This is a genomic window from Novipirellula caenicola (assembly GCF_039545035.1).
In the GTDB taxonomy this organism is placed as follows: domain Bacteria; phylum Planctomycetota; class Planctomycetia; order Pirellulales; family Pirellulaceae; genus Novipirellula; species Novipirellula caenicola.
The window spans coordinates 1-57,671 of record NZ_BAABRO010000024.1; the positions used below are offsets into that span (position 1 = coordinate 1).

General features: G+C 55.8%; 42 protein-coding genes and 1 tRNA gene (1 of these 43 running past the window's edge). 30 read left to right on the forward strand and 13 right to left on the reverse strand.

Annotated elements, in window-relative coordinates:
• Positions 1–809 precede the first annotated feature (809 nt).
• Complete coding sequence (locus ABEA92_RS27680) at positions 810–1,124, forward strand: TMEM14 family protein (protein ID WP_345688460.1); 315 nt, start codon at positions 810–812, stop codon at positions 1,122–1,124.
• A 170-nt stretch (positions 1,125–1,294) separates the two neighbouring features.
• Positions 1,295–2,728, forward strand: coding sequence for a hypothetical protein (locus ABEA92_RS27685; protein WP_345688462.1), 1,434 nt, complete (start codon positions 1,295–1,297; stop codon positions 2,726–2,728).
• A 288-nt stretch (positions 2,729–3,016) separates the two neighbouring features.
• On the opposite strand, the gene ABEA92_RS27690 is transcribed toward ABEA92_RS27685, so the two are convergent.
• Positions 3,017–3,247 (reverse strand): hypothetical protein, encoded by a 231-nt coding sequence (locus tag ABEA92_RS27690; protein WP_345688464.1) that lies wholly within the window; start codon positions 3,245–3,247, stop codon positions 3,017–3,019.
• A gap of 145 nt (positions 3,248–3,392) precedes the next feature.
• Between ABEA92_RS27690 and ABEA92_RS27695 the strand changes: the two genes are divergently transcribed.
• Together ABEA92_RS27695 and ABEA92_RS27700 are read left to right on the forward strand one after the other, a co-directional pair.
• A complete protein-coding gene (locus ABEA92_RS27695; protein ID WP_345688466.1) occupies positions 3,393–4,415 on the forward strand; it encodes a hypothetical protein in 1,023 nt (340 codons plus the stop codon).
• Positions 4,408–4,599: a hypothetical protein gene (locus ABEA92_RS27700; RefSeq protein WP_345688468.1), complete on the forward strand. Its 192-nt coding sequence runs from the start codon at positions 4,408–4,410 to the stop codon at positions 4,597–4,599. Before ABEA92_RS27695 ends, ABEA92_RS27700 begins: the two co-directional genes overlap by 8 nt.
• A 206-nt stretch (positions 4,600–4,805) precedes the next feature.
• Here the strand turns inward: ABEA92_RS27700 and ABEA92_RS27705 are convergent, their stop codons facing one another.
• Positions 4,806–5,213 carry a PIN domain-containing protein gene (locus ABEA92_RS27705; RefSeq protein WP_345688470.1) on the reverse strand — a complete coding sequence of 136 codons (408 nt, stop codon included), beginning with the start codon at positions 5,211–5,213 and terminating at the stop codon, positions 4,806–4,808.
• A gap of 6 nt (positions 5,214–5,219) precedes the next feature.
• On the reverse strand, positions 5,220–5,549 hold the full coding sequence (locus ABEA92_RS27710) for a hypothetical protein (RefSeq protein ID WP_345688472.1): 330 nt from the start codon (positions 5,547–5,549) through the stop codon (positions 5,220–5,222).
• 432 nt (positions 5,550–5,981) lie between these two features.
• Here ABEA92_RS27710 and ABEA92_RS27715 point away from each other — a divergent pair, with 432 nt between their 5' ends.
• Both ABEA92_RS27715 and ABEA92_RS27720 read left to right on the forward strand, forming a co-directional pair.
• Positions 5,982–6,386: a hypothetical protein gene (locus tag ABEA92_RS27715; RefSeq protein ID WP_345688474.1), complete on the forward strand. Its 405-nt coding sequence runs from the start codon at positions 5,982–5,984 to the stop codon at positions 6,384–6,386.
• 58 nt (positions 6,387–6,444) lie between these two features.
• Positions 6,445–6,729: a hypothetical protein gene (locus tag ABEA92_RS27720; RefSeq protein WP_345688476.1), complete on the forward strand. Its 285-nt coding sequence runs from the start codon at positions 6,445–6,447 to the stop codon at positions 6,727–6,729.
• Between the two features lie 2,487 nt (positions 6,730–9,216).
• On the opposite strand, the gene ABEA92_RS27725 is transcribed toward ABEA92_RS27720, so the two are convergent.
• Positions 9,217–9,290, reverse strand: a tRNA-Ile gene (locus ABEA92_RS27725).
• An 896-nt stretch (positions 9,291–10,186) separates the two neighbouring features.
• On the opposite strand from ABEA92_RS27725, the gene ABEA92_RS27730 reads away from it, so the two are divergent.
• The 4 genes from ABEA92_RS27730 to ABEA92_RS27745 all read left to right on the forward strand — a co-directional run bounded on the left by ABEA92_RS27730 (position 10,187) and on the right by ABEA92_RS27745 (position 18,817).
• Positions 10,187–13,480, forward strand: coding sequence for a hypothetical protein (locus tag ABEA92_RS27730; RefSeq protein ID WP_345688478.1), 3,294 nt, complete (start codon positions 10,187–10,189; stop codon positions 13,478–13,480).
• Positions 13,481–15,263: 1,783 nt separating this feature from the next.
• On the forward strand, positions 15,264–16,052 hold the full coding sequence (locus ABEA92_RS27735; protein ID WP_345688480.1) for a GxxExxY protein: 789 nt from the start codon (positions 15,264–15,266) through the stop codon (positions 16,050–16,052).
• Between the two features lie 670 nt (positions 16,053–16,722).
• On the forward strand, positions 16,723–17,454 hold the full coding sequence (locus tag ABEA92_RS27740) for a methyltransferase domain-containing protein (protein ID WP_345688482.1): 732 nt from the start codon (positions 16,723–16,725) through the stop codon (positions 17,452–17,454).
• Complete coding sequence (locus ABEA92_RS27745; RefSeq protein WP_345688484.1) at positions 17,447–18,817, forward strand: APC family permease; 1,371 nt, start codon at positions 17,447–17,449, stop codon at positions 18,815–18,817. Before ABEA92_RS27740 ends, ABEA92_RS27745 begins: the two co-directional genes overlap by 8 nt.
• 461 nt (positions 18,818–19,278) lie before the next feature.
• Here ABEA92_RS27745 and ABEA92_RS27750 read toward each other — a convergent pair whose 3' ends face one another.
• Entirely contained in the window at positions 19,279–19,494 is a 216-nt protein-coding gene (locus ABEA92_RS27750; RefSeq protein ID WP_345688486.1) for a hypothetical protein, read from the reverse strand.
• 184 nt (positions 19,495–19,678) lie between these two features.
• Between ABEA92_RS27750 and ABEA92_RS27755 the strand changes: the two genes are divergently transcribed.
• The 9 genes from ABEA92_RS27755 to ccoS all read left to right on the forward strand — a co-directional run bounded on the left by ABEA92_RS27755 (position 19,679) and on the right by ccoS (position 31,215).
• On the forward strand, positions 19,679–21,370 hold the full coding sequence (locus ABEA92_RS27755) for an FAD-dependent oxidoreductase (RefSeq protein ID WP_345688488.1): 1,692 nt from the start codon (positions 19,679–19,681) through the stop codon (positions 21,368–21,370).
• 662 nt (positions 21,371–22,032) lie between these two features.
• Positions 22,033–24,369, forward strand: a complete 2,337-nt coding sequence (ccoN, locus tag ABEA92_RS27760) for a cytochrome-c oxidase, cbb3-type subunit I (protein ID WP_345688582.1) — start codon at positions 22,033–22,035, stop codon at positions 24,367–24,369.
• Between the two features lie 228 nt (positions 24,370–24,597).
• Positions 24,598–24,780 carry a hypothetical protein gene (locus ABEA92_RS27765; protein ID WP_040769101.1) on the forward strand — a complete coding sequence of 61 codons (183 nt, stop codon included), beginning with the start codon at positions 24,598–24,600 and terminating at the stop codon, positions 24,778–24,780.
• Positions 24,770–25,486: a cbb3-type cytochrome c oxidase N-terminal domain-containing protein gene (locus ABEA92_RS27770; protein WP_345688491.1), complete on the forward strand. Its 717-nt coding sequence runs from the start codon at positions 24,770–24,772 to the stop codon at positions 25,484–25,486. Before ABEA92_RS27765 ends, ABEA92_RS27770 begins: the two co-directional genes overlap by 11 nt.
• A 162-nt stretch (positions 25,487–25,648) precedes the next feature.
• Positions 25,649–27,082, forward strand: a complete 1,434-nt coding sequence (ccoG, locus tag ABEA92_RS27775) for a cytochrome c oxidase accessory protein CcoG (RefSeq protein ID WP_345688493.1) — start codon at positions 25,649–25,651, stop codon at positions 27,080–27,082.
• Positions 27,079–27,636 carry a FixH family protein gene (locus tag ABEA92_RS27780; RefSeq protein WP_345688495.1) on the forward strand — a complete coding sequence of 186 codons (558 nt, stop codon included), beginning with the start codon at positions 27,079–27,081 and terminating at the stop codon, positions 27,634–27,636. Before ccoG ends, ABEA92_RS27780 begins: the two co-directional genes overlap by 4 nt.
• Before the next feature lie 2 nt (positions 27,637–27,638).
• Positions 27,639–28,484 carry a sulfite exporter TauE/SafE family protein gene (locus ABEA92_RS27785; RefSeq protein WP_345688497.1) on the forward strand — a complete coding sequence of 282 codons (846 nt, stop codon included), beginning with the start codon at positions 27,639–27,641 and terminating at the stop codon, positions 28,482–28,484.
• The gene (locus ABEA92_RS27790; protein ID WP_345688499.1) at positions 28,481–31,012 is read left to right on the forward strand and encodes a heavy metal translocating P-type ATPase; all 2,532 of its coding nucleotides are present in this window, start codon (positions 28,481–28,483) and stop codon (positions 31,010–31,012) included. The genes ABEA92_RS27785 and ABEA92_RS27790 overlap by 4 nt, the downstream gene beginning before the upstream one ends.
• Positions 31,009–31,215, forward strand: coding sequence for a cbb3-type cytochrome oxidase assembly protein CcoS (gene ccoS / locus ABEA92_RS27795; RefSeq protein WP_345688501.1), 207 nt, complete (start codon positions 31,009–31,011; stop codon positions 31,213–31,215). Before ABEA92_RS27790 ends, ccoS begins: the two co-directional genes overlap by 4 nt.
• On the opposite strand, the gene ABEA92_RS27800 is transcribed toward ccoS, so the two are convergent.
• The gene (locus ABEA92_RS27800; protein ID WP_345688503.1) at positions 31,120–32,463 is read right to left on the reverse strand and encodes a hypothetical protein; all 1,344 of its coding nucleotides are present in this window, start codon (positions 32,461–32,463) and stop codon (positions 31,120–31,122) included. The two genes, ccoS and ABEA92_RS27800, sit on opposite strands and share 96 nt — an antisense overlap.
• Before the next feature lie 120 nt (positions 32,464–32,583).
• On the opposite strand from ABEA92_RS27800, the gene ABEA92_RS27805 reads away from it, so the two are divergent.
• Positions 32,584–34,953 carry an efflux RND transporter permease subunit gene (locus ABEA92_RS27805; RefSeq protein WP_345688505.1) on the forward strand — a complete coding sequence of 790 codons (2,370 nt, stop codon included), beginning with the start codon at positions 32,584–32,586 and terminating at the stop codon, positions 34,951–34,953.
• A 273-nt stretch (positions 34,954–35,226) separates the two neighbouring features.
• Here the strand turns inward: ABEA92_RS27805 and ABEA92_RS27810 are convergent, their stop codons facing one another.
• The 4 genes from ABEA92_RS27810 to ABEA92_RS27825 form a co-directional block, all read right to left on the reverse strand.
• Positions 35,227–36,444, reverse strand: a complete 1,218-nt coding sequence (locus ABEA92_RS27810; RefSeq protein ID WP_345688507.1) for a DUF1559 family PulG-like putative transporter — start codon at positions 36,442–36,444, stop codon at positions 35,227–35,229.
• Between the two features lie 110 nt (positions 36,445–36,554).
• Entirely contained in the window at positions 36,555–36,779 is a 225-nt protein-coding gene (locus tag ABEA92_RS27815) for a hypothetical protein (protein ID WP_345688509.1), read from the reverse strand.
• A gap of 530 nt (positions 36,780–37,309) precedes the next feature.
• Positions 37,310–39,421 carry a protein kinase domain-containing protein gene (locus ABEA92_RS27820; RefSeq protein WP_345688511.1) on the reverse strand — a complete coding sequence of 704 codons (2,112 nt, stop codon included), beginning with the start codon at positions 39,419–39,421 and terminating at the stop codon, positions 37,310–37,312.
• A complete protein-coding gene (locus tag ABEA92_RS27825; protein WP_345688513.1) occupies positions 39,418–40,047 on the reverse strand; it encodes an RNA polymerase sigma factor in 630 nt (209 codons plus the stop codon). Before ABEA92_RS27825 ends, ABEA92_RS27820 begins: the two co-directional genes overlap by 4 nt.
• Before the next feature lie 370 nt (positions 40,048–40,417).
• On the opposite strand from ABEA92_RS27825, the gene ABEA92_RS27830 reads away from it, so the two are divergent.
• Entirely contained in the window at positions 40,418–42,466 is a 2,049-nt protein-coding gene (locus ABEA92_RS27830) for an RNA polymerase sigma factor (RefSeq protein WP_345688515.1), read from the forward strand.
• Positions 42,467–42,503: 37 nt separating this feature from the next.
• Here ABEA92_RS27830 and ABEA92_RS27835 read toward each other — a convergent pair whose 3' ends face one another.
• Positions 42,504–43,718 (reverse strand): GGDEF domain-containing protein, encoded by a 1,215-nt coding sequence (locus tag ABEA92_RS27835; protein ID WP_345688517.1) that lies wholly within the window; start codon positions 43,716–43,718, stop codon positions 42,504–42,506.
• Between the two features lie 512 nt (positions 43,719–44,230).
• Here ABEA92_RS27835 and ABEA92_RS27840 point away from each other — a divergent pair.
• The 5 genes from ABEA92_RS27840 to ABEA92_RS27860 all read left to right on the forward strand — a co-directional run bounded on the left by ABEA92_RS27840 (position 44,231) and on the right by ABEA92_RS27860 (position 50,730).
• On the forward strand, positions 44,231–44,635 hold the full coding sequence (locus ABEA92_RS27840; RefSeq protein WP_345688519.1) for a response regulator: 405 nt from the start codon (positions 44,231–44,233) through the stop codon (positions 44,633–44,635).
• 42 nt (positions 44,636–44,677) lie between these two features.
• Entirely contained in the window at positions 44,678–46,429 is a 1,752-nt protein-coding gene (locus ABEA92_RS27845; RefSeq protein ID WP_345688521.1) for a GspE/PulE family protein, read from the forward strand.
• A 26-nt stretch (positions 46,430–46,455) separates the two neighbouring features.
• Positions 46,456–47,625, forward strand: a complete 1,170-nt coding sequence (locus ABEA92_RS27850) for a type II secretion system F family protein (protein ID WP_345688523.1) — start codon at positions 46,456–46,458, stop codon at positions 47,623–47,625.
• Positions 47,625–47,948 carry a competence type IV pilus major pilin ComGC gene (locus ABEA92_RS27855; protein WP_345688525.1) on the forward strand — a complete coding sequence of 108 codons (324 nt, stop codon included), beginning with the start codon at positions 47,625–47,627 and terminating at the stop codon, positions 47,946–47,948. Before ABEA92_RS27850 ends, ABEA92_RS27855 begins: the two co-directional genes overlap by 1 nt.
• A gap of 262 nt (positions 47,949–48,210) precedes the next feature.
• Positions 48,211–50,730, forward strand: a complete 2,520-nt coding sequence (locus ABEA92_RS27860) for a U32 family peptidase (RefSeq protein ID WP_345688527.1) — start codon at positions 48,211–48,213, stop codon at positions 50,728–50,730.
• A 381-nt stretch (positions 50,731–51,111) separates the two neighbouring features.
• Here ABEA92_RS27860 and ABEA92_RS27865 read toward each other — a convergent pair whose 3' ends face one another.
• Together ABEA92_RS27865 and ABEA92_RS27870 are read right to left on the reverse strand one after the other, a co-directional pair.
• Positions 51,112–52,299: a GIY-YIG nuclease family protein gene (locus ABEA92_RS27865; RefSeq protein ID WP_345688528.1), complete on the reverse strand. Its 1,188-nt coding sequence runs from the start codon at positions 52,297–52,299 to the stop codon at positions 51,112–51,114.
• 175 nt (positions 52,300–52,474) lie between these two features.
• Complete coding sequence (locus tag ABEA92_RS27870) at positions 52,475–53,476, reverse strand: Gfo/Idh/MocA family protein (protein WP_345688530.1); 1,002 nt, start codon at positions 53,474–53,476, stop codon at positions 52,475–52,477.
• Positions 53,477–53,696: 220 nt separating this feature from the next.
• Between ABEA92_RS27870 and ABEA92_RS27875 the strand changes: the two genes are divergently transcribed.
• From ABEA92_RS27875 to ABEA92_RS27890, 4 genes are all read left to right on the forward strand, one after another.
• On the forward strand, positions 53,697–54,962 hold the full coding sequence (locus ABEA92_RS27875) for an outer membrane protein assembly factor BamB family protein (RefSeq protein ID WP_345688532.1): 1,266 nt from the start codon (positions 53,697–53,699) through the stop codon (positions 54,960–54,962).
• Positions 54,963–54,982: 20 nt separating this feature from the next.
• Positions 54,983–55,510: a hypothetical protein gene (locus ABEA92_RS27880; protein ID WP_345688534.1), complete on the forward strand. Its 528-nt coding sequence runs from the start codon at positions 54,983–54,985 to the stop codon at positions 55,508–55,510.
• Positions 55,507–57,015 carry a radical SAM protein gene (locus ABEA92_RS27885; protein ID WP_345688536.1) on the forward strand — a complete coding sequence of 503 codons (1,509 nt, stop codon included), beginning with the start codon at positions 55,507–55,509 and terminating at the stop codon, positions 57,013–57,015. Before ABEA92_RS27880 ends, ABEA92_RS27885 begins: the two co-directional genes overlap by 4 nt.
• 240 nt (positions 57,016–57,255) lie before the next feature.
• Positions 57,256–57,671: the 5' portion of a prolipoprotein diacylglyceryl transferase gene (locus ABEA92_RS27890; RefSeq protein WP_345688538.1), read on the forward strand. It continues 340 nt past the right edge of the window; 416 of the gene's 756 nt are visible here — the first part of the coding sequence; the start codon lies at positions 57,256–57,258; the stop codon falls past the right edge of the window.

Genomic DNA, 57,671 nt, shown 5'->3' on the forward strand with positions numbered 1-57,671 from the left:
AAGCGACCAAGCTGCTCCGCGTACTCCGGACGGGTTGTACCAGCCAAACCGTCCGGGCAACAATTGAGGGTTCGCAGCAACCGTCCGGATCAGACTCGCCAACGGGCTCTAGACGCCAGTGGAGCACAATCTGCGACCCAACTCACACGTCAGCCATCGTAAATTATACACTAACCGCCGTTTTCATTATTTAGGGTGCCGCGAAGCGGAATGAGGACTCGCCAGAGCGTGGAAGATTGCCACCCAAATACGAATCACCACCTTCCGACAACGGCAGCTACAAAGAAATGCTTTACGGGCTGTTGATTGAGTCGTACGACGGACGTCCTCGTCCGTCGAAATACACCATTGACGGACTAGGAAGTCCACCATACACCTCTTGCCGCAGGCAAACTTCACTGAATCGCAATGCAAATCGCAACAGTGAGCCGTGGGCCGTAAGGCACCGGGTACCGCGTGGGACCCAGCCGCTGACGCGTCGCGGCTCAGTAGATCAACAAACCGTTGATGAATTCCGCTACCAAGTTCCCGCCTCTGATGCGTTCTCAGACAGTGCCTAGCCGAGTGATCTTCATAGCGGAGCGGCGTGGGGCCTCGCCCGGTCAAAATCGAACGTTTTACCCGCCACAACCGGCCGGCCCCGCGCCGAACCGCTACCCAAAGTTAGGTGGCACTGGACGCTCGGCGGCTGGCACCTTAAGGGCGTCCCATTACAATTCGGCAAACGGCAGCTTGAGTGGATGAACCTGTGTTGGAATCCACGGAATCATTTCTGCCAGAACTTGACCATTAGATTTAAAGAGACTTGTGTGGACTTTCCGGTAATCGTGACAGCAATCTATGGAGTTTTTGTCGTTTTTGGAGGAGTCATGGGCTATGTCAAAGCTCAAAGCAAGGCTTCTTTGATCGCAGGCGGCATCACCGGCGGACTCCTTCTGCTCTCGGCGTTTCTGATTGCCCAAGGCATCACAGCAGGAGCCATTCTAGGGATCGTTGTCTCGCTACTGTTGATTGGCCAGTTCGGCCCCTCGCTGCTGAAGAAGTTCAAGGTAATGCCGAACCTGCTGGTGGTCGTGCTGGGATTGATCACCGTCGGCGTACTCGCGCTGAGCTTTTTCCAATAGGCTATGCTTCTTCCAATAGGTTTCGGTTCTTCCAATAGACTACAGAAATCAAAGCGGACGTGCGGCGCAGCGGATCCCATGCGTCCATCGGTGCACGATAGAATCAGGTGGTACGGCGAGCCGGGGTGCGTCCGCCGTGATCATGCCAGTAGCAACCGGGAGCGTCCGAAGTGAACCAGCACCGTGTATCGATGCCCCAGGACCGGCGAGCGTTTCTTCGCGCGAGTGCCTGGGGCGCCGCCGCGACGACCGTTGCCGGTATGGGGATGTCCCGTTTAGGGTTGGCGGAAACGCCTGGGGCTGCGGCGTCCGCTCTGCTGCCGACCCGGCCCGCCAGCATTCAAGTGCTGATGCCGCGAGATCGAGTGCCGCTGTCGTACATCATTGATGACTCGACGTGCCTGGTGAACATGGGACACTTCTGCACTCCGCAGTTCGCGACCGCCTTGCCAAACCGCACCGAGTATCAAAAACCGTGGAGATCATGGCCGCGTGAGATCCCCGATAGCTTTGTCCGCAAGTTTGGTCAGTGGTGTGCTAGCCAGGGCGTGAAAGGCAAGTACAGTATCGTCCCCAACCCTGCCTGCGTCGGCTGGCTCGACCGAGAACTGCCCGGTTGGTCGCGATCCGATATGCAGTCCAGCCTAAAACTTGTCCGCGAATTGATGCTTCCCAACTGGGACATTCATCCCGAGATGATCACGCATACGCGTGTGATCGACTTGAAGACCGGCCGACCGATGCAGGAAATCAGTGCGGCAACGATGGAGAATTCGTATCCCCAGGAAAAGAAGAGCGTCGACGAATTGGCAGCCTACCTGGCCTATGCCCTTCGCCTTGTGAAGAACTGTGATCTTCCCTGCGAAGGAATCACCACTCCCGGTGGCTTTGGCAATTCGATGAAAGGCGAACTGCCGATCGCGGTCGACCAAGCGGTTCGCGACGTCTACGGAATCGAACTGCCGCACTACTTCAAATACGTCATCTCGGGCGACCAGAGCACCGAACCCAAGCTCGAACATTTACGCGGCGTGGGAACCGACGACGTGCGGGTGACAGTGAACGTGCCGGCGGGAACAGGCGATTGGTTTGGCGGTTGGCAAGGCGATTCCCTCTCGGAACCGGATCGCTACTGCAATGCCGCAGCGACCAGCGGCCGAATGGTCGAACTGATCCAGCGGCGGCAACCGGCGGTCATGATCTGTCATTGGCCGGGGATGTACAGCAACGGCAGCGAAGAAGGATTCCGTTCCTTCCAACGAGTCGTTGGGGCGTTGGCGTCGCGATTCGCCGACGACACGATCTGGATGAAGGTCAGCGAGATTGCCCGTTACTGGGCCGCCAAACAGCTGACCGAAATTAGCCGCGTGGGTAACCGTTTGATGCTGACCGCCCCCTTTGCCGCGGAACGATTCACGTTGCAGATTGACGGCGGTTCGGGACCTGTGAGTCTCCAGCAGGGAAACGATCGCACGCTACTTCGCGAGACGACCGATCGATCGACTTTGGATGCAGGGACATGGCTCGCCAACGATCAAAAACTTGTCGCCTGTTTCAACTTGCCCAAGGGAACAAGCGAGCTCGTGCTAGCAGCGACTTCCTAGACCTTTGTCAGTCATTCATTTGAGGGTAGTGGATCTTGCTAAAGATCCTCCCAGCCCCAAGAAACAGCGAGTTTTATTTTAGCAAGCTCCACTCCATCAAAGCACCAAAGTTTCAGACAAGTCGAAGCACGAGCCCCCACTTCGCCCGCCGACCGCCAACCGCCCCCTCGTCAAAGCGGGATATAAGGCAGAACGGATCAACGATTCTTTCCAGACGCTTTTTGCCAGCCCGAACAAATCCTTCTTCGTTGATGACTCGTCGGCAACGTCGCAACCGGAGGCAATGCTTCACAGCATCCGGCGGATGCCCGTCTTGCACTGGAAACTCATCAAGCCGAGCAGGATCATCATCGCCGGTACAACACCGCGGTAGCTCGTGACTCTTCCGACCAATGCACCGTGACCGTCCGCTGCGTCAGAGTTCCAATCGATAAAACCAGAGCAATGGGCGTCGGCTACTTGGTATGTGATTAGCACTCGTGAGCGAGAAAATCTCCCTGGCTTAATGGGATATTTCATGCACGCCCTCTTCCTGCCCAAACGACGCCAAGCAAATTTGCTAGCAATTGATGCAGTCGAATCGCAGACGCTGCCCCCCCGTTGGCTGCGACTACCAAAGCGAATAAGCTGGGTTCATTCACGGTAGTATCATGGAGTTAAGGGTTTGGAAGAACAATTCGAGACAGGCGGCACTTCGCTGGTGACTTGGGGAGGCGGCGTAGCCGCGGCAGTGACGACTGGGTGGCAGGCGTGGAAGAATCACAAACGTTTCCTTCGACTTGCCCGTCAATTCTCTTGGGGCCGCGAAAAGCTTCGCCAACTGCGTGCTCGTGCGATTGGTGGTCCGATCACGCACCTGCACCAATTGACTCATCTATCGCGACGAATGTCAGCGATATCCATTCAGGGTGCGCACGGAAACCTGTCAGGCGTTGAACACTTACGGGCGATTGCTCAACAGTACTGCGATGAAACCCGACAGATGGTCGCGTCAATTTTGGAAGACGACGCAAAAGATATTCACGTCTGCATCAAGATGATTTACCCCGCACCGGCGGAAGAAGACGGCCGCGGCGGTGATGTGATTGCAACGTATTCCCGAAGTTCCAATGCAGGGGCGCGTGGCTCAATCGACAGCGACGCCGAAGTAGATCAGCACACAGCCGGAGCCTGCTCGACGTGGGCTAGCATCTACGGAATCAGCGATGGCAAAACGAAATGGCAGCCATTGCGATGCTTTTGCTGCCCAGATCTTGCTGCCGCCAAGAATCAATACCAATGCACCCGCGAAGATTGGCAGGACCGTTATGCATCTGCGTTGGTTGTTCCCATTCGCTACGCTTCAGACGGTAACGCGGACCACATGGAAACCATCGGCTTCCTGGCGATTGACAGCTCTTCATCCGAGGGGATGAAGAAGCTGCCCAACGCATTTGCATACTCACAGAACCCTGCCGCGTTTGAAAATCAGCTAAAGATGCACCCCGTTTTTGACGCTGCGGCGATAGCCGCCGACATGCTAGGCTCTGCGTTCTCGTACACGTTCGAGACGTTGCGACAGACCGAATCTTCAGCAGCTACAATGTCGCGTGCGAAGAAGCCTTCGGTACGACGTTTGCCAATTTGTCACGAGACAGAAGCCAAAACGAAAAACGAAGTCTCTATCACGGAAAGCACAAATGATTGAACGAATGCTAGCATCTGGCGGAATAACCGTCGGCGAGTCGTACGAAATGCAGGAGAATGGGAAAACCATCACGGTTCGCTCGATCGGCCCATTTCGTGAGCGGTCCGAACCGGATCGGGAAGCCGCCGCCAAACGTCAGCTTCAAGAAATCGGTGGAACTTCACGCTTGCCTAATGAACGCTGAACCTGAACGCAATGGAAACCGCTAAAAGCAATGGTCCGATTCAAGCGGTCTGTTTGTAGGTCAGCGGATGGCCACTAGGTTGGGATCTATCACTACCGCTCTCCGGGAGAAAAGGTACGCGGACTCTTTTGCATGTTGCAGAAGGTAGTTTTGTGCTCCGCTTGCCGATACCGGGTAGCGATTGAAGTGGAAAAAGATATACCCAATCACCGTACCGGGAAATTGATCAGCTCCAATCCTACGACATGCAGGAAGTCGCGTACGTTATGAGTTGCCAGCGGCGCTCCCAACATAACTGCCGTTGCAGCAATCCACGCGTCAGCGACCTGGATGACTCGGCCCGCTTTCTTGATGTCCGCCCTAAGCTGAGCCCAAGTTCGACAAAGGACCTCGTCGACGGGAAAAACGAGGTACTGTTGTGCGATCAGCCGTGCAACTTTTTTGCGACGAACGTCACCCCAGTCGTGAAGTTCTTGCCAGAGCATCAACTCCGCTTGCGTTTGAAACGAAATGACAAGCTGCTTGCCATCAAGTTCGCTTGCATAATTGGCGAACCGCGAATCATTCTTTAGATAGAACGACAAAACATCGGTGTCGACAACGACACGATCCATTAGCGACTAGCCTCCCGACTTCGGTACGTCTTGGCGAGATTCGTTGATGAAGGCGATGAAATCGTCAACTTGCTCGTTCTCTGGCCAGACGTCCTCAGGATCCGCTCTGCTTGCATCGAACGGAGTGGCATTTTGCTCAGTAGCTAGCTCTTCAATGTCAACACGCTTGGGCATCGAGCGGATCGACGGTTCCCCATTGATCCGCTCGGTGACTCGCTGTTCATCAGCTAGCAATCGGAGAGCATGTTCCAATGCACTTTTAGTGCTAGGGAAGACTCCGCTCGCCACAAGATGACGCAGAACACTCTCATATTCACTAGATATTTCAATCGTCATCTCGCCGGCCTTCCTCCGTTAAACTCACGTTGTATCGGAATGCAAATTGCATCTGCATCTATCGTGGCACCGATTGGCGTCAAAGTCAACAAATCGGAGGGATTTGGCTGCTTTGCGTCATTTGGGATGCTAATCCGTGCCAAACGGAACGCTTGATGGGCGGATGGGGCCGGCAACCCGCTTGCGTCGAGACAGACAGCCTCCAGCCAACTCTTAAATGAGCACTGTCGAATGACTCCAGGTTCGACGTGCTGTGGTGAGCGAACATGCTCCTAAATGACTAAACCATCGACCACTCGTCTGTTACATGCAACCAAATGATTAACGCTAAAACGTTTGACTCACGGGGTGATCCAAGGTCGAATTCACTTGGAGCACCCGATGGTGCGGGCGTTCACACGAGAGTCTCCCAAATGAGTTTGCGGTAACACGATGATTGGCATTCCCCGAACTGCGGCAATGATTGGTGTGCTAATTTGTGCCGGCTGCCTTCCGAACATTGGACCGCGCACGGATCAGCCACCCATCGCCGTTTCTACGAGTGTCCCACTGGACGGCGTCGCTGAGACCATCCAAATCCAGAACCTATCCGCCAAGCCGCTTTTCAACGTACGCATCGTTGGCATTCGCCCTTCGGATGCAACAACCGGATCGGCGACGCCAATCGCCAGCCTGGCACCCTCGCAAATCGTCGTCGTCAACTGGACGTCTTTCGGAGCTTGGACAGCCGCTCCAGGAGACACGATCGAGGTTTACGCGGACAGCTACCCTGATCCAGTAACCTCCATGATCATCACCAACGAACAGGCGGCTGAACTCGGGTTCCCTCGCGATTAGCAACCGCCGGGCACCATGCGATTCACCGGAGCCGGCGTAATCCAATTTGCCCGTCTGCATGCAATCGACTCGCCTGACTCAACTGAACTTCCTGTTCCTATATTTGTGGAAACCTGCTGCACGATTGCTTGCAATCGCTAGTGCAATGTTTCTGGTCACCGCCACGATCAATGCCGCTACAATCGCCTACGTGGGAACACCACCCCACGTGCCCAATGCCGATCACGATCGTTTGCCGACGGCTTACGCCTGGACCGTATTGCCGCTCGTGCTAGCTGGTCTGCATGTTGCCCTTGTCGCATGGCACACACCTCCTCCTGCTTTTGATGGATTGAGCTGGTAGCTCGTTGGCCTATTTGAATTCATCAAACAGTGCCTTTCTGCCATCCCCATCGAGTGTCACAGTTGGGTTCGGATGCGACCTAAGGACTATCCGCAGGCGATTCGCCGCGTTTTCAATCTTTCTGTCGCACCAATCTTTCTGTCCTCACTTTCGGCTTCCTAAATACACCGAACGTCGTGAACGGCGAGGGCGACTGTCGCGGAACGAACACTCGTGTAGCGTGTCGGACTCACAGCGAATTTGGTTCGGCGATTGCTCGGACGATCGATAGACAGAAAAAGTTGGTGCGACAAAAAAATGAGCCTGTCATGGCGTTTCGCAGTTAAACCTGAACACTCGCGTCGTCTTCATCTTTTATCCCTTTCATTTTTTAACCTTTCGCTTCTTCTCAGGCGTAAGGCGACGCTACCGGAATAGACAACATCCGCATTTTGGCTTTCCTATTTTCCTGCCCCCTCCATCTTCCTGCCCAACCTTTGGTTGAATGGAGTGCACCCACCATCACTTCGCAAGTTTGCTGCTGCGGGCGCACGGATTCACGTTCGGAAAGCAGGCGACAACAGCAGTGCGGCGAGACAACCATTCGATTCGCCGCCTATGAATCTTTCTGTCACGCCAATTTTTCTGTCCTCACTTGTGGCATCCTAAATACACCGAAGGTCGTGAACGGCGAGGGCGACTGTCGCGCAATGAACACTCCTGTAGTGTGCCGGACTCTCTGCGAATTCGGTTCAGCGATTGCTCGGACGATCAATAGACAGAAAAATGAGACTGCCACGGCGTTTCGTCATTGGGCCTGAACGCTCGCGTTGTCTTCATTTTTTAACCGGTCATTTTTTTTACCTTTCGCTTCTTCTCAGTCGTAAGGCGACGATGCCGGAATAGACAACATCCACATTTTGGCTTTCCTATTTTCCTGCCCCCTCCATCTTCCTGCCCAACCTTTGGTTGAATGGAGTGCAATTGCCATCGCATCGCGAGCTTGGTGCTGCAATGTCGATGGCGTCCAGATTCAGGATCGGGGAAGCAGGTGACAATCGCAATGCGGTGAGACGGACACTCGGTTCGCCACCTTTGAATTTTTCTGTCGCACCAATTTTCCTGTCCTCACTTGCGGCATCTAAAAACACCGAAGGTCGTGAACGGCGAGGGCGACTGTCGCGGTATGAACACTCGTGTAGCGTGCCGGACTCTCGGCGAATTCGGTTCGGCGATTGCTCGGACGATCGATAGACAGAAAAATTGGTGCGACAGAAAAATGAGCCTGCAACGGCGCTTCGTAGTTGGATCTGAACACTCGCGTTGCCTTCATCTTTTAACCGGTCATTTTTTAACCTTTCGCTTCTTCTCAGGCGTAAGGCGACGCTGCCGGAATAGACAACATCCGCATTTTGGCTTTCCTATTTTCCTGCCCCCTCCAACTTCCTGCCCAACCTCAGGTTGCCTGGTGTGCCCCCACCACCGCTTCGCAAGTTTACTACCGCGGGCGCACGGATTCACGTTCGTAAGGTAGGCGACAACAGCAATATGGCGAGACAACCGACTGATTCTCCTTCAATAATCTTTCTGTCGCACCAATTTTTCTGTCCTTACTTGCGGCATCTCAAAACACCGAAGGTCGTGAACGGCGAGGACGACTGTGCGGGATGAACACTCCTGTAGTGTGCCGGACTCTCAGCGCATTTGGTTCGGCGATTGCTCGGACGATCGATAGACAGAAAGATTGGTGCGACAGAAAAATGAGCCTGCAACGGCGCTTCGTCGTTGGAGCTGAACACTCGCGTTGTCTTCATCTTTCAATTGAAACCCGATGCTCACGCATTTTGAAGTTTCGTTTTTAGACGTTCTTCGGGCCAAAGGCCCAGCAAACGGCCGGGCCGTTGGCCCTACAATTCATTGTTTTTTTGGGTCCCAGCCCGTTGGGCTGGGCTAGGTAAACGCCCGGGGCTTTGCCCCTAAATACAAACGCGCAACTTCAAAACTGACGCATGGGGCTAAATGCCTTCGCCGCTACCGAAGCTTTCGTGCATTGCCCATTCACGTCCATTCGCGTGAATTGCGGACCAACTGGCGTTAGAAAATTTGGCAACCCAAAATAGCGTCACCTGCCGAAACAAGCTGCGATGACCCTTCCGGGGCGAACCAACGTAGCATCACCTGCCGTCGCGTTGCGACTATCCGGGGCGAGGTGCGTGTTGTTCCACGGACTCACGTCCCGTGGCTATCGCATTTCGTCTCGTTGCGACTGGAGGACAGGAGGCCGCGGCATCATCATGGCTCGATGGGCTCACCAAAGACACGTTGTCCGCAAGCGGTTCAAGTGGAAGATTTTGACGACACGAATCGTCGTTCAGCGATTCTTGGTGCCAATGTCTCGACTGCACCATTTTCCGGTTCTCGCGTCCAGCATGACCCAATGCCCAGCGCCGGGACGAGTCGGGACGCGAGCCTGTGGTGCCCGAACGCAAGAAGTCCGAATGTAAGAAGTAGGGGTGGCAGGACTCGAACCCGCGACCAAGGAATTATGAGTTCCCTGCTCTAACCGACTGAGCTACACCCCCGGTGTGCCGCAGAGTTTAACATACTCTCGCTGCATCTCGCACTAGGTGTTTTTGCTTATAAGAAAAAAGACACTTCCCCGTCCCGAACGTTCAGTATTTTCGGTTTTGCCCTCGCAAACCGTCCCATCCCGCGGTTCGTCCTGGCGAGTGTCGCTCCGCTCTCGGAGCAGTCCACGCTATTCAGCCGCCGCAAACCGTAACGAACGGACGGCAAAAAGATGGAGGGCAAAAAGATGAAGCTCTAGCGGTCTGCTTTCCTGATATTTTTGCCACCGATCTTTTTGCCGGGTCTTTTCCAATTCGCCGCGTGAACGCTGCGGCCGCCTTCTTCTTATTTTCCTACCTTCATCTTCCTAGCAACGTTCGTATTGCGGTGGAGAGATTGCTGTCGCCCCTCCGGGGCTTTGCTGGCGTCTGGTACCAGCCCCATGGGGCTCACGCCCCATGCTACGTGCTGCCGTGCCTCCGGCACTTCTAAACTGCGAAACGGTCATACCCGCGTTCGGGGACAAACGCTGACGCCGGTGAGCGGCGGAAGCTCCTGCGATATCCTCTGTTCGAGTTGTTCTTCGCTAGTGAAGCGTCGCACAGCCGAAGCAAAAGGCGGCAAAAACATGTAGGGCAAAAAGATGAATCTCTAGCCGCCTACTTTTCCAATATTTTTGCCCCCCCATTTTTTTGCCGGGTCTTTTCTATTTAAGAAAAACCTGAGACGCGCCTCTCAGGCTGCATACCGTCGTGCCGCTGGCACTTCGAGAAGACGCTCAACCGATACGATTTTTGCCTACGCATTGTATGGCCCAACAAATCCGCGTTTGCGTAGTTGCGCCGGTGGGCGAGGCGTCTGAGGTATACTCGGGGCAGGACATCTACACTTGAATTCAAGCAGCAAAATCATGTTCGAACGCGATCGGCTCCTTTCCATCTGCCTGTTGGCAACCTGCCTCTTCGCCGGGCCAACTCGAGCGGAAACCATCGCGGTCTTTGCTGCGGCCCCCGCAGACGCCACGATCGTGGAGCTGGCGACCGTTGAGCTGGCTCAAAATAGCGACTTCCAAATCTTAGAGCGAAGTCGTATCGAACAGGTGCTCAGCGAACAGCAGCTCGCCACCATGAACAGCCACTCTGACTCGCTGTTGCTCGGACATCTACTGGGCGTTGAGATGTTTGTCATCTGGGAGAAAGGCACCACGAACGCCAGCGGCAGAATGATCGTTTTCGATGGTGAAACAGGAATACGCATCGAGGATCGTGAACTGGCGTCTTCGGACCCGATCGAAGTCGCACACCAATTGGCGGAACGCATCCGCACCGTGGCAAAGCAGTACCGAAAGATTGACCTGTCAACGCTACCGATAATCTCGTTGGCCTCGGTGCGAAATGTTGATCTGCCGCCAAAGTGGCAAAGTACATCCGACCAATACGTCGCACGACTCCAGCAGAGCTTGACTCAGCTGCCTTCGGTTGGATTACTGGAGCGTTCGCGACTTCGGTTTGTACTCAAAGAAGACATGCTGCCTATCGCAAAAATCCAAGCTCGATTGCTCAGCTCGACGGAAACATTGACCTTGCAGTTGTCGCGTTTAGACCAACACACGATCAAAGTCGATTTACTGCTCTACCAAGCCGATGATCCCGAGCCAAAATCACTGGTTAAGAAATTGCGTATCGATGCCTCCGAAGCCGATCTCGCAAAGTTGACTAACGAGACTGCCGAGTCAATTGCCGAGCTTTTGACACAGCCAACGACGAGAGAAAAAAACGGCGACTCGCATGAGGTGGAAGCGAGGAATTTACTGCGTGAGGCAAGGCGGCATTCGATGATGCGGCAACCTTATTCTGCAGCCGTTCGTTATGAAGCGGCCTATGTGTTGAGCGACGATCCCGAGGTCTTGGTTTCGCTAGCACGCTCGATCCACCGAAGCCTCTTGATTGAGTCGAATTCGTTCGTGGGGACGGCACGAGGACAATTCTATCGCGGTGGGAAGGACATCTCCGCTGATCAGTGGCGCGAGTGCGTCGAACTCGCGCGATACCTGCTCGGACTCCGCATAAAAATTCATCAAACCGAACAAACCAAGCCAGCGTGGCCGTTTCTCGATGATGAAACCCGTCCTGCGAACATGCTCGCGATCGATTTCACCTTTCCATATGGCATCGGCTCGTCGGTCCTTCGAGTCGATCCGGATCGGTCGCCTGATGTTTTCAGCGAACTTCGCAGCTTCTATGAAGACGCTTACAAAACGGTGTTTACCGATTTCGCCAACGACGCGAGACGCAAACTCTCGGGAGAGGCACTGCAGCGGTTCGAGAACGAGATCTCTTCGTTAGAGTTAGTGCGACTGACCGGGGACCATGATCGGCATTGCCTGGTCAATTGGGACGAGCGATTTGTTTCGACGTTTGAAAAGAACTTAAAACATGACCGGTGGCTCAAACATCTCTATGGCCTACGCCTATCGATAGATGATCTGAACCCGTCAGCCAAAACGCGACTGCTAAAAAGTCTTTCAGAAGTAGACCCAGCCTTCAATCCGAGCGCGAGTCTTGCCGCTCGCTATTTTTTGTTGCGTGAGCAGCGGGACACACAAGGGTTTGTCTATTCGGATGCATTTCAGTCGCAAGTGATTCGATTGGTAAACGACATTGCGGACCAAATCGAGCGGGTTGATGAGCAAGCAGCGATCGAGTCTCGGGATTTCGTTACCGCCTACGTTCGCAAGCTTCGTTATCAAGAGAGTCACCAGCGAAACACGCTGGGGCGTTTATTCGATTATGCGTGCTCACTGACACCCGATCCCGACCGTCGGCGAGAAGTCTACAGCGATGCTTATTTTCGTTTACTTGACCACGGCATCCTCTGTTCCGGAGTCATTAAAAACGTCGTGGCCCCATCCCATTATTACTACATCCCCGAAGATCTGGCACTTCTCGACAGGACGATGGAAATTGTCGCTAAAAATCGATTTGGCTTAGACGACCAACAGCACGCATCATTGATCAACGTCATTCGGGATAAACGTGCACGCGTCGAGAAACCCTTTTCGACAAAGGACACGTCGATTGAAACCATCAACATGCCATTGGCGTGGAAGCATGTTCGAGAAATCACGCTTCCCCAGACGGGTAGAACAGAACCAAGGTTGCTGAACGCCCAAATCATTGGCGATGACGTATTTGTGCTTGCCCTTGATGTCAGCACGCGAGCTAAGCTGACCCAGGTACGACTCTACCGCACGTCTGCGGAGGAGGGTGCCGAAATGAGGCAAATCGGAACGCTGGAGTTGTCTCACCTGAAAATCAGAGAGGAAGAAAAAGAACGAAATGTTAGAAAGGAAGTCCCGCCATTCATGCGAACCTATTATGGCCGACCGTTCATCCCGGACGTGATTGTAAAGGGAGAAGATCATGTTTTTGTTACGACCGAGGGTGGCGGAATCTTGGCGTTTCCATTGAGTGGTGCTCCTGCATTCAAAATCGATACGAGCTGGGGACTTTCATCGAATTGCATCCAGCAGGTATTGCCGGTCGGCGGCAACCTATTGAGCTGGGTTGGGGAAGAACGAGCCGACGCAAACTTCGTCTCGATCAATTTGCAAACAAAGCAGGTCGAATTGCTTGCGTCATGCCAAAGAAAAGATGCGAAAACACCCTTGGATGATTTTCCGGGTGCTCGCTGTGGGTTGATGATGGCGCAAGATGAGAACCGAGTCATTATCGTGATGGATGAAGGATACGATTTAGAGTCAGGCGTTTACTCCAATCGCAATGGTGTTTGGCGATACGAACTTGATGCCAACCAATTCTCGCGTTTTCCCGCCGGTGGGTTTCAGAGCAGGGAGTTTCGACGAACGGCTGAATACGAATTCGTCGTCGGCCGATACGATGTTGACGCCAAAGAGCGGCGGTGGCGACTGTTCAAGCTCAACGAAGATCGGTGGTACGAGATTGGGTTGGTGGATTTACCATCAAGGACCAGGCCGATTGCGATGACCGATTCGGTGATCTGGTGGCACGAACAAGATAGACGCATTGCCTATCGGCAGAATCGCGATACGGGAACGATTAACCAGTTTCGGATCATCCCCGAAGGACATGCGAATCGCTTGACACTGCAGTTCTTTCCAGGCTGCGATTCCGCAATCCTGTGCACCGCCGAAAGACTCTGGATTGTCACGCCTAATAATTAGCCCCCAGAGGCAACGCTGTGAAGCATTTCCTGTAGCGGAACTCGTCAACGGCTTGTTGATTTAGTCGTACGATGGACTTCCTAGTCCGTCGAATCCACCATTGACGGACTAGGAAGTCCATCATACGACCCTTGCCGCAGGAAACTTCACTAAATCAACAAGCCGTCAACGGCTTGTTGATTTAATGAGCCGCGACGCGTCAGCGGCCGGGTCCCACGCGTTACCCGGTGCCTTACGGCCCACGGCTCACTGCTACGATTTGCATTTGGATTAAATCAACAAGCCGTCAAGAGTTTCGGGGGGCATACGTCATGAAACGAAAGTCTTGACGACTTCCGCTACGCTAAATTAGCACAAACGCCATAAGAGAAAATGCTTCACAGCCCCCATGGGGCTCACGCCCCATGCTACGTGCTGCCGTGCCTCCGGCACTTTAAAACTGCGATACCTTCGATGCCCACACATCGGGCCATATGCTGTCGCCGTAGGTGTTTCAGAGAATGAAGCGAACGTCGGCAAAAACATGTAGGGCAAAAAGACAAAACTCTAGCCGCCTACTTTTCCGATGTTTTTGCCCCCCATCTTTTTGCCAGTCTTTTTCAATTCGCAAGATGAACGCTACGGCTCGCTTCTTATTTTCTTACTTCCCGTTCCCTACTAACGTCCGCATTGCGGCGAAGAGTTTGCTGTCGCCCCTCCGGGGCTTTGGTGACGTTTGGCACCAGCCCAGATGGGGATCACGCCAATGTTGCCATGACTCTGGCACTTCAAGTTGACGCAAAAACAATCGTTCTTGCTTGGTGTAGATGCTATCGCGACCGATCCGCCAGTGAGCGACGGAAGTTCCTAGAGTGTCACGCAGCCGAAGAAAAAAAGCGGCAAAAACATGGAGGGCAAAAAGATAAAACTCTAGCCGCCTACTTTTCCGATGTTTTTGCCCCCCATCTTTTTGCCAGTCTTTTTCAATTCGCAAGATGAACGCTACGGCTCGCTTCTTATTTTCTTACTTCCCGTTCCCTACTAACGCCCGCATTGCGGCGAAGAGTTTGCTGTCGCCCCTCCGGGGCTTTGGTGACGTTTGGCACCAGCCCAGATGGGGATCACGCCAATGTTGCCATGACTCTGGCACTTCAAGTTGACGCAAAAACAATCGTTCTTGCTTGGTGTAGATGCTATCGCGACCGATCCGCCAGTGAGCGACGGAAGTTCCTAGAGTGCCACGCAGCCGAAGAAAAAAAGCGGCAAAAACATGGAGGGCAAAAAGACAAATCTCCAGGTTTCTGCTTTCCGATGTTTTTGCCACCCATCTTTTTGCCGGTCTTTTTCAATTCGCAAGATGAACGCTACGGCTCGCTTCTTATTTTCTTACTTCCCGTTCCCTACTAACGTCCGCATTGTGACGAAGATATTGCTGTTGCCGCTTTGGGCTTTGGTGACGTTTGGCACCAGCCCAGATGGGGATCACGCCAATGCTGCCATGACTCTGTCGCTTCAAGTTGACGCAAAAACAATCGTTCTTGCTTGGTGTAGATGCTATCGCGACCGGTCCGCCAGTGAGCGACGGAAGTTCCTAGAGTGTCACGCAGCCGAATAAAAAAGCGGCAAGAACATGTGGGGCAAAAAGACAAATCTTCAGGTTTCTGCTTTCCGATCTTTTTGCCATCCATCTTTTTGTCGGCTTCTTCCCATGCTAATTCGTCGACGCCCCATTCCCGTAGACGTACACTAAATGGATCCACACTGTGCATTCATTTATTCGCAGTTTCTTCTCCTGGAGGATTTTATGATGCCAGTTGTCCCCTCCATCAAAACCACCCGGATCTCCCAGCACGAGTTCAAAGACTTGTCTTATGGTGTCATGCAACACGTTTTCGAGATCCACAACGAGTTCGGACGATTATTCGACGAAAAGATTTACAAAAGAGAGCTAGCGGCTCGAATGCATGATGTGGAGATCGAAGTATTGGTAGAGTTGATTCATGGTTCCTTTGTTAAGCGACTGTTTGCCGACGTTATCGTTTCGGGCTCCGGCCTGTTCGAATTCAAGGTTGCTGATACCATCCACCCGAAACATCGGAGCCAGGCCATGCAATATCTGCTTCTGTTCGATTTGTCACACGCCAAAATTGTCAATACACAACCCGATCAAGTCCAACACGAGTTTGTGAACTGCCATCAGCGATTGGCGGACTTAAGGCAATTCAAGATAGACAGCAACCACTTTGATTTTTCCGCACCTGGGGCACACGAATTTTATGCGCACTTAGTGCTCCTGCTGCGGGACTGGGGAACGGGACTCTGCCTGTCACTATACGAGCAAGCGCTGCAACACTGCCTGCACGGCGAAGAATCCGGCAATCAGCTCGTGAGTGTCAACGGCCGCCAGGGGCACCTTGGCGAACAGCCCATGGGACTTGTGGCACCCGGAATCGCGTTCAAATTGACCGCACTGTCAAAAGGTGAAGAGTCATTCCAAACTCATGCAAAGCGATTGCTCAATCACACTTCGCTCAATGCGATTCACTGGGCCAATATCAAAAATGAACTCGTAACCTTTAAAACCATTCGATAGCCGGACATCACACCAGCGAAGATAACAGGTGGCAAAAAGATGATTCACTAGCAGCCTACTTTCCCGATATTTTTGCCACCCATCTTTTTGCCGGCTTCTTTTCCCATTCGGTTCATGAACTCTGCGGGCCCCCCTTCTTATTTCCTACCTCCCTCTTCCTACCAACGTTCGCATTGCGGGGAAGAGTTGCTGTCGCCCCTCCGGGGCTGCCGTGACGTTTGCCAACAGCCCTCATGGGGCTCACGCCCCATGCTACGTGCTGCCGTGCCTCCGGCACTTTAAAACTGCGATACCTTCGATACCCACACATCGGGCCATAAGCTGTCGCCGCAGGTGTTTCAGAGAATGAAGAAAACCTCGGCAAAAACATGGAGGGCAAAAAGATGAATCTCCAAGTTCCTGCTTTTCAATATTTTTGCCACCCATTTTTTTGCCGGCTTCTTTTCCCATTCGGTTCATGAACGCTGCGGGCCCCGTCTTATTTTCTACCAGAGTCCGCGCTACGGCGAAGATATTGCTGGCGCCATTGCGACGCGAGCCATTGGCGGGTTGTTGCTGGCGTTTGGCGATTTCATCTTTTATTGCGAACACGCTCCCCCTGCGGACTCGGCTCGCTTGTTTTGACTACAATCATCGCCGAGTCTCTCCCCCCTACCTGACCGAGGATCCAATGAAGCGTTTTGACTTGCTCTCGCTCACGCTGCTCCTGTTACTCTCGCCCACCCCGCTGATCGCGCAGACCGCGACCATTTCGCCAGCGGCGAGCGTCAATCCAGGGATCAACGACAGCTTCCTTGATCCGGAAATGGATGTGCAAGCGTGGGTCGAGCGGTTTGAAGTCGAAAGCCGCGAGGTCTACCACGCTCGCGATGCGATCATGGCAGGATTGAACCTGAAACCGGGCGACCGGGTCGCCGATGTCGGTGCCGGCACCGGATTTTACTCGCTGCTAATGTCCACTGCGGTTGGCTCCAAAGGGTGGGTCTACGCCGTGGACATCTCGCCCAAATTTGTCCAGTACTTGGTGGACCAGTTTGATCAACGCGGCGTCGAAAATGTCACCACGGTGATGTGCGATGATGATTCGGTTTGCTTACCGCCGGACTCGGTCGACCTGGCGTTCATCTGTGACGTCTACCACCACTTTGAATTTCCCGAACAAACAATGCAATCGATCTTTAATTCGCTTCGCCCAGGCGGACGGGTGGTGATTATCGATTTTGAGCGAATCCCCGGGGTGTCTCGCGAATGGACCCTCGGTCACGTTCGCGCCGGCAAAGAGACCTTCATCGACGAAGTGCAATCGGTTGGTTTTGAACTGACCGCCGAACGCAAGATCCCTGGTTTTAAAGAAAACTACTTCCTCGAATTTCGCAAGCCGGACCAGGCGGGCGATGAATAACGAATCACTCGAATCAAAGGTCGACAACGAGACAACCCCGCCCCCACACACACCGCTCGGTTTAGGTTCGGCGATGTTCTTGGTCGCGGCCAGCATGATCGGCGCGGGGGTCTATACGACCAGCGGATTCACGTTGGCCGCACTTGGATCGCCTGCGTGGGTACTGGCGGCGTGGGGCACCGGTGGCGTGATCGCGATCTGTGGCGCGATTTGTTACGGCGCGTTGGCTCGTGAATTGACCGAGTCGGGCGGCGAGTATTTGTTTCTTTCTCGCAAACTGCACCCGATTGCGGGCTTGATGGCCGGTTGGGTCTCGCTGCTGGCCGGTTTTACGGGTGCGATCGCATTTGCCGCGACCACCTTCGAAGCCTATCTCGGCTGGCAAGACACCATGCCCAAGGGCAGCATCGCCACGACCGTCGTCGTTTTGGCGGCGATCCTGCATACGGTTGGGGTACGCCCGGGAGCTCGGGTTCAAGATCTCGTGGTGATTTTAAAATTCGTGTTGATCGCGGCTTTTGTAGTGATCGCCGTTGTGATGCGCTCCAGTGCACCGGTGGACGTGCCAGCCAAAGCGGTGACAAACGAAGCCGTACCCTGGACGACGTTTTCGTTGACGTTTGCCACTCAATTGATGTACATCTCGCTTAGCTTCAGCGGTTTTAACGCGGCCGTCTATATCGCAGGCGAAGTGAACAACGCGAGCCGCAATGTGCCGCGGGCGATGCTGTGGGGCACGTGCCTAGTGACGCTTTGTTATCTGCTGCTAAACGCCGTGTTTGTGTTGGCCGCACCGAGCGAAGCGATCGTAGGTCAACCCGATGTCGCCACCAAGGCCGCCGAAGCGATTGCCGGAGCCACGTTTGCCAGTTTTGTCCGAGTCGTGATCCTGGTGGGACTGTTTACGTCGGTTTCCGCGATGATCATGAGTGGTCCGCGGGTCTACGCGAAGATGGCCGAAGATGGATTCTTGCCTGGCTGGTTCCGCTTCTCGGGCCAAATCACCGGCAAACCTCCGGTCGCCGCGATTTGGACTCAGGCCATCTTGGGAATCATCGTGATTCACGTGTCCAACCTCGAGCGCTTGCTGAGCTACCTCGGTTTCACGCTGTCGGTCAGTGCGGCGCTGACGGCAAGTCTACTGTTTTGGGTGCGAGGGAAATCGGGCGATCGAATTCGGCCGCTGCTGTACCCGATCACCCCGATCGTATTTGTCGGCGGCACGCTGTTGGCGGCGACGTTGTCGGCGGTAAATTCACCGGTGCAAGCCGCCGTCGGATGGGGCACGATTGCCTTTGGAGCCCTGCTTTATCCGTGGTACGCGTGGCGGGAAGAACAGCGACGCAAAGCGACGAGCGAGTAAATTCCCGGCGGTTCCCGGTCAAATTCAATGGTCGTCTTTGGGTTCGCCGCAGGCGATCGGCAACGTCGCGGAAGCCGCCAGCGGCTTGTTGATTTAGTGGAGTTTGCTGCGGCAAGGGGTGTATGATGGACTCCCTAGTCCGTCAATCGTGCATTCGACGGACTAGGAAGTCCGTCGTACGACTAAATCAACAGCCCATCAAGACTTTCGTTTCACGGTGCATGCCCCCGAAACTCTTGACAGCTTGTTGATTTAATGAAGTTTCCTGCGGCAAAGGGGCATGATGGACTTCCTAGTCCGTCAATCGTGTATTCGACGGACTAGGAAGTCCATCGTACGACTAAATCAACAAGCCGTTTGACGAGTTCCGCTACGAAAATGCTTCGCCGCGTTGGCGATCACGGTACCGGTGAATGCGTTTTCGTGAGTGAACGGCCATTGCTCTGGGATGAAACCTTGGCCTACGGTGCCTTCGACTTCCCCAAAAACGACTCGAGTTTCGCAAAGATCACGGCAAATCCGCAAAAACCGCTCGATCCCGAGTAGATCAAACTGCAGCCCATCAACACGATGCCCCAGGCGAACGCTGGATCGACAAGAAAGGTCGCGAGCAAAAAACCGAAAACCAATCCGCCATTGGCGACCAAAGCAAATCGGGCGGGTGTAATTCGAGGCATCGCTATTACGCAGGGGATCCACAAACTGCGACAGCTCGTCGCAACCTATCCTAAACGGGGGACATCCGGGTGCGATCGATCGACGCGGCCGCGCGAAAACGGGGCTTCCCAAGAGCCCCGATTGTCGATAGTTCTCTAACTTACGATATTTGCAGCCTCCGCGATACGAAGGAACCCAATCACGATGAATGCCACCAAGCCGCTTACCATTGTCATTGTTGGTGGGGTCGCCGGCGGGGCGTCGGCGGCAACGCGAGCCCGCCGGATGAATGAAACCGCTGAGATCATTCTGTTAGAGAAAGATCCTGACGTGTCGTTCGCGAATTGTGGCTTGCCGTATCATATTGGCGAAGAAATTCCTAAACGCGACTCGCTGCTTGTCGCCACGCCCGAATTTTTACGCCGCCGATTTCGCTTGGATGTGCGGACGCGACACGAGGCGTTGTCGATTGATCGCCAAAACAAACGGGTGGAAGTCCGTTGCGGTGAAACTTCGGGGATCACTTGGATCGATTACGACAAATTGATCCTGGCGCCCGGTGCGTCGCCGATTCGCCCCAATCTGGATGGCGCGGATGCCGAAAATGTTCTCAGCCTGCGAAACTTGAATGACACCGATCGCATCAAGGCGATCGTCGACGACAAACAAACAAAAAACGCAGTCGTTGTCGGTGCGGGCTATATCGGGCTGGAAATGGTCGAACAGCTTGCCCAGCGGGGACTCAACACCACGCTGGTAGAACTGCAACCGCAAGTATTGCCACTGCTTGATCCGGAGATGGCTCGGCCGATCGCCGATGAGATCGAAGCCAAAGGAGTTTCGCTGCTGCTGGGCCGCAGCGTCACCGGTTTGGTCACCGACGGCAATAACCAAGTGACCGAGGTCCGCTTGAGCGACGGCAGCACGATCGCGACCGATTTGGTTGTGATGGGGACTGGCGTGCAACCCAACATCCAACTTGCTGTTGATGCGGGATTGGAGATCGGAGTCACCGGCGGGATTGCGACCAACGACTTCATGCAAACCAGCGATCCCGATATTTACGCAGTCGGTGACGCGGCGGAATATCGGTTCGGTCCGACCGGAAAACGGATGCGAGTTTCCTTGGCAGGCCCGGCCAATCGGGCGGGACGACTGGCGGGACAGCATGCTGCGACCGGCCAAAGCGACCCGATGCCGACCGTGCAAGGGACGTCGGTGGTCCGGGTGTTTGGCGTCAGTGCGGCGATGACGGGATTGTCGCGTGGCATGGCAAAACGAATGGGGGTCGACGCGGCCAGCGTCACGATCGTGGCTAAAAATCACGCGGGCTACTATCCCGGAGCCGAGGTGATGACTCTGAAATTGGTGTACCAGGCGGAAACGGGAAAGATCCTCGGTGCGCAAGCCGTCGGCGGTGCAGGCGTTGATAAACGAATCGACGTGATCGCCACGGCCATGCAATTCGAAGGCTCGGTTCGACAACTCAGCGGCGTCGACCTCAGCTACGCTCCGCCACTTGGATCGGCCAAGGATCCTGTTCATATGGCCGCGTTCGCCGCTTGCAACCAGCTCGATGGTATCGAAACATTTTGCGACAGCGATGCCGATTTAGCGGGCAAACAAGTGGTCGATGTCCGCACCGCCGGCGAGATCGAGCGGACACCGCTGGCCGGATCGCCGCTGAGCAGCGAATCCGAAGCAGGGGTTATTGCCATCCCGGTCGATGAACTGCGAGAGCGAATCGGCGAGCTCGATCCGTCGCTACCCACGGTCGTATCGTGTGCCGTTGGCGTTCGCGGCCATATCGCCGCACGCATTTTGAAGCAGCACAGGTTCACGGTGGCGAATTTGTCGGGCGGAGCGACGGTGCGAAACCGAGTCAATTTCGATTGATCCAAGAGCAGCCTTGAAGAATTGCGATGACCGACCCGTGAAATTTCACGCGTCGTGGACGTCGCTACGAATCCTTGCAGGATTTTGACAGCTGCCGGGACTCGTTGCTTCGTCCACTACGGTTGGGCGGGCTCGTTGCCTCGTCCTTTGCGGCAACAGAAGCAAAGGCCTCCGATGCAGTGCGTTCACCTAAGAAACGAAGTTTTTTTGCCTTGTTTTGGCCGGTCAAGGAGGCAGCGACAGGAATTCAGACCGAGTACAATTAGCCTCCCACCACGATGAAGCGTAGCCCGCTAGAGCTAGTGCGGATGGATGTTTGACGTGACGGGCGCGCCCATTTGCTCGATCCACCAATGGATCGTGCAAATGGGCTCATCACGACCGTCAGATGGATTGCCCTGAACCAGCCGGACTTGTATTGACGACGATTCGTTTTTAGCGGAAATTCCAGCTGCAAAAACGAATTTGAACACGCTTGCGACAGCCTGCCACATTGGCAAAACCTCGTTTGGCGTTCAGGTTGTTAGATACATTTTCAGAGGGTGGCGGCGAATCCGAATCGCGAAGCATCCACATCGCGTTCGCCGAAAATGAACCTCACCGTTGGCTGAACCTTTCAGCTCGCACCACTCGTTTGTGATCAAAGGAAGAGACACTTGTCGATCGAGACTCATTCAGGATTTCCTGAACAACATGAAGGCGAAGCGAATCTTGACGCTCAAATCGATACCTATTCCTACGACGACGATATCGTGCGGAAGTTCGCGACGGCGACGCTGTTTTGGGGTCTCGTCGCCACGCTGGTCGGATTGATCGTCGCGATCTTGTTGGTTTTGCCAAAGATCTTTGGCGAACTGGAATGGCTGAGCTTTGGTCGACTTCGTCCGCTACATACCAACGCGGCGATATTCGCGTTCGCAGGCAACGCGATCTTCGCGGCCGTCTACTACAGCACCCAGCGATTGTGCAAAGCCAGGATGTGGAGCGATGCGTTAAGCCGGCTGCATTTCTGGGGTTGGCAAGCGATCATCGTCGCGGCGGCTGCGACGCTGCCGATGGGGATCACGCAAAGCAAGGAGTACGCCGAACTAGAGTGGCCAATCGATTTGGCGATCGCCGTCGTGTGGGCAGGGTTCTTTGGCATCAATTTCTTGATGACGCTGATCCATCGTCGCGAGCGGCACATGTACGTGGCATTGTGGTTTTATATCGCCACGATTGTCACCGTGACGGTACTGCACGTCTTCAACAACCTCGTCGTTCCGATCGGTCTGGGCAAAAGCTATCCGATCTATGCGGGTGTCCAAGACGCGTTCATGCAGTGGTGGTACGGCCACAACGCGGTGGCGTTTTTCTTGACGACTCCGTTTCTTGGCTTGATGTATTACTTTTTGCCCAAAGCGGCCAACCGACCGGTCTTTAGCTACAAGCTTTCGATCATCCACTTTTGGTCGTTGGTGTTCATTTACATTTGGGCTGGACCTCACCATTTGCATTACACCGCACTTCCCGAATGGGCTTCGACGCTGGGGATGCTGTTTAGCGTGATGTTGTGGATGCCATCATGGGGCGGAATGATCAACGGACTGCTAACGCTTCGTGGGGCTTGGCAAAAAGTCGCCGTCGATCCCGTTTTGAAATTCTTCGTCGTCGGAGTCACGTTCTACGGGATGGCAACTTTCGAAGGCCCACTGTTGAGTGTGAAAAGCGTCAACGCGCTGAGCCACTACACTGATTGGACGATCGCTCACGTTCACGCCGGAGCCCTCGGATGGAACGGCATGATGACGTTCGGAATGCTGTATTGGTTGTTGCCACGGTTGTTCCAAACCAAGTTGTGGAGCACCAAGGCGGCCTCGGCTCACTTTTGGATCGGAACGATCGGCATTCTGCTGTACATCGTGCCAATCTACGCCGCCGGCTTGATGCAAGGTTTGATGTGGCGAGCGATGGACGAAACCGGAAACCTCGTCTATCCCGACTTCATCGAAACGATCCAATCGATCGTGCCGCTATGGTGGCTGCGTGTGCTGGGCGGCCTGCTGTTTGTCTCGGGCATCTTGATCATGGCCGTCAATTGGTTCATGACCTGGACCACCCGTCCACCCACCTACGCAGTGCCGGTTTACCACACGCCGCGTTTGTCCAAGGAAGTGCCGGAAGAAACGATCGACACGACCAGTGCACTGGATAACGTCCCGGTGCTGGAATCGGCTAAAAAGCTTGATGTGTTTGGCAAGATGGATTGGCACCGCCGCTGGGAACGATTGCCGGTACGGTTCACCGTTTTGACCACGTTGGCGGTCGTGATTGCCAGTCTGTTTGAGATCATTCCGACGTTCTTGATTCGCAGCAACGTGCCCACGATCGCGACGGTAAAACCTTACACGCCGCTCGAGCTTGCCGGTCGCGACATCTTTGTCGCCGAAGGCTGTTACAACTGTCATTCACAGATGGTGCGTCCGTTTGTAGCCGAAACGAAACGTTATGGCGAATACAGCAAGGCGGGCGAATTCATCTATGACCGTCCGTTCCAATGGGGCAGCCGCCGCATCGGTCCCGACTTGGCTCGCGAAGGGGGCAAGCAGAGCAGTTTGTGGCATTGGTTGCACCTAGAGGATCCGCAGCAGGTGTCACCGGGTAGCGTGATGCCAAGCTACATCCATTTGCTCGACACAAAGATCAACTTTGACATGATCCCCGATCGCGTTTGGGCCGCCCAAGCGTTGGGAGCCCCCTACGACTTTGACATCGCCGATTCCGCCGACATTGCTCGCAAGCAAGCCGAGGTGATCGCCGCCGACGTGGTCTCGCAAGGCGGGCCCGTGCAACGTGGCGAGCTGATGACGTTTGATACCAAGGCGATCGCATTGATTGCGTTTCTGCAGCGTGTGGGAACGGACATCTTCGCGACCCCGGAACCCAAAGCTAAAGAAGAAACGCCGGCAGATCCGGCCACGGCCGAAGAACCCGCTGCCGAAGAGGTGGCGGCTCGGTAACGAGATTGCGACGGGGAGCTTTTGGTAAAACCAACGAACGTCTTGACGGCTTGTTGATTTAGTGAAGGTTCCTGTGGCGAGGGGTGTAGGATGGACCTCCTAGTCCGTCAATGGCGAATTCGACGGACTAGGAAGTCCATCGTACGACTAAAACAACAAGCCGCTACGGACTTCCGTGACGGGACCGCGAGACAACAACGAATTTCTCACGCCTAGTGAATTTGAACCATGCTTACTGATGTGATCCGAGCCATCGATTACAGCGACTGTGCAGAAATTGCACTGGCGTTGTTCTGCTTTGCCTTCGGTTTGATGTTCTTCGCCACGATGCGATTGTCGCGTAACGCGACCGACCGATTTGCAGCTATCCCGCTATCCGACAATGTGGAGACTCCTCGCGATGGGCAATAATCCGAAAAACCAAGATGGTGTCGAGCAAGAGCCGATCGTGGGCGAGATCCCGGATGATCCGTTGACCGGCCATGCCTATGACGGCATCCAAGAGTTTGACAATCCGCTGCCGGGTTGGTGGAAATGGATGTTCATCGGATCGATCCTGTTTGCGTTTCCCTACGCCGCGTTCTACCACGGCGGAGGCGAAGGACGAACGGCCACCGAACGCTATGACAAAGCACTCGCGGAGAACATCCGTTTGCAATTCGCAGAGATCGGCGAATTGAAGATGGATCGTGCCACCGTGGTGAAATTTTTGAACGAACCCAATTGGCTGCGTGTTGGCAAATCGGTCTTCAAAACCAATTGCGTTTCCTGTCACGGGGCGGAAGGCGGCGGTTTGGTTGGCCCGAACCTGACCGACGAAGCATACAAGAACGTAAAAGACATCGGCGATATTTTGCACGTCCTCGAGAACGGGGCGGCAGGCGGAGCGATGCCAGCTTGGAAAACACGACTGTCCCCCAACGAATTGGTGTTGGCCGCCAGCTATGTCGCTAGTTTGCGTGGCACCGAAGTCGCCGACGGCAAACCCGCCGAAGGACGCGTGATCCCACCATGGCCCGAAGCGCCGCCGGAGGAAGAAACTTCCGATGAGGAAGCAAACACGGACGATGAAACCGACGACGCTGCGTCGACGGGACCTAAAAAGGCATCGACCTAACGAACCCAATTGCCAACATCACTTGGCAATCCCTGCGGCGAGGCTCCGGCAACCGGAGTACTTGTCGCCACCGCGGAAAAATCCGCACACGCATCCGGTTCGAATCACAAACCGAAACGAACCGCTGCAGTTATTTCCGCTTCTATTGAAGGAGGCGTAACGATGAATGATGCAAAACAGTTGCCGGTGATTTCAGGCAGCGAATCAACCAACAGCAGCATGCTCGAGTCACCCGATCATGTGCTTAGCACGCTTGAAAAAGACGGTTCACGGCGCTGGCTGCGGCCAACCTTGTCGACCGGGTTTTGGTGGAAATGGCGACGCTGGATCGCCTACGGCTTGGTCGCCTTCTTCGTCGTGTTGCCTCACGTTCGCATCGGAGGATTGCCGCCGATTTTGTTGGACGTGCCGGCCCGACGCTTCGTTTTCTTGGGCCATGTCTTCTTGCCCACCGACACGTTGTTGTTGGCGCTGGTGATGCTGGGCGTGTTTTTGACGATCGTGTTGGCCACCGCGTTGACCGGACGCATTTGGTGTGGTTGGGCCTGTCCGCAAACGGTCTACATGGAATACCTGTTCCGGCCTATCGACCGTTGGTTCGAGGGCACCGTGGGCAAAGGGGGACAAGCCAAACGACCGATCGAAGGTTGGCGGCGGATCGCTCGCTGGGCCGTCTACGTGGTGCTGTGCATGTTTCTCGCCCACACGTTTTTAGCATACTTTGTCGGCACCGATCGCCTTGCCCAGTGGATCCGCAGCTCACCGATCGAACACCCCGCGGCCTTTATGGTGATGGGCGTGACAACCGGCTTGATGCTGTTTGACTTCCTGTTTTTCCGAGAGCAACTCTGCTTGATTGCATGTCCCTACGGACGCTTTCAATCGGTGATGTTGGATCGGCAAAGCATGATCGTCGCCTATGACACGAAACGGGGCGAGCCTCGCAAACGAGGGAAACATGTGGCGGGCGATGGCGCAGGCGACTGTGTCGATTGCCACCAATGCGTTCGCGTTTGCCCGACCGGGATCGACATACGCGATGGATTGCAATTGGAATGCATCAACTGTACCCAGTGTATCGATGCATGCGACGATGTGATGACCAAGGTGGGCAAACCGACGGGGCTGATTCGCTACAGTTCTCAAGACGCCCTGGATGGCAAGCAACTTAAATTCTTTCGCTTTCGCACCGTCGCTTACCCCATGTTGCTTGTGGCGGTGGGCATCGGTTTCCTTGCCGTGTTGTCGACCAAGTACGCGTTTGATGCTCGTTTGATTCGCGGCAAAGGCAACCCGTTTCACCGACATGTGACCGGCAACGTCAGCAACCAATTCCGATTGCGACTCGTCAACCGCAGCAACGAACCGCGTGAATACACCGTCGAGGTGGTGAAGCCTGAGTCGGCGATCATTCGCGAGATCGGTGACGACAGTCCCAAGCTGGACAGCAACGCAACCGAACTTGTCCCGTTGGTGGTCGAAGTTCCGGGGGAAGTGTTTGGCCCTGGAGGCAATGTCGCAGGAGAGCTGCGAATTCGCGATGACGCCGGCAACGAGCGCACCCTCAAAATGCAATTACTAGGTCCACGACGATGATCGAAAAGACAACCACAACGAACCGCATGCCCGAATTCAACCGCATCGCCAATCGCAACGCCGCCATTCGTTGGGGCGGTTTGGTGGTTGGGCTGTTGTCGTTACAAGTCGCCGTGGGGGTCGTCGCCATCATGTTGGCCACCGGCGATCCGTCGGCCGCAGTCCTTCCCGACTACTACCAGAAATCGCTTGAATGGGATGACCACAGAAAATCCGAAAGCGTCTCACGCGAACTCGGTTGGAAATTGACGTTAGTGCCAATTCCGGGTCAACACACCGCGACGCTGCAGGGCGTTTTGTCCGACACCGATGGCAAACCGATCCGAATCGCATCGGGAACCATCCACATGTATCACTACGCCCGCGCCGCGGAGGTGAAAACGTTTTCGATTCAGCCAAACTCAAACGGCGTGGTCGTTGCCGAAGACTGTTTCTCTGCGGATGGGTTATGGAAAATCGAGATCGACGTCACCAATGACCAAGACCAACAATTTGTCCATTCGCAGGACATGCTCGTCACTCAAACGCAGCGTCGGCTGACGAAGGGAAACTAATCGTGTTGACGCTGGCGATGGCGGTGATGGTAGCGAGTTTGCTTGGCAGTCTGCATTGCGTTGGCATGTGCGGACCGCTGGCGCTGTGGGTCACCGGCGGCGGATCAAGCCGGGCGACGATCAGTGCGTACCACGTTGGCCGGCTGAGCACGTATTTGATCGCCGGCACGGCGGCGGGGATTTTAGGAGCCGCCGTTTCGATCGGTGGCGACATGGTCGGTTTCCAATCGGCGGCGGCCAAGGTCGCCGGCAGTTTGTTGATCGCCGTCGGACTGTTTCGCTTGGCAAAATTGCACCCGCGGTTTAACCGCCCGCTGCTGAGTTCGGCAACGACCTCGGGGCCTTCGACGGTCGCCGCGGTGCTGAAGCGATTCAAACCGCTGTTGGATCGGCAAACCGCGGTGTCACGCGCCTACCTAGGCGGCTTGATCACGACTTGGTTACCGTGCGGTTGGTTGTATTTGTTTGTATTGGTCGCTGCGGGAACCGGTGGCGTGTTGCCCGCAGTGGTTGTGATGTTCGCCTTTTGGATCGGGACGCTTCCAGCGCTGACCACGATGTTGGTCGGCATTCACTCGTTGACGCCGAAGCTGCGAGGCATGTTGCCGATCGCGGCGAGTGTGTTTCTGATCGTGACCGGACTTTATACAGTCACCGGTCGTGCGGCGGTGGACGTTTCGAGCTTGGTGGCTCCGACGCTTGGCGATGAAATCACGACAACGTCGCTGATCGATTTGAAAGACGAACCGCTGCCGTGCTGTGCTGAAACGGTTTCTGACGGCCAGCCGAGCGAGTGCCCCTGTTGTGCCAGCACCGATGCCCTCTCACCCCAAACGGTCGACCCATGAGCTCGACTACGGACCCCCTGCAAACGGGGCAAACGGTCGAGTGTGTGCATTGTGGCTTGCCCGCTCCCAAGCCCGACAATGATTCTGCGCCCGCGTTCTGCTGCAATGGCTGCAAAGGGGCCTGGGAATTGATTCATGGCTGGGGACTCGAGGACTATTACGCACTGCGTGATTGTGGTCCCTCTGAAACGCTCGAGGATCGAGGTCGCGATTCGTTTGACGATCTGGACGATCCTAAACTGTTATTTCCTTCGGTGGTCAAACAGGGGATTGGCCCCAACGGCATCGAATTGGCTCGGGTCCGCTTATCGATCCGCGGGCTGCACTGTGCCGCATGCGCATGGTTAATCGAGCAAGCCCCCAATCATGTCGCCGGATGGCATTCTGCATCGGTGCAAATGCATTCGCGATCGGTCGAATTGGTTTACGATCCGAGCGTTGTCAAACTCAGCCAACTCGGACGGCTGCTAAAAACGATCGGTTATCGCGTGGTGCCGCTTGATGAATCAGACGAACGAAACGCCAGCAACCAAGAGAGTCGGCGGCTGCTTGTCGATGTTGCGATCGCTGGCTTTTGTGCGATGAACGCGATGTGGATTGCGGTGGCGCTATACGCCGGAGCGTTTTCGGGAATCGAGGAATCTCAACGCAATCTGCTGCGGTTCACCGGCGTGGGGCTGGGCGTGGCCGCGGTGATCTTTCCAGGCCGCGTGTTCTTGCGAGGCGCGGTGGCCTCGATTCGCTTGCGAGTACCGCACATGGATTTGCCGGTCGCCCTTGGGTTATCCGCCGGGGTGATCGCCAGCATCTATGGATTGTTCGAGACTTCGTCGGAAGTTTACTTCGATTCGATCGCGACGCTGGTGTTTTTTTTGTTGGTCGGTCGCTGGGTGCAGCTTCGTCAACAGCACTCCGCCGGACGTGCGATTTCAGCCCTCCTAAACTTGACGCCCAATGCGGCCACGCGAGTGGACGAGGATGAAAGGCTGACGCGTGTTCCGGCATCCGAAATCAGGCCAGGCGACATCGTCCGCGTCGAACCTGGAGAAAGCATTCCGGTGGACGGACGCGTAGTTCGAGGACAATCGCATCTCGATCGATCGCTGTTGACCGGGGAAAGTCGACCAGTCGCGATCGGTGTTGGATCGGATGTCGAAGCCGGTACAGAAAACATCGAGTCGGTCATTCATGTGGAAACCACCGCCATGGGCGAAGCCACTCGGCTTGGTGCGCTTTCTCAGTCGGTTGCCGAGGCGGCAGCAAGCAAAACTCCAATCGTTCAATTGGCTAATCGCGTGGGTGGATGGTTCGTCAGCGTGGTGATGGTGCTGGCGGTCGTCACCGTTGCTGCATGGTGGCATGTCGATCCGTCGCTTGCGATCAATCACAGCGTTGCCTTGCTGATTGTCGCCTGTCCCTGCGCGTTGGCGTTGGCCACTCCGCTGGCGATTGCCGTTGCGGTCGGCCGACTTGCCGAACGACGCATCCTGGTTCGCTCGGGTGAATCGCTGGAACAATTCTCGAAACCCGGAACGATCTTTTTCGACAAAACGGGAACGCTCACGCAAGGGCGGATGCAAGTCACACACTGGTTCGGCGAAGCAGAGATTTTGCAGCGAGTGCAAGCGATCGAATCAACCATCGGACATCCGATCGCCCGAGCCATCGCCGCATACCAACGAAACAGCGACGTCGACTCGATCACAGCGACCGACGTGCAAAACCGCGTCGGCGTCGGCGTCGAAGGAGTAGTGCAAGGACGACGTTTCACGATCGGCAGCCTGAAACTGGTCGATCAATTGGACCTCGCCGTATGTCCGCTCGAGCAAGAACAGATCGAAACGATCCTGGCATCCGGGTCCACGCCGATCTTGGTCGTGGTGGACGAACGGATCGAGGCCCTCTTTGGCGTCAGCGACCCGCTGCGCAGCGAAGCCAAGCAAGTCATCGCTCAATTGCGTGATAGCGGATGGAAGGTCGCGATGTTGTCGGGGGACCACGGCTCGATTGTGCGTGAAGTGGCTAATCGATTGGGCATCGACGCCAAGCTCGCCTTAGGGGACCAATCTCCCGAACAAAAGTTAGCGGCGATCCAGCGGGCGAAACAAGACGGGCATGTGGTCGCGATGGTCGGTGATGGCGTCAACGACGCCGCGGCCTTGGCGGCAGCCGATGTCGGGGTGGCACTTCGAGGCGGAGCGAACGCAAGTCTTGCGGCGGCACCGATTTTGATTGGCAACAGCCGGCTCGAAGGCATCGTCACGCTGACGAAGACCGCTAAACGAACCGCTCGTTCGATTCGGCAAAATTTTGCAGTTTCCATTGGCTACAATGGGATTGCCGCGGTGTTGGCGATGACGGGAATCATCAGCCCGCTGATCGCGGCCATCTTGATGCCAATCAGTTCATTGACCGTATTGACGATGACGCTTGCCACGCCAGTCGTCGATGCAGCGGCGGCGGATGCGAATCAATCAAAATCGTCGCCACGAACAAGTCCTCCTCCCACCATGGAACCCGTCATATGAGTGTTTTGACGATCGCGTTGCCGATTGCATTGCTGTTGGGGGGATCGGCGCTGGTGGCCTGCATTTGGTCGATCCGCCATGGGCAATTTGATGATCTCGATTCTGCCTCAGTCCGCATCCTGGTCGACGAGAAACGGCTGGATGATACGGGGCCGAACCAGACCGGCAGCGGCGAGGACGGCCAGCGAGGGGATCATCGGTGACCGCATCCGCAGGTTGCTCCAGTAAATCGAGTGGATCGCAGAGAGCGTGATGACCAACGTGATGATCGCCCACCACGGCGGTGTCAACACAACGCGTCTGAGCCGAAACAGTCCGACGAGCGTCGCGATCCAAAAGGCCACGTAGTAAAGCGTCACGATCACAATCGGGGGCCAGGATCGGCCGGGGACATGATGAGGCATCGGACTGTACAATCGCCCGAGCCGAACGAAACAAGACCAAACGAACATGGACGGCTGGCGAGCAATCGTTGCCTTGGCGGCCTGGTACGACCACTGGTCATCTTGGTGTTCATTCAGCGGTCGCGGTTCCGGCAACGTCTGCGCCGGATTGGACCAATCGGTTTGCCAAAACGCCTCGCTTGTCGGATCGCCTTGAAAACGATGTGCGTATGCGTCGAGAAACGGTTCGGCGTCCCAGGCTTCGGCAAACTTGCCGTGGCGAAGGTAGTCGTAGAACGAGGGATTGTTGGCCAGCAACAGCGTGTAGCCTCCGTGGCTGGTCGCCCACACCGGATGCCCCACCGCGTTCCAATTTCGAACGGTCCATAATCCCACGGCCAGCCCCATGATCATTGCAGCGGCAACCGTGCACGCCACTCGGCGAGTCCAGCAGATTTTCGTGCTGAACAAGATTGCAGGCAACATCAGCACCGCCCACACCAAGAACGTGGGGCGACAAAGGTAGGTCAACGCAAGCAAAACCGCGAGCATCACCGCATTTGCCAGCGTCGGTGACGGCTTCCAGCGGCACACCCAAAACCAAACGACCAGCGTCGCCAGGGTCGCCGCGATGGTTTCGGTCATCACCAGGGTGGATTGTTGGACCAAAATGGGATCGATTATCACCAACACGGCCGCAAAAATACTGGCGTTCCCGAAACGTCCCCCGTCGATCAATCGTGACGCGATCGATAAAGTGCATACAGCGGTCAGCACCCCGAGTCCCACGTGCAGCAAACCCACTAGCAAATCGTTGACGTGGTGATCGACTGTCAACCACGAAAGCAGGTAGGGATAAAGCGGCGGACGAAAGGCGGTTGGCTTGGCCGACTCGACTGCGGGGGATCCTGGGGCGCTCGCGGCGGGCAGCCCAAACACCCCGGTTTTGGAAAGCGTTTCAGCGATCACTCGATATGCGTCGGGATCTTGATCAAATTGGTCAAGGTTGCTCAGCACCACTCCGCCTCGAACGACCAACGCTAACATGATGATGCCAACGAATTTCATTCGATTTGATAAAGCGGATGGAGTCCAAGTGGGCATGAGCAATGCAGGAATCGATGACGAGAGAGCCAATTTGATATCCGCAATATTAGCCGAGCCTAGCATGGACTGCGAGCGAGCACGATGAACAAACCGCCCCGCATGAACCAAAAGCCCGCCAGCGTGGCTTCGCGTTTGATTCAGTTCCGCATTGGATTGTCGCTGATCGGCTTGATCCTGTTTGCCGCTGCGTGGCCGTTTTCACAGCGACTCGAGCTGGACCGCAGCATCACGGCGATGTTTTCGCCCACCGATCCCACGCTGGTCGAATACCAAACGCTGCAAAATTCGTTCGGCGGCAATGCGGTTGCGATCATGGTCTATCCCGACGCCGATTTGATGTCCAATGAAGGGCTGCGGCGAAGCGCCGCGATCGAGTCGGAAGTTCGAAAAATCCCGGGCGTCGATGGCGTTCTATCACCATCAACGCTCAACGCCGCCGTTGAAAAGGTTCGTCCCAGCGGTTTCTTTCGCAGCGAATCGGACGTTCCTGGGTTGGCTCGGCGAGACGACCTTGTCGCTCGCGGTATCGAACATCTGTTCGAAGGCTACACCCATTCCGACAACCACCATCTCGCTGCGGTCGTGGTGATGTTGTCGCCGAAACATCCTCCAGAGGCGATTGAATCGCTGCAAGCAATCGCCAACAAGCTTCCCGAGCAATTCGAAGCGATCGCCGAACCCGGTGTCGTGGTCGGTGAACCGGTGCTGATCCACGATGGTTTCAATTTGATTGAACGGGACGGACGCAAACTGACCACCGTGACGCTGATCCTGCTGAGCATCGTTGTGCTGGTGACCTTGATGGACCTGCGTTTTGTTGCCTTGACCGGATTGGTGGTCGTGTGGTCGATCGTCGTAACCGAAGCGACATTGGTGCTGCTGGGGCTACAACAATCGCTGGTTTCGACGATCATGCCCGCGATCATCACCGTGATCGCGGTCGCAGCGGTGTTGCATCTAGGAACAAAGTTCCAGGACGCCAAAGCCAAGGGGCTCAGTCGCTATGACGCAACACGACGATCGTTTTCGCTATTGATCGTTCCGATCCTGTGGACGTGTTTAACCGATGCCGCCGGGTTCGCGGCGCTGGGGTCATCACGGATCCTGCCGGTGCGTCAATTTGGTGCGATGATCGCCATCGCCTCGATCGCCGTTTTTATCGCCATCGTGTTGTTCGCGGGAGTGACGATGATGTTGCCGGAGTTGAGTTTCGGTAAATCACTGCACCGGATGCAGCGACGAATGACACGCAGCGTCAGCCGGCGATGCACCAAGATCGCGGCCGCGTTTGTGTCACGACGAAAAATCGCGGTCACGTTCGCGCTCGCACTGTTGGGCGTTTCGGTCGTGGGGACATGGCAAGCCCAACCAGAAACCAGTTTTTTGAACAACTTCCGCAGCGATAGTGCGATCGTGCTTGCGTACGACAAGGTCGAGCAGCAGTTCGGCGGCGCGGGGGTTTGGGACGTCCTGTTGCCGGCGCCGCCACAATTAAGTCGCGATTACTTGAAACAAGTCCTGATGATCGAAAAGGACCTGCGTGGCATTGATCTCGATGGCACCAAGTTGACCAAGGTGTTGAGCATGGCGGACGCGGAGTACGTGGTCGGCAAAGCCCCGCTACTGAAATTTGCTCCGCCGTCGCTGCGGATGACGGGCATGCGAGCCACGATGCCAGAGTTTGTCGATGCCCTGCTGAACTCTGCCGAAACCCAACCGCGTCGCTTGCGAATCATGTTGCGAAGCGAAGAACACTTGCCGGCAGAAGCCAAAACACGGCTGATTGCCGAGGTCCAGCGGATTGTCGAAGAACACACGCAAAGCGACGCATGGAAGACCACGTTCACTCCGACTGCCGAATCGGGTTCCACCGAAGCTGGTTCTTCTGAATCACGTCCGGCTGGATCGCAGCCGATTGTTACCGGTTATTACGTGATGATGTCGCGATTGGTATCGCAATTGGTCGGTGACCAGTGGCGATGTCTGGGATTTGCCGGCGTGTTGGTGTGGTTGTTGTTGTGGATCGCCACTCGATCGATTCGGTTGGCGACTGCGGCGTTGTTGCCCAACTTGCTACCTGCGTTTGTGGTCCTTGCGACGGTGGGATGGATCGGGGGCAAGATCAACATGGGCGCGGCGATGATTGCCGCGGTCTCGATCGGATTGACGATCGATGGGTCGGTCCACCTGTTGGCCATCTATCGCCGTTACCGCAAACACCGGCATCCGATCACGGTGGCGGTCACGCACGCAGCCGGACGCGTCGGAGTCCCTATCTTGCTGGCGACCTGTGCGTTGGTTTTCGGGTTCAGCATCTTGTCGACCAGCGAATTCATTCCGACCGCCACGTTTGGCACGCTGGTCGCCGCCACCTTGTTACTTGGGACGATCGTCAATTTGACGCTGCTGCCTGCCTGTATCGCGTTGATCGATCGCAATGAAGCTCATTAGCGGTCCCCGCACTGATGAATCGAGCTCTGGTGGGCATAGCCAATCGAGCTTGGCCCAGACGATCCAGGCACGACTCCGATCCACAGCAGCGGCCGGTTCAGCAGCGGCCGGTTCGACGCGGCCCGTTTCCCTTGATGGACGTGGCCGCTCGAAATTGGGCCGCTCGAAAATGGGCCGCTCGAACTTAAGCCGTTCGACAAAGGGCCAAATCGAAACCGACCACGTCTGGAAACTGCAGGCTGCTTTTGGCTACTTGAATTCACCCAAGAGGGTTTAGAATTCTTCCGAGATGGTCTCTCGGGCGGCACGCGAGCCGAGGGATCCCCAGAGACCGTAGGGGCTTTGCTCTCCCTTTTGCACAGGATCAGCATCGCTGTTGCCTGCGTCGATCGAATCGGTGATGAACTTGACCGCTCCATCGCCCATCAGCACATGTGCACCACCTTGGTGGCGGCTTGCGATGGTCGAGATACCTTGGCCTCCGTCGCCACCGCTGGTGATACAGCTGGCGCCGTTAGGCGGAAGCACCGTATGCACACTGGCAAAGGGCAAACGTCCGTCAGCCCAGCGATATCCGCGTTCCCGTGAACTTCCGTTGAGCACGGATTGCGATGCGGGGTAGTGCTGCGGGCGTTCGGGATCCGCCAAATTGGTACACCGGCTGGGGGTGAACAGCGAGGCGTAGTGAACGCTGTTGGCCATGTCGGCGATGATCTCTTTATTCCCCAGGCTGGTTGCAATTTCACCGGCGGCGATGGTATTGGAAAGGCCGTCGAGCGTGTCGCGGAACCGGGTCGAGTGGCGGTTCCAGAACATTCCTCGGTTGCTGCCACGGACCCACGCGGGAACTTGGCTCAAGTCGCTGGTCGTTCTGGCCCATGCATCGTTTTCGGCGTTCCAGCCTGGCCATGCATCGTTACCCGACCAATCGTAGAAGCCGCTACGATTTTTTCCGCCGTCATGGCTCATGCGTGGGTTGTCGCCAAGGCACGCGGCGTAATTGGTTCGGCCCAACGCTGGCAAGCCAATGCCGGGATCACTCGGACAACGGAACGATGGAATGTCCGACGCCCAAGGGGCGAAACCCGCAAACCATGGCGAAGGTCCCATCGGTTGGTATTGGTCGCCCTCGGAGTCGACTCCATTCGAAATCTGCTCCCACATTGCTTGTTGTTCGACGAAGGGAGTCAGACCGACAAGCCAGCTCAAGACCATATTGTTTTGGTCGGCTCCGTTACCGCTTCCCGCTGCATCGGTTCCGGTCATGTTGATCGGCAGCTGGTTGTAGGCCGAATGATAGTTGTGAATTCCAAGACCGATTTGTTTGAAATTATTGCTGCAGCTCATGCGGCGTGCGGCTTCACGTGCCGCTTGCACGGCGGGCAACAGCAGCCCGACCAATACTCCGATGATGGCAATCACGACAAGTAGCTCGACCAGCGTAAAACCGTCGGTTTTGGGTCGATTCGGGGTAGGGGATGGTTGTTTCATTTCGTTCTCTCGTAATCAATATCAATGAATTTACTGCGTTCGTCAGTCCCAACGACTGGCAACGCATGGGTAATAGGGGAGTAACCAACGGGAAAAAAAATCCCGGCGGGCTAGGACCGATTCATCGCTTTTTCTTCGGCGGTTGGCCCATCGCTGGCCGCTTCCTCGGCGGATCGCTCATATTCGGACGAGATCGCGCCTGCTTGGGCGTCCAGGTCTTCGCGTGATTGACCTTCGACAACGTTGACCGGTGCGTTCGAATCACTGCAGCCGAGGGTGCAAAAGAGAGGTGCCGAAAGCGTCATCGCCATGATGAGGTGGGCAAAGGTCTTCATAAGAGGGGAGTTCCTAGTATGTATTTGGATGTAGGTTGGGGGGCAATCAATCCGCCACAAGCCACGTGAATTAGTTGTGACTTGCGACGCGTACAGGACCACCTAAAGGCGGCTGCTATCACGTTAAACAAACGGAATTTTCGTTCCTTAACAGCACAAACCGAATTATTTGAAAATTCTCCCACCTCAGACCTCTGTAGCGGCGTCTCACCGGCCTAAACAGCGATCCCGCCGCGTAGCATCCACCACGATTTTTACCGTGTTTTCCGCTATGCGCTGCAGACTGTATGCGATCGAGATTGCGCATAGTTGGCGCTGCCGCATGTGAGGTCAGCTCCGCAGAATCTGGTTGCTCCCCCCTCGCGCGAAGCTGCGTGTTTTGATGGGGTCCGCCGCAGGCTCGATTGGGTGGAGCAATCGGGCAGGATAGACCGGGGCAAGGTGGATCGGGGCTGGGTGGATCGATGGGCAGCCGGACTGCCCGCCAGTGGATAACTCGACAGCTCGCGAGTCAAGTTGCGATGGAACTGTTACTCTTGCCCGGCCACTTCGACTTCGATCGAATCTCGCAGCATCGCGATTTGCGGTTCCGAGAATTGGCCGTCCGCAACGATCACGCGGCGAAGGCTACGGCTGTTAGCGAGCGGCGACAAATCGGTCACCTTGGTGTCCCGAATATCGAGCTCCAACAGATCGAGATCATTCAGTTCCGAGAGATCCGTGATCTTGGTCCCACGCAGATCAAGGTTCTTTGGATCGAGCGTATACAGAAGGTTTACTCGCACGCCTGGTGGCCACGTTGCCGAAAGCGTTCGGGTGAGCGACCACACACTGCCACGCAGCCGCACCGTTCGCGTCGTGATGTCGTATCGGAGTTCGAGATCGTCTGGTTTGTGATTGTTGATCATGACCCAAAAGCGAACGATTCGAACTCGGTCCTCGATCGATCTCGGATATTCCAAATCATAAATCATCATCTTTTCCGCTAGCGGTGCGCGATAGCGGCTGGAACGACATAGTTTGCGGAGCAATTGGACGAAGTCATCGGTGTCGAGAAAACCTTGCTCGTTTACCTCGTCCTTGTAATCTCGCGCAAATTCGGCGAGGTCAGGCTCTACCCCCTTCTCTTCGTCAAGCAATCGAGTCGCAGAGGTAAAGTCTTGCATCAAGAAGTACAGCCAAAACTTCTTATGCCACACTCTGGATTCCGGTGGCGGGGTGTTCGAGAGCACCGTATCAAGGTGTTTCATCGAAAGTTTGACCGTGGTCGCAAACGTATCATGAGCGATCAGCGGAATGCTGGTGAGATGATCCGACACAGCGATGGCCGATTCCACCTGAGCTTGCAGACGTTCTTCGGATCGATTCTTTTCGACGATGTATTTCTCCAGTGACTCTTCGGCACGTTCTTTCGCCTGTTCCGCAGTCTTTTGAGCCACGGTGGCCAAGGCGCGTTCGGTATCGGCGCGGATCCATGCCTTTTCTGCGTCCGCGCGAGCGGCAACGGCCGTTTGGTGTTTTTGGCGGAGCTGCGTGACAAAGAACGACAAACACAAGAACAAGATGACGAGTGACCCTAATGTCACGGCGCAAACATCTCGGTGGCGGCGGTAGAACAATCCGGCCTCGCGCAAGATGCTGCTTTGTTCCACTGAGGGACTGAATCCCGCCAAGAAGCGAGAGACGTCTTCTTGCAGCGTCACCACGTCGGCGTAGCGATCGGCGGGATCATCCGCGGTGGCTTTGTCAATCATCGCCGCAAGTGCCGAATCGATCGGTGGCCGCGACTTTCGATATTTGTCGATCGACCGCAGCGTGACCATCTCGCACAGCACACAACCCAGCGAGTAGATATCCATCTGCGGCGTCTTGCGCGTCATCGGGTCAGCCTGCTCGGGCGACATGTAGGCTGGGGTTCCCTTTACCGTATCCAACAGCGGGCCATACAAATCGGGATCGAGCAACACCTCGGAATCATGCTGCGTTTGGTCACTTGGCATGACGACCCCCAACCCCCAATCACAAACTTGGGCCTCGCCGAATTCACCGATTTGAATGTTTTCGGGTTTGATATCGAGATGCAGCACCCGTTGGGAATGAGCGTACGCGATCGCCTCGCAAACTCGCAGGAACAGCATCAACCGTTTTCTCAAAGTGAACCGATCACACTCGCGGCCGTACCGCAACTCGTCGAGAATCGCTCGTAGCGAGCGACCTTGCTTGAACTCTAACGTAAAGAACGGTCGTCCATCGGAATCGATATCCATATCAAACAGATTGATGATACAGGGATGTTCCAACCGCGCTGTGATGTGCGCCTCGCGTAAGAACGCGTCAAAGTGATCGTGTGAAAATTTCGCGAGTGGTTTGGCTAGCGCGACGTGGCGTACGGTCTTGGCGTCATAGACACGAAAGACCTCTTTCATTCCTCCGCGACCGATCAACTCGGGATCTTGGTAGCGGTCGGTGATTTTGCTGATCGACGTGTAGAGCGGGCAGAGTTCGTCAAACGCCGACGGATCATTAATCTCTTCGGACGTGATTTCCTCGGATGCATCATAAAGAAGCTTGACCAAGGGATCGATTCGGCGATGCGAGTCATCACGGGATCCGCCGGAGGATTCGGTTGGCTGGAAATTCATGAGGGCGAGTCCGGGAATTCAAGCTGTTCGCGTAGCACTTTGATTTCGTGGGCGAGTCGTTTTTTCACACGGTTCTTTAAGACATAAACACTTTGCACGCTGACCCCGAGCGATTCACTGATTTCTGCCGACGATTCACCTTCGGCGCTACGTAGAAACACTTCGATCGCATTGCCCGAGAAAATCTGCTTCATCCGATCCAATGCCAAATGCACCACGTGCCGTTGCCACTCCGCTTCGATGCGTTGCTCGATTTCGGGTAAATCATAGGGAACGTCTTCGAGATCGTGGACATCGGTGCTGCCCACCCGCTTGGCCCGTTTGCGTTTCCAGTAATCGTTGGCGGCGACGTTCATGATCAAGCGGGTCAACCAAGTCCGAAACCGCGCCTTCTCTTCGACTCGGCGATAGTTGACCAGTTCCTGCCAAACTCGCGAAAGCACCTGTTGGCAGACATCGTCCAGATCCGACGGCGCGGTCCCGATTCCGACCAGGAACCGCTGAATGAACGGTTCATAGTACTGCAGCAACTCGTTCCAATCCGGATGGTCCTTTCCGGACTGTCCCCGTTCAAGCAACGTGATTCGGGTCGGCAGGTTTTTAGAGGAGTGTATTGGGCCAGCCATCAGTCGTTCATGGTAGGTCGAGTCGATGCCATTTGTGTGGACTGGCTTGGTTGGCACTCATCCCGCCGCTCGCATTCCCGACGACGTTGCGACCCGAAGCAGCGTGCCACGCGAACTCATCAAAATCGTTACACCAAATTCATCTGCATCCGCCGATAGCGAGCCTTGTCGACAGCGAACCGGAGTCGCAAACCGAGCGAAACCGAGCCAATTGAGGGGCAAATGTTCACCGTAAACGTATATTACACAGCGAGCACCGGACCCTCAAGAAGTACTCGTAGGGCACACGGTCGTGATCATCGATGCAGCGAAAAATTTGGATTTTCCGCGCGCACCTCGCCTGACTCGCCGCACTACAGTAGTAGATGCCATGAATATTACCGAAGAAACGACCGAATTGGGCTCCGACGCAACCCTTGCCGCACACGATCTGAGCGGTGTTTGCAACGCCGATCTGCTCGATGCTTGGAATCAAGACCACGAGCCTGCAGCGATGGCGGCGTTGGTGGACCGCTACAGCGTGATGGTGCTGAGCGTTTGTCGGCGACGCTGCCGATCGCACGCCGATGCCGAGGACGCCTATCAATCGACGTTTTTGTACTTGGCACGCAATAGCAACAAAATCCGCCATCCCGAACGACTTGCAGGATGGCTGCACCGTGTCGCCCAACGTGCCGCGGTGGCGGTCACTCAATCGTGCAAACGTGAAACCGAAACCATGGCTGAACCGATTGCCAACACCGACGATCCGCTGGACCGTTTGACCCAACGGCACGAAGCGATCGTGCTGGACGAAGAACTGTCCGAACTGCCCGAACATTACCGCGCCGCGATCGTGATGCACTTGTACGAAGGCAGCACGCTTGAATCGCTCGCCAAATCGCTGGGGACCACCGTCGGTGCGGTGCGAGGCCGATTGCAACGCGGAAAAAAACTACTCGCCGATCGGCTGCGGCGACGCGGCGTCGTTCCGGTCTTGGCCTTTGCCGCCGCCAACGCGTTGACCGTTTCCACGACGACGGCGGCCCAGGCCAGTGAACCGCTGATCGATTCGCTGCATCGCGGCGATCTTCCCGATTCTGCTGTCGACCCTCATCTTCTCGACTCCCTACTCTCGCAAGGAACCCGACTGATGCCATCCCTGTTAACGACACTCGCGAGCTTGATCGCCGGATCTGCCATTCTGGGTTTGATGATGGTCTCGGGCTCGGCCGGCCAACCCAGCGACCAACCCGAAACGATCACGTTCCCCGGCCATGTGGCTCAGTTTGGTGGGGGTGGCGGCATGGGAGGCATGGGAGGCGGCGGAGCGGTGATCACCAGCGAACCGCAAGACCAACCCAAACGAAAACCGCTGAGTAAGAAAGCGGCGGACGAGAAAGAGGACAGCAAGGGGTTCTCGGCAGGAACACGCACGATGTGGGCCGAACAAACGGTGGTTCCCGATCCCGTCGGTGACGTCGCCGAAGATGCAATTGGGGCCATGGATCAATCCTTCGACTTTGATCTCGCGACCACGCTGGACGAGCTTCCTGCACAACTCGAATCGATCACAGGGGTTCCCGTCATCATCGACGATCGCGGCGTCGCGTTTGCGGAACTCAAAGAAAGTGAAACTCAAATCAAGCTAAACGCGAGCGAACTTCCGCTGCGGACGGCACTGCGAAAGATGTTGCGGCCGCATGGGCTGCGAGCCACCATCGAAAACGATGGCGTGGTCATCACCGCCGACACCGCGTCACTGGTGCACAAAGGGATTGGGGTGTCACGTTGGATTAACGTCGACGAAGCCGCAGAAAAAAGAGTCGCCGAAGCGCTGGCGCGTTCGCTACAGGTCGAGTTTGCTGACACTCCACTCAATGAAGTCCTCAATTCACTCTCGACAGACTCGGATCTATCCAGGCGAATCGACCGCCGGGCATTGGAAGAAATCGGGCTGACGGAGGATGTCCCGGTCACAGTAAAAACCGCTGCTGTTCAGCTGCAAAGCATCCTCGACATCATCCTTCGTGATCTCGATCTGATCTTCACAATCCAAGGCGAAACGTTGACCATCACGACGCACGAAGCTGCGGAGGGACAACTTCTCACTCGCATCTACTGGCTCGAAGGCACCGGCGTGGTCCCAGGCAATTTCAGCGCCATCACCACGCTGATCCAAACCACGATCGATCCTGATACATGGGAGGCGTTGGGGGGGGCTTCGACGATGGCACCGTTTCAATCGACGCGTCCGGCGCTGCTGATTTCAACCACTTATGACGTGCACCAGCAAATCGAAACGCTGCTGCAAACGCTGCGTGAATCGCACTTTGGCCCCGATCCGGTTTTGGAATCGGTCGAAGTCCCGATGCCAATGTCGATGCAGGGAATGGGTGGCATGGGTGGCGGCGGGATGGGCGGTGGCGGGATGTTCTAAAGCTCGACACCGGAATCCCTCATGATCCGAATGCGGATCAAATGCAAACGCAATTCTCCTCGGCACGGGCTGCCGATTTCGCTTCTGGTTCGCCGTACACCACCACGCGATTGCGTCCTTGGTGCTTGGCAACATACAGCGCACAATCGGCCTGATTGATCAACGATTGCGGGTCGTCGGCACCAAACTGCAGATGCGACACACCGATGCTAGCACTGATTTTCAGCTCAGGCTGATCGTCAAACGATTGTTCGGCGACCGCTTGGCGAGCCACCTCAGCCGCCTCAATCGCCTCGCTGACGCTGGCCCCCGGCATCAAAATACAAAATTCTTCGCCGCCGTAGCGACACACAATGGCGGGACGCGAAAACGATTCACGCAAAATCCTGGCGACCGCTCTTAACACTTCGTCGCCGACGTGGTGTCCATAGGTATCGTTGACCTGTTTGAAATGATCGTTGTCGACCATCAAACAGGCCAGCATCGGTTGGGCACGATTGAGCGTTTTCCAAATCAAATCGAACTGATCAAACAGCGCACGACGATTTAAACAACCAGTCAAGGCATCTTGCGTCGCAAGAACTTGCAATTCGCGGTTTTTGTTCGAGATTTCCTCTCGGCTATTTCTCAGCATCTGAAGCAACCGTTCAACTTCAGCACGATGCTCTTCGACTGCGGTCACATCACGAAATGTCGCCAAGACACCGCCGGCTTCCGAAGCATTGTTGTCGACCGGCGAGGCGTTGATCGCTAAAAATCGAAACGAACCGTCGGGATGTTGGTACCGCATCAATTGATCGATGTAGCGTTTGCGTTCGCTCATCGCTCGAGCCCACGGAAAATCTTCGGACGTGGCCAAACGACTGCACACCCATCCCAGTGAATCGAGTCGCCGACCAACCAAATCTTCGCTCTTCAAACCGATCGTGTCACAAAACGATCGGTTGGCCAGCACAATCCGGCTGGCGTCATCCAGGATCACCAAACCCTCGGCCAACGCGTCCAACGATTGGCGGACTCGGTCTGTCACCACTTGAGTCACCTCGAAGGATCCGAACAAACGGACGACCAACAGGGTGTACGCCGCGATGCCTCCAACGATAAAGAATGCAATCAATCGCATGATCGTGCGACCGTTGTCGTGCAGCGACGTGGGCATCAACCCCAGAAACTTGCTGCCAAGTATCAGGCTGATTCCAACACAAACGATCGCAACCGCGACTTTCAGCGATGCAAAATAGATCCGTAACACGCCTTGTTTCCTAATTGGTAGGCCCCCGAATTTCCATTCGTCTACGCTTGGACCGTTCGATCGACCCAGCACATTAGTGCTGTGCCGATCGTTAACGATGTTGCTAGCGCCATGCCCCGCGCGTTGAGGGTCCGCAGCAACCTTCGCAAACGCTGCTCAGATTCAAAAATTTGCAGCATCGATCGAACGTCCGCGGACCTCACTCAAACCTGCAACACGCTACAGAGGGGGTTGTCCTTGAACTGTGTAAATCAGTGCAACCAATCACCGCGGCGGTCAAAGGATTCGGATTACAACGGTTATCCGGGTCCGACGGATGGCAAGGCGGGTCGCGGGGTACTCCGAAGTGGTAGCAGCAAAAAACGAGCGGATTCCCCACAAATGAGCCGGGGAATGCCCCCGTATTTCCCAGCCCGCTCTCTGTTTGCAACCTACAGTTCAGCGCGTTCTTCCCGCGTGATTGACACCCTCGCAGCCGTTTCACTTCCCTTACCTCTCGAGCAGACATTCCGATGTTTGATTCATCCGGTGTACGAATCCTGCTGGTTCAATCCGAACCAGTGCTCTCGGAATTGATGTCGTTTCGGCTGCAATTGCTTGGCTACCAAATCGAAGCGGTTGGCACCGGGGGTGAAGCGATGGATCGAATCCGGACCGAACCGCCTCATCTGGTGATCGTCGATACGGCGCTGCATGACGGCGACGGGCTGGAATGGCTGTCGCGATTGCGGGGCGAGTTCGGCGGGGAAGTGTTTTCGGTTTTGGTGGTGTCACTTGACCCGAGTCTCGAGACGGTCGAACGCGCGTTCTACGCAGGAGCACAAGATTACTTGATCACTCCGTTTGATCCGGTCGTGCTCGAACAAAAGATCGTCGCCCTCGTCTCAGACGCTGCCAACGTGGTCGGCAGCCGGTAAGGCGTTAAACGTAAAAACACCATTCCAGAGCGGAAAAACAAAATGCGACGACTCGGCGATGTCTTAATCGAACAGAACGTGATGAGTGCCGAGTCGCTTGACGCGGCGTTTGCATCCAAGCCACGTGGCGTGTTGTTGGGCGATTGGTTGGTCAGCCAAAAATTGCTGTCGACCCTCCAGCTCGGCCGTGCGCTGGCAGAACAGTTCGCGGTGCCGTACATCGACATCGACGCCACCGCCGTGGACGCTCAGATCGCTCGCTTGTTACCCGAGGATTTTGCCCGCACACGTCAATCGGGCGCGATCAAGGTCGAAAACCGCCAATTGATTCTTGCCATGGTCGCGCCGGACGATATCGAAACGATCGCCGAAGCCGAGCTGATGACCGGCTACCAAATCAAACCGGCGGTGGCGTTAGCCGAAGACATCGAGGCGCTCAACTGCCGTGTCTACGATGACCGCAGTGTGGCTCGGCAAACGATCGTCGACATGAAACTTGCCGAACTTCGTGAATTACAAGCCTCTGGCGACGACGTCAATCCATCGATCGTCAGCGTTGATCAAGAGGACGCGCCGGTGGTGCGGTTGGTGCAGGCGATCTTGTCCGGCGCGGCAACCGCGGGGGCGAGCGATGTTCACTTGGAACCCTTCAAACCCGAAATGCGGGTTCGCTATCGTGTCGATGGCGAACTGCAACAAGTCATGACGATCCCGAATCACATCGAAGAATCGGTGATCAGCCGGATCAAGGTCATGGCCGACATGGACACGACTGAGAATCGTCGGCCTCAGGACGGTCATTTGAATGTCTACGAAAATGGCAAACGAGTAGGGTTTCGGGTCAGTGGGATTCCCACGGTCGATGGACAAAAGTTGGTCCTGCGGCTGCTGGATGAAGGCGGCAAAACGTTTTCGCTTGACGGGTTGGGCATGATGCCTCGCAACCTCGCGTCGCTTCGTGAAATGATCGACAAACCGCACGGGATGTTTGTCGTCACGGGACCAACCGGCAGTGGCAAAAGCACGACCTTGTACGCGGTGCTGCAACATCTAAATGGCGACGATCGAAACATCGTCACCGTCGAAGACCCGGTCGAATATCGATTGCCGGGGATCAACCAGGTGCAAAGCGATAGCGAGTTTGGGATGGGATTCGCCAACGCACTGAAATACATCATGCGTCAGGACCCGGATGTGATCATGGTCGGCGAAATTCGCGACAGCGAAACGGCGACCACGGCGGTTCAAGCCGCATTGACCGGTCACTTGATGATTAGCACGCTGCATACCAACGATGCCGTCGGAGCGGTTCAGCGTTTGAGCGACCTTGGCGTGGATAACTTCAAGATCGCGGGCTCGCTGCTTGGCAGTGTCGCCCAACGACTGCTCCGCCGTGTGTGTGAAAACTGCAAGATGCCGGTCGCTCCGAATCGCAACCTGCTCGATGCGTTGGATCCCGATGAAACGATTTCGCGGTCGGTCGACTTTTTCCGCGGCGAAGGCTGCAAGAAGTGTTTGGGAACCGGTTTCTCGGGTCGTTTGCCGATCTTTGAAATCATGCCGATCACGCCCGAGATCACGATGGCGATCGAATCCGGCGTGCCTCATTCCAAGCTGTACGAAATGTCAATCGCCGCTGGGATGGTAGGACTTGCCAACGCAGGACTTGAACAAGCCGTTGCCGGTCGCACGTCGCTCGAAGAGGTGTACTTCAAAACCAGTGGTGACCGCCGCCGAACCGAATCCAAACCGATCATCGGCGGATCGCGAGAAATCGACACGGTGTGCGTTTAGCTCCTAATTCATTGAGATTCCGAACCATGGCAACCTCTCCTGTTCCGCTGAACCCTCGTTCTAATTCCGTCGCCTCTACGGGCGGCGGGGTGATCGGGTTGTTGCGCAAGCTGCACTCGATTGAAGTGGGTGGAAAGAAAAAGCCAGGTGATTCGACACGAATTCCTCCGGTTCCGCTCGCCGATCTGTTGCGTTTGCTGTTGATGTTACTTGAAAACGGATTGTCGCTACCCAAGGCACTTGCCTCGCTGGCGGCAGACCGATCGTCGGCTCGTTACCGCAGCGTGCTGGTTCGGCTTCGCATGACAATCGAAGCCGGTGGACTGCTCAGTGACGCGATGCAGCGTTACCCACGCACGTTTACTGCGATGCAAGTCCAGCAGATCCGCATCGGCGAAAAAAGTGGCTCGCTCGAAAAAGCGATGCGTCGTGTTTGCGAACAACTCGAACGAAGCGTCGCATTAAAGAAGCGAATCATTAAAAAGGTTAGCTACCCGGTGCTGATTACGGTGGCCGGTGCGGGGCTGATGATTTTTATGTGTGTCGTCGTGGTGCCCGAATTTGAAACCGTCTATTCAAGTAGCGGGGTCGATTTGCCGGTGGTCACACAAGTGGTCACCGGAATGAGCCGGCAAGTGATCCACAACGGATGGCTTGTCGTTCCGTTTTGCATCACGCTGGTCGCACTGCTTTCGATCATTCGTTCGCGTCCCAAACTCGCCCGGATGGCCGATGCATTGCTGCTGAAATTGCCGCTGGTCGGCCCCTGGCTTCGCGACGTTGCGGTGCTGCAATTTGTCGAAGGCATGTCGTCGATGGTCGAGTGCGGCTACACGCCTGCCGATGCGGTCGGAGTGGCGGTGGAGTGTGTTCGCAATCGCGAGGTGCGTGCCTCGGTCGACCAGGTCCGGCGCAGCGTGCTACGAGGCGAACGATTGAGTAAACAACTCGGTAACCATGACCACTTCTTCTCAGCCACGCTTTGTCAGTTAGTCGCGGTGGGTGAACAGTCGGGCGATTTTCCCAAAGCGCTGCGGGGAGCTTGCGAGCATCTACGTGAACGACTTGAAACCCGGATCGATGCTTCGGTCGGACTGCTCGAACCGACGCTGACGATCCTGTTGGCGGTCGCGATTGGCGGCATCGTGCTGTCGATTTACACCCCGATGTTCCACATGTTTGAGGTACTCGAGTGATGGCGTCTCTGCGAAAAGGATTCACGTTGATCGAAGTGATCGCGGTTCTGATCATCTCGGCAACCGTTGCCATCATCGGGATCCGGCATCTGCAACAGCCTGGCGATTTGGCTCACGATCGCAGCTGCCAACTTGCCCGAGAGTTGCTGCAACATCACGTCCAGGCGTATCTCGATGACACCGGTAGCGCCCCCTCGTCAAGCATGCGAGAAATCGCCACCGATGTTTACGCGGGCCGCACGCTGCCGACATGTCCGGTGACCAGCCGAGCGTTTCAGCTTGACCGAAGCGGCCGGGTCCGCTGCTCGGATCACCCCGAGTAGGGTCCGCGGATCTCTCCCGGCGGCGTTGGCCCAATGCCATCTCCCCTTGGGTAGCGTTCGCGGCGAGGGGCCCGTCCGGTTGCAGCGTGATAAAACGTTCGGTTTCGACCGGGCGGCTCGCGCCGCTCCGCTATAAAACCACCCGGTACGGGCGAAAGTAGATGACATTGGGTGTTGGCTTCCAAGGCAGTGCCGGGCACCAAAATCGATTTCCGGATCGATCCATTTCCCAAAATCGCGATTGGTCGTCATACTTGGCTGCATGAACACATTGCCAAGTAAAGTCAGCTCGGAAATCGAACTTCTCTCGCCCGCCGGCGATTGGGACTGCGCTCGCGCGGCGGTCGAAAATGGCGCCAATGCGATCTATTTTGGGTTGGACTGTGGTTTCAACGCCCGTTTTCGTGCCCACAATTTTGGGCTGGACGATCTGCCGGGATTGATGAGCTGGCTGCGAACCCGCGGTGTTCGTGGTTACGTGACAATGAATACGTTAGCGTTCCCCTCGGAATTGCCTGATTTGATCAAGGTCATCGAGCGTGTTGCCGAAGCAGGGGTGGACGCGGTTTTGGTCCAAGATTTTGGCGTCGCCCGAATCGTGCGGTCGATTTGCCAGCAGCTGGAAATTCACGCGTCGACGCAGATGAGTTTGACCAGTGCCGAAACGATCGCGGTCGCGGCCGATTTGGGACTATCCCGCGTCGTGTTGGCACGCGAGTTGTCGGTCGCCGAAATTCGCAAGATCACCTCGGCCACCGACATGCCAATCGAAGTCTTTATCCACGGCGCATTGTGCGTGGCCTATTCCGGCCAATGTTTAACCAGCGAATCGTTGGGCGGGCGAAGTGCGAATCGAGGCCAATGCGCTCAAGCATGTCGGTTGCCGTACGAGCTGATCTGCGATGGCGAAGACCGCGATCTTGGTGAAGTCCGCTATTTGCTGAGCCCACAAGACTTAGCCGGCTATGCCGCTATCCCCGACATGATCGACGCCGGAGTGGCGTCGCTGAAGATCGAAGGGCGACTGAAAACGCCGGAATATGTCGCCAACATCACGGGACACTATCGACGCGCGATTGATGATGCAATCCGCACCGGCGAAGTCCATGTCGACGACACCGATCGACAAGAAATGGAACTGTCGTTTTCGCGAGGTTTCTCACCAGGATGGCTCGAAGGCAATGACCACAAGCGATTGGTTCCTGGCAAACAGTCATCCAAACGCGGCATCGAGATCGGCAAGGTATTGGACTTTGACCAGAATCGCATCCGGATCCGGTTAGCGTCGCCGGTCGCACTGGGCGACGGCTTGGCGATCGCGGTTGCCGGAGAAACGATGCAGGGCGGCCGCATCTATTCGATCGAAAGCTTGCAATACGATCGCATGGAATCGGCCAAAGCGGGCAGCGAAGTGTGGATCGGATTTGGTCGGGGCGAGATCGATTGGCGCGACGTCGACATCGACGACATCGTGTTCAAAAACGACGACCCTAAACTGAACCGTCGATTGCGACAGAGTTTCGCTCGCGCCGATGCCGTCGTTCGTCAAGAGATTGACATTGAGGTGCACGCGGCGGTGGGTGCGGCATTAAAGATGTCCGCAAAGACCGCCGGTGGTTTGACCGTCGATGTGGTGGGGCAGCAAGTGCTTGAAAAAGCCAATAAGCATCCCGCCGACGAGACCATGCTGCGAGAAAAAGTCGCACGATTGGGCGGCACTCCGTTTCACTTGAAGAATTTCAAGGCCCATATCAGTGACGGCCCGATGGTCCCCGTCGGGCTGATCAATCAGCTTCGCCGCGAATTGGTCGACGCGTTGGTCGAGCGACTTGAATCGCGTCCCGAGCGAATCATCAACGTCGCCGCGGGACGCCGCATGTTGGCGCCGCTGAATCGTGACGCAACCACGCAAACCGACGATTCGCCTCGACTCGCCGTGCTGTGCCGCAACTTGGAACAAGTCGCCGTCGCCAGCCAATTCGCCGACTGCACGATCTACGCGGATTTTCATGACGTCCGCGAGTACAAGGATGCGATTGCGACGGCGCACCAAAACAACGCGACGATCGGATTGGCGTGCGTACGCATGCAAAAACCGGGCGAAATGGGACTCTTGCGAGTGCTCGGACGCCATGAACCCGATTTCTTCCTGGCTCGAAATCTTGCCGCCGTCCGCTTTTTGACGGATACCGGCAAGCCGGTGGTTGCCGATTTCTCGCTAAACGTTGCCAATCATCGCTCGGCCGAATGGTTGCTCGGTTTGGGCGTCCAGCGAGTGACCAGTTCCTATGATTTGAATCGCGATCAGTTGATGGACTTGGTCCAATCGGTGGTCCCCAACCAGCTCGAGATCGTCGTGCATCAGCACATGCCGATGTTCCACATGGAGCACTGTGTGTTCTGCAGCGTGATGTCACCGGGAACGAACAAGACAAATTGTGGCCGTCCCTGTGATCGCCACGTCGTCAAGTTGCGGGACCGTGTCGGAGCCGAGCATCCGCTGCAAGCGGACGTCGCATGCCGCAACACGCTGTACAACGCGACGGCGCAAAGCGGGTCCGAGATTGTCGCCGATTTGATCGGTCGCGGCGTCCAGTGGTTTCGAATCGAACTGTTGAACGAAAACGAAAAGGAAACGCGAGAAACGATTCAAACGTATCAAGCGTTACTTGGCGGTGAGATCTCGGGCAGCGAGGTTTGGAAACGCCTGCAAGCGACGAATCGATTGGGCGTGACCCGCGGGACGCTCGAATCCAAACGCAACCCGCTGGCGATTTTGTAGGCGTGTTTGGAGTATCACAAGGAAGCGAGCGCCGATAGCAAGCTGTAGGGTTAAACAGGTAGGAACAATTGGGTGAACGAGTGTTTCGCAAAAAGTTTAGTCACGAAGTGACGTCACGTAGTAGCCCCGGACGTCAGTCCGGGGTTTGGGAAACCAAAGCGAACCAAGTCGCAACGCGACGACAGGAAACGCGGATGTATGCATGAAGGCCCGCCAGGAATCGACACCTGTCGTCGCTTTGCGACTTGGGGTGTAGGTTCGGCGTCGCCCCCGGACTAGCGTCCGGGGCTATCAACTGCCGTCGCTATCGCGACTAACAATCGAAACAAAACTTGCGCAGCAATCATTTCCACGTCATACCGAGTTTTAGCAGACCAACGCCTATCCCACTTTCTTCAGCACCGCTCGGTACTTGCGGCCGGCTTGTTCGGGCAGGAACGTCCGCTGCCGCTCGGCGCGGTTCTTGCGGAACCAGGTCGCGACCAGGTTTAGCGTGTGAGGATACGCGCCGTGGCCGCGATCGATCGAGTTCGCGGTGATCGCTTTCCAGTGCTCAAGCGTCGGTTTCATCCGCGCGTACTGCTCTGCATTCTTAGGGGCCGCCGCCACGGCCGCCAATTCGCCTCCGTGGATCAAATACCACGTGTGACAGCCATCGTAACCGGCCACTGGATAGATAAAGGTATAGTCGCGGCGTGCCTTGGCAAGCATCGCTAGTTTGCGATGCACGTACTTGACCGATGCCAGCGTCTCGTAGGCTCGCCCTGCCAACTCGTACTGCTGATTCGCCGCAGCGTTTTCCATTTGGTCTTGCAGCGCCACGATCGGCTCGTCATTGAACCCTTCGAGAAAACTTTGAGCTGCGTTGACTTGCGTCTGGTAGGCGTCGCCGGTACAGGCGGCTGCACAGGGGCCCAAGCAGGTATTCAGTTCAAGTCGCAAACAACCGGGACGATGTTCAAGATCGAACAACTGCAATTGCTCGGCAAAATGAAACACTTGTTGTTGGCTGCAATCTCGCAAGCGAAACACTTTGTTGAGCGCATCGATCGCTCGCTGCATCCGTTTGGCACCGTAAAAAGGCCCTTCGACGCCAACACAATCTTGCGGTGGCTTGGCCGCTAAAAAGAAATAGGGGGCTGGCACGCGGCCCAGACACAGATAGACGGGGCGTTGACGCTTTGGCACCCCTTGGACGTTCCAGCGAGGTGAGAAACGGCGAATCAATTGCTGTTCACGAACCAACGCGGCAAAATCACTCGGTTGGGTTTCCCACTGAATCGCTCGCGTGTTCTCGATGATGCGACCGCCCTTTTCGTCCTTGTTCGAATCGGCAAAGTAGCTGAGCAATCGCGAACGCAGCGATTTGCTCTTGCCGACATAGATCAAGTCGCCTTTGCGGCTGAGCATCCCATACACGCCGGGAACTTGCGGACAGGTCTGCACGATTTGATCGCGAATCTCTCGCTTGGTCTGGCCCCCGACCGCTTCGATCCCGCGCGGCGGGTGCGGATTAAGTGAATCGATGCCAAAACCAAATGCGGGCTGATCGGGCCAAATTGCCTCCATGCTGTCTGCCGTCCTTGGAATGAGTGAGGGATTGCTTTTTGAAAATCGCGCGTCGCGAAATCATTATGCCGCAATCCCGGCAATCGCCCAAGCAGCAAAACAGCCTGGCAATTTGAATTTGACAGGAGATTTAGAGTGCTAGCAAAACCGTCGTGCCGTTCCGAATCGCGGTCGCTTAGAGCTGCATTTCGACGATCGAAAGCGCGTCGGCAGCCGTTTTTGCATCTAGGATTGGCGAGACGTCCGAGCCAGCGACCGCGTTGGCTGCAGCGTCAATCTCTTCGACAAAACCGGCAATCGGGTCTCCATCGCCGAGTGTGGGCCGCTCAACCGAACCATCTGCATTCATGATCGTTAGCGGAATCGATGCGGTGCTGCCGTCGGCATAGGCGGCGAATTCAAACTGTAGCGTCGCCTTTTCGAAGCTGACTTCGTAACCGTGCGTGAATCCGCGCGCGGGTGAATCGATCACACCTCCGCCGGCCGACACGACCAATGACGGATCTTCGAACTGGAACACGGTTTCGTAGAACTTGGGGGTGCCGTCTTTGCATTGCTTGGCACACGAAGCTGCGGCGGGCATCCCGAACAGTAAGCGGATCAGATGCGCGTCGTGGACCTGCAAATCGACGAGCGGCCCGCCCACTTTTTCTCGATCATAAAAATCAGGAATCCAATCGGGCGGGCTGATCGTGCGTTTGAAACGACCGGCAATGGGTTTGCCCCAGCGACCGTCGCTTGCGGCATCGACCAATATTTTGAACTCGGGCATGAACGGCAAAATATGAGCAACCATCAATTGCCCCGGTTTTGCTTCGGCGGCGAGTGCTTGGGCGGTCGCCGCGTCTAGCGCGAGCGGTTTTTCACAAAGCACTCGTTTGCCACTTTGAAAACAGCGGCGGATGGCATCGGCGTGCAGATGCGGTGGCAGACAGACGTCGATCAAATCGATCGAATCGTCCGCTAACATTTCGTCCAACGATTCAACGACGTTTAACGAGCTGACATCGATTTGTTCTCCTGGCGGGCCAAAGTTTCCCTTGATCTCTCGCCAATCCCCACTGCGTTTCTTGGGGTCGCGGCTGGCAAACGCAACCAACTCGGCCTGGGTCGATCGCTGATAAGCCAAGTAATGGATCCAGCCCATGAATCCGACGCCCAAAATTCCAGCGCGCATTGAAATCTCCGAAAATCTTGATGAATGACGGCAACGAATGTTTCTAACTTTTGTTTGTTCGAGGCGTGATTGTAACGCAAAATCGTCTGCCGCAGGCCCCACCACGTTCAGCTGTCGGGATCGATGCATTAAACTGAGCGTCACCAATCACCACGACCGTCGACTTCCTATTTTTTCGAATCGCGGCTTTTCGAATCGCGGTGCCGTTTCAGAGGAAAAAATGAAACACGTTCTGCTTCTACTCTCGATGCTATGTCTCGTTTCACTGTGCCCCCAGGACGGTGCGGCACAGGATTGGGCACAATGGCGAGGTCCCGATGCCAACAACCATGCCGCCACGGACATCAAACTGCCGTTCCGCTGGGACGTTTCCACCGCAAGCGATGTTGCATGGCGAACCAGAATTCCAGGGCGAGGACACTCGACACCGATTGTGGTCGAAGATTCAATTTTCCTGACCACCGCTGATGTCGCCAAGCAAACACAAAGCTTGTTGAAACTGAATCGATCCGATGGACGAATGATGGACCAATGGGTAATCCATCGCGGCACGCTGCCAGAACGTATTCATCCACACAACTCGCACGCATCGCCAAGCCCCGCATTTGACGGCACGCGGATCTACGTTGCCTTTCACACCGACGACGCCATCTGGGTCACCGCCTTGACCACCGAAGGACGTGAAGTGTGGCAGCGGAAGGTGAGCAACTTTGCACCCGAGGCGTTTCAGTTCGGGTACGGAGCCAGTCCGATTATCGAAGACGATCTTGTGATCGTCGCAGCGGAGTACGATGGAGAGGACAGCGGACTCTATGCGTTGGACTCGCGTACCGGCAAACCCGTCTGGAAGACCGCCCGTCCCAAAAATTTGAATTTCGCTTCACCGATCGTGACAACGCTTTCTGGACGACGACAAATTCTGCTGGCCGGTGCGGACAAAATTTGTGCTTACAACCCACGCGATGGCAAAGAGCTGTGGAGTGTCGACACCGCGACCGAAGCCATTTGCGGCACTGTGGTTTGGGATGACCAACAACACATCATGGTCAGCGGCGGCAACCCGAAATCGGGGACATGGTGCGTTAGCGGCAAAGGCAACCACAACGTGTTATGGGAGAATCCCGTACAATGCTACGAACAGTCCCTGTTGGCGATCCCCGGCTATGTGTTCGGTGCAGCCGATAACGGCGTGTTGTATTGCTGGCGGACGCATGACGGAACCGAAATGTGGAAAGCGAGACTGTTCGGCGGTGGCATCAGCGCGTCGCCGCTGCTGGTCGGGGACAAGATTTATATCGCAAGCGAAGCGGGAATGATCTATGTCGTCGCGGCAACGCCCAATCGATTTGATTTGTTGTCCGAAAATCCATCGGGCGATTCGATCTTTGCCACGCCGGTGGCCATCGACGACCGCTTGTTGATTCGAACCGGAATCGGGGTTGGCGACGACCGTAACGAGTATCTGATTGCGATCGGTAAGAAATAATACGGCAAAGCGATTCCATTATGGAAAATCCCTATCAACCGCCTGTCGAAACCGAAGAAGCGACCGCACCAACGACGCTGCCTGTAGATGGGCCCGTTAGGTTTGCCGGAGGCTTGACCGCGGTCGGGGCAGTCGGAGCGATCGGGGGAACTCTGCTACTGGCCATTGCATCAACCGGCGTCGCGATCGGCAATTACCCAGGCATGTTGATTCTGTTGCTCGGTGTGCTGGGGTTTGCATCGTTGTGGGGCGTCGTTTCGCTGCTGCGAGGCGTAACCATCACCATGCCATGGAAATTGGTATTGCCGCTGCTGCTGACGCCGATTGTGTTTGTCTTGTTTGTCCCGGTTTGCACCGCCGGTGGTTTTGTTGCAATGATGACCATCGGCAACGCCGGCTATGGCCCATCGATGGTCGGGGTTAGCATCACGGTGATCGGCAGCTTCACATTAACCATCATCAGCATCGCGACCATGATACGATCTCGCTATGCCGCCCGTGCTCGCGAAGACGCCGCGATCGCTCGACGCGAGAGTACCCGCGAATGAAAAACCGATCCGTTACCTCGCTTGGCAAATCCGCGATCGCGGCGATCGATCCTCGACCGCGTGCTGACCATGTCATGATCGGAACCACCGATTCGCTGTGTCCTGAATGCATGACCGTGGTCCCCGCGAAAATCATCACGCGAGGTCAACGCGTTTACTTTCGCAAAAAATGCCCGCAACATGGTGTGCGAGAGGATTTCGTTTGCAGTGACGCTTCCTGGTGGGATCGCGACGAAGGGCACACGGCATCGGTTTTGCCGCTGGTCCGATCCACGGATGCCGCCAAGGGATGCCCGCATGACTGCGGGCTATGCGAGGAACATGAACAACACACTTGTATCGGATTGGTGGAACTGACCGACCGTTGCAATCTGAGTTGTCCGATGTGTTTCGCATCAAGCGGGCCGTCCGGAAAGGACCACTCGCTTGACGACATCATTGCCTCGTTGGATCGGTTGATCGAGTGTGAAGGACACGCCGAGGTGTGCCAATTATCCGGCGGCGAACCCACGCTTCACCCGCAGTTTGAACGAGTCGTGGACGAGGCACTCGCTCGGCCGATTGATTATGTGATGATCAACACCAACGGATTGCGACTCGCCAAAGACGCGGCGCTCGTCGAGCGATTGGCAAAGAACCGAGATCGTATCGAAATCTATTTCCAGTGGGATGGGCTGGATCGCGAGTTGGTTCGCCGCGTGCGTGGCGAAGACGTGATCGATGCCAAACGCCGTGCCCTGGACCGATTAGGCGACGCGGATTTGAATGTCACGTTGGTCTCCACGCTGACATCGCCGCTCGACGAACACTTCTACCGCGATCTATGGGCCGAAGCGCTGGGGCGGCCGAACGTGACCGGGCTTAGCTTGCAGCCGGCGACGCTGAGCGGCCGCCACTGGCTGCCCGCCGATTTAGAGGACCGCGTCACGTTTCCAGACGTGATCCAAGGATTGGCCAAGGCCAGCGGAGGCATGATTCGCGAGCACGACTTCACGCCGCTGCCCTGCGCCCATCCGAACTGTCATCAAATCATGTTGGCGGCACGAGACGGAGACCGCTTGGCAGCACTCAATCAAATCGCACCGGTTGCCGACAACCTTGACTTGATCGCCGGTGGCATCAGCTTTACACCCGAGCGTTCCCAACAGCTTGTCCGTTTGTTTCTGGAGCGAATGTCACACTGTGGAAGCGATTGCGGATGTGCGGACGTCGTTTCGCTCGGTCCAACCATCTCGCCATCCTCAACGCCATCCGCCCCATTGTCCGCAAACATGGATCCGGTGCTCGATCGCTTCTTCGCCCGCGTGCTGGCGCAACAAGCTACCGCCAAAGACCTGATGCGAGTCACGATCACGAGTTTTCTTGATGCCTACAACTTTGACGTTCGCCAACTGATGAAATGTTGTACGCATCACGTTTTGCCAAGCGGTCACATGGTGCCGTTCTGTGCGTACAACACGTTGTACCGCCCCGGCCATTTGAAGCTTCCACCGCTGAAACCATGAGTGATAAACAAGCGACTGCCCGACGGCGTCACCCACCTGGTTCAAAGACCTCGCTTAACGACACTTACGATTTGAATAGGACAAGGCAGACGAGTGGTCTGTCCCTGTTGAATCTTGCCTGTTGAATCTTAGGGTAGTGCTACCCCCATTTTGAACTCTCTGCGATCTCATGCATTCGACTGAGATGCAAGCGTCGATTACCGTTCATCTAAAACGACCTCCCTTCCTTCGTTACCTTTAATGTTTCAATCTCGAATCGCCTACGCTGTTTGCATGGGGTTAGCTGCGGTGATCGCAACCTACTGGATCCGTCGTCGCCAACGGTCCATGAACCTGGATACCATGCAGCGAATCGGGATTCTGGTTGGCGGACTGGTGGGCGCGACCGTCGGGGCAAAGCTGCCATTCCTGTTGGCGGGCACCTTTGCCGGAGGCAACCCGTTGGACCTGTGGTTCAGCGATGGGAAAACGGTGTTATGGGGTTTGGCCGGCGGCTATCTAGGAGTCGAGTTTGCCAAATGGACCTTTTACGTACGCGTTTCGACCGGTGACTCATTTGTCATTCCGATTGCCATTGCAATCGCAATCGGCCGCATCGGATGCTTGCTGTATGGATGTTGCTACGGCATCGCCACCAACCAACAATGGGGAATGCG

Coding starts and splice junctions, on each gene's coding strand:
- ABEA92_RS27690 (WP_345688464.1), bottom strand. CDS start 3,247: ATGAAATATCCCATTAAGCCAGGGAGATTTTCTCGCTCACGAGTGCTA.
- ABEA92_RS27700 (WP_345688468.1), top strand. CDS start 4,408: ATGATTGAACGAATGCTAGCATCTGGCGGAATAACCGTCGGCGAGTCG.
- ABEA92_RS27705 (WP_345688470.1), bottom strand. CDS start 5,213: ATGGATCGTGTCGTTGTCGACACCGATGTTTTGTCGTTCTATCTAAAG.
- ABEA92_RS27710 (WP_345688472.1), bottom strand. CDS start 5,549: ATGACGATTGAAATATCTAGTGAATATGAGAGTGTTCTGCGTCATCTT.
- ABEA92_RS27715 (WP_345688474.1), top strand. CDS start 5,982: ATGATTGGCATTCCCCGAACTGCGGCAATGATTGGTGTGCTAATTTGT.
- ABEA92_RS27720 (WP_345688476.1), top strand. CDS start 6,445: ATGCAATCGACTCGCCTGACTCAACTGAACTTCCTGTTCCTATATTTG.
- ABEA92_RS27730 (WP_345688478.1), top strand. CDS start 10,187: ATGTTCGAACGCGATCGGCTCCTTTCCATCTGCCTGTTGGCAACCTGC.
- ABEA92_RS27735 (WP_345688480.1), top strand. CDS start 15,264: ATGATGCCAGTTGTCCCCTCCATCAAAACCACCCGGATCTCCCAGCAC.
- ABEA92_RS27740 (WP_345688482.1), top strand. CDS start 16,723: ATGAAGCGTTTTGACTTGCTCTCGCTCACGCTGCTCCTGTTACTCTCG.
- ABEA92_RS27745 (WP_345688484.1), top strand. CDS start 17,447: ATGAATAACGAATCACTCGAATCAAAGGTCGACAACGAGACAACCCCG.
- ABEA92_RS27750 (WP_345688486.1), bottom strand. CDS start 19,494: ATGCCTCGAATTACACCCGCCCGATTTGCTTTGGTCGCCAATGGCGGA.
- ABEA92_RS27755 (WP_345688488.1), top strand. CDS start 19,679: ATGAATGCCACCAAGCCGCTTACCATTGTCATTGTTGGTGGGGTCGCC.
- ABEA92_RS27765 (WP_040769101.1), top strand. CDS start 24,598: ATGCTTACTGATGTGATCCGAGCCATCGATTACAGCGACTGTGCAGAA.
- ABEA92_RS27770 (WP_345688491.1), top strand. CDS start 24,770: ATGGGCAATAATCCGAAAAACCAAGATGGTGTCGAGCAAGAGCCGATC.
- ccoG (WP_345688493.1), top strand. CDS start 25,649: ATGAATGATGCAAAACAGTTGCCGGTGATTTCAGGCAGCGAATCAACC.
- ABEA92_RS27780 (WP_345688495.1), top strand. CDS start 27,079: ATGATCGAAAAGACAACCACAACGAACCGCATGCCCGAATTCAACCGC.
- ABEA92_RS27790 (WP_345688499.1), top strand. CDS start 28,481: ATGAGCTCGACTACGGACCCCCTGCAAACGGGGCAAACGGTCGAGTGT.
- ccoS (WP_345688501.1), top strand. CDS start 31,009: ATGAGTGTTTTGACGATCGCGTTGCCGATTGCATTGCTGTTGGGGGGA.
- ABEA92_RS27800 (WP_345688503.1), bottom strand. CDS start 32,463: ATGAAATTCGTTGGCATCATCATGTTAGCGTTGGTCGTTCGAGGCGGA.
- ABEA92_RS27805 (WP_345688505.1), top strand. CDS start 32,584: ATGAACAAACCGCCCCGCATGAACCAAAAGCCCGCCAGCGTGGCTTCG.
- ABEA92_RS27810 (WP_345688507.1), bottom strand. CDS start 36,444: ATGAAACAACCATCCCCTACCCCGAATCGACCCAAAACCGACGGTTTT.
- ABEA92_RS27815 (WP_345688509.1), bottom strand. CDS start 36,779: ATGAAGACCTTTGCCCACCTCATCATGGCGATGACGCTTTCGGCACCT.
- ABEA92_RS27820 (WP_345688511.1), bottom strand. CDS start 39,421: ATGAATTTCCAGCCAACCGAATCCTCCGGCGGATCCCGTGATGACTCG.
- ABEA92_RS27825 (WP_345688513.1), bottom strand. CDS start 40,047: ATGGCTGGCCCAATACACTCCTCTAAAAACCTGCCGACCCGAATCACG.
- ABEA92_RS27830 (WP_345688515.1), top strand. CDS start 40,418: ATGAATATTACCGAAGAAACGACCGAATTGGGCTCCGACGCAACCCTT.
- ABEA92_RS27840 (WP_345688519.1), top strand. CDS start 44,231: ATGTTTGATTCATCCGGTGTACGAATCCTGCTGGTTCAATCCGAACCA.
- ABEA92_RS27845 (WP_345688521.1), top strand. CDS start 44,678: ATGCGACGACTCGGCGATGTCTTAATCGAACAGAACGTGATGAGTGCC.
- ABEA92_RS27850 (WP_345688523.1), top strand. CDS start 46,456: ATGGCAACCTCTCCTGTTCCGCTGAACCCTCGTTCTAATTCCGTCGCC.
- ABEA92_RS27855 (WP_345688525.1), top strand. CDS start 47,625: ATGGCGTCTCTGCGAAAAGGATTCACGTTGATCGAAGTGATCGCGGTT.
- ABEA92_RS27860 (WP_345688527.1), top strand. CDS start 48,211: ATGAACACATTGCCAAGTAAAGTCAGCTCGGAAATCGAACTTCTCTCG.
- ABEA92_RS27865 (WP_345688528.1), bottom strand. CDS start 52,299: ATGGAGGCAATTTGGCCCGATCAGCCCGCATTTGGTTTTGGCATCGAT.
- ABEA92_RS27870 (WP_345688530.1), bottom strand. CDS start 53,476: ATGCGCGCTGGAATTTTGGGCGTCGGATTCATGGGCTGGATCCATTAC.
- ABEA92_RS27875 (WP_345688532.1), top strand. CDS start 53,697: ATGAAACACGTTCTGCTTCTACTCTCGATGCTATGTCTCGTTTCACTG.
- ABEA92_RS27880 (WP_345688534.1), top strand. CDS start 54,983: ATGGAAAATCCCTATCAACCGCCTGTCGAAACCGAAGAAGCGACCGCA.
- ABEA92_RS27885 (WP_345688536.1), top strand. CDS start 55,507: ATGAAAAACCGATCCGTTACCTCGCTTGGCAAATCCGCGATCGCGGCG.